The 56,716-nt window shown below is 55.9% G+C and carries 56 protein-coding genes and 1 pseudogene (1 of these 57 cut by a window edge); 35 read left to right on the top strand and 22 right to left on the bottom strand.

The genetic code is table 11. The features are described from left to right. The 4 genes from ACRZ95_RS21740 to ACRZ95_RS21725 form a co-directional block, all read right to left on the bottom strand. Positions 1-649, bottom strand: the 5' portion of a protein-coding gene (locus ACRZ95_RS21740; protein WP_170680860.1) for an AI-2E family transporter. 431 nt of this gene lie to the left of the window's left edge; 649 of the gene's 1,080 nt are visible here — the first part of the coding sequence; it begins with the start codon at positions 647-649; the stop codon falls past the left edge of the window. A 180-nt stretch (positions 650-829) separates the two neighbouring features. Continuing rightward, the gene (locus ACRZ95_RS21735; protein WP_170377193.1) at positions 830-1,156 is read right to left on the bottom strand and encodes a potassium channel family protein; all 327 of its coding nucleotides are present in this window, start codon (positions 1,154-1,156) and stop codon (positions 830-832) included. An 84-nt stretch (positions 1,157-1,240) separates the two neighbouring features. Next, complete coding sequence (locus ACRZ95_RS21730; RefSeq protein WP_170680862.1) at positions 1,241-2,854, bottom strand: mechanosensitive ion channel family protein; 1,614 nt, start codon at positions 2,852-2,854, stop codon at positions 1,241-1,243. Next, entirely contained in the window at positions 2,851-4,176 is a 1,326-nt protein-coding gene (locus ACRZ95_RS21725; protein WP_480555581.1) for a mechanosensitive ion channel family protein, read from the bottom strand. The genes ACRZ95_RS21730 and ACRZ95_RS21725 overlap by 4 nt, the downstream gene beginning before the upstream one ends. A gap of 260 nt (positions 4,177-4,436) precedes the next feature. Here ACRZ95_RS21725 and ACRZ95_RS21720 point away from each other — a divergent pair, with 260 nt between their 5' ends. Continuing rightward, the gene (locus tag ACRZ95_RS21720) at positions 4,437-5,060 is read left to right on the top strand and encodes a DUF1254 domain-containing protein (protein WP_170680864.1); all 624 of its coding nucleotides are present in this window, start codon (positions 4,437-4,439) and stop codon (positions 5,058-5,060) included. A gap of 183 nt (positions 5,061-5,243) precedes the next feature. On the opposite strand, the gene ACRZ95_RS21715 is transcribed toward ACRZ95_RS21720, so the two are convergent. Further along, positions 5,244-6,155, bottom strand: coding sequence for a LysR family transcriptional regulator (locus ACRZ95_RS21715; protein WP_170680866.1), 912 nt, complete (start codon positions 6,153-6,155; stop codon positions 5,244-5,246). Between the two features lie 113 nt (positions 6,156-6,268). On the opposite strand from ACRZ95_RS21715, the gene ACRZ95_RS21710 reads away from it, so the two are divergent. Together ACRZ95_RS21710 and ACRZ95_RS21705 are read left to right on the top strand one after the other, a co-directional pair. Then, complete coding sequence (locus ACRZ95_RS21710) at positions 6,269-7,204, top strand: VOC family protein (RefSeq protein ID WP_170680868.1); 936 nt, start codon at positions 6,269-6,271, stop codon at positions 7,202-7,204. A gap of 14 nt (positions 7,205-7,218) precedes the next feature. After that, positions 7,219-7,839: an alpha/beta hydrolase gene (locus ACRZ95_RS21705; RefSeq protein WP_170680870.1), complete on the top strand. Its 621-nt coding sequence runs from the start codon at positions 7,219-7,221 to the stop codon at positions 7,837-7,839. On the opposite strand, the gene ACRZ95_RS21700 is transcribed toward ACRZ95_RS21705, so the two are convergent. Beyond that, on the bottom strand, positions 7,801-8,775 hold the full coding sequence (locus ACRZ95_RS21700) for a LysR family transcriptional regulator (RefSeq protein WP_170680872.1): 975 nt from the start codon (positions 8,773-8,775) through the stop codon (positions 7,801-7,803). The genes ACRZ95_RS21705 and ACRZ95_RS21700 overlap by 39 nt on opposite strands. 113 nt (positions 8,776-8,888) lie before the next feature. Here ACRZ95_RS21700 and ACRZ95_RS21695 point away from each other — a divergent pair, with 113 nt between their 5' ends. The 9 genes from ACRZ95_RS21695 to ACRZ95_RS21655 all read left to right on the top strand — a co-directional run bounded on the left by ACRZ95_RS21695 (position 8,889) and on the right by ACRZ95_RS21655 (position 18,018). Beyond that, on the top strand, positions 8,889-9,650 hold the full coding sequence (locus tag ACRZ95_RS21695; protein ID WP_170377175.1) for a pirin family protein: 762 nt from the start codon (positions 8,889-8,891) through the stop codon (positions 9,648-9,650). After that, positions 9,647-9,901, top strand: a complete 255-nt coding sequence (locus ACRZ95_RS21690; RefSeq protein ID WP_068333920.1) for a DUF1427 family protein — start codon at positions 9,647-9,649, stop codon at positions 9,899-9,901. Before ACRZ95_RS21695 ends, ACRZ95_RS21690 begins: the two co-directional genes overlap by 4 nt. Positions 9,902-9,931: 30 nt before the next feature. After that, the gene (locus ACRZ95_RS21685) at positions 9,932-10,636 is read left to right on the top strand and encodes a hydrolase (RefSeq protein WP_170680874.1); all 705 of its coding nucleotides are present in this window, start codon (positions 9,932-9,934) and stop codon (positions 10,634-10,636) included. A gap of 132 nt (positions 10,637-10,768) precedes the next feature. Then, positions 10,769-12,502 (top strand): amidohydrolase, encoded by a 1,734-nt coding sequence (locus ACRZ95_RS21680; RefSeq protein ID WP_170680876.1) that lies wholly within the window; start codon positions 10,769-10,771, stop codon positions 12,500-12,502. A 24-nt stretch (positions 12,503-12,526) separates the two neighbouring features. Continuing rightward, on the top strand, positions 12,527-12,835 hold the full coding sequence (locus tag ACRZ95_RS21675) for a GNAT family N-acetyltransferase (RefSeq protein ID WP_170473324.1): 309 nt from the start codon (positions 12,527-12,529) through the stop codon (positions 12,833-12,835). Beyond that, positions 12,819-14,429 (top strand): MFS transporter, encoded by a 1,611-nt coding sequence (locus tag ACRZ95_RS21670; protein ID WP_170680878.1) that lies wholly within the window; start codon positions 12,819-12,821, stop codon positions 14,427-14,429. Before ACRZ95_RS21675 ends, ACRZ95_RS21670 begins: the two co-directional genes overlap by 17 nt. A 14-nt stretch (positions 14,430-14,443) precedes the next feature. Then, on the top strand, positions 14,444-15,328 hold the full coding sequence (locus tag ACRZ95_RS21665; protein ID WP_480555577.1) for an efflux RND transporter periplasmic adaptor subunit: 885 nt from the start codon (positions 14,444-14,446) through the stop codon (positions 15,326-15,328). A 55-nt stretch (positions 15,329-15,383) separates the two neighbouring features. Further along, positions 15,384-15,836 carry a (2Fe-2S)-binding protein gene (locus ACRZ95_RS21660; RefSeq protein WP_170556318.1) on the top strand — a complete coding sequence of 151 codons (453 nt, stop codon included), beginning with the start codon at positions 15,384-15,386 and terminating at the stop codon, positions 15,834-15,836. Position 15,837: 1 nt separating this feature from the next. Then, positions 15,838-18,018, top strand: coding sequence for a molybdopterin cofactor-binding domain-containing protein (locus ACRZ95_RS21655; protein WP_170680882.1), 2,181 nt, complete (start codon positions 15,838-15,840; stop codon positions 18,016-18,018). A gap of 7 nt (positions 18,019-18,025) precedes the next feature. Here ACRZ95_RS21655 and ACRZ95_RS21650 read toward each other — a convergent pair whose 3' ends face one another. The 10 genes from ACRZ95_RS21650 to ACRZ95_RS21605 are packed head-to-tail and all read right to left on the bottom strand — an operon-like array spanning position 18,026 to position 27,911. Beyond that, the gene (locus ACRZ95_RS21650) at positions 18,026-18,847 is read right to left on the bottom strand and encodes a 3-oxoadipate:acetyl-CoA acetyltransferase (RefSeq protein ID WP_170680883.1); all 822 of its coding nucleotides are present in this window, start codon (positions 18,845-18,847) and stop codon (positions 18,026-18,028) included. Between the two features lies 1 nt (position 18,848). After that, positions 18,849-19,733, bottom strand: coding sequence for an intradiol ring-cleavage dioxygenase (locus tag ACRZ95_RS21645; RefSeq protein ID WP_170556315.1), 885 nt, complete (start codon positions 19,731-19,733; stop codon positions 18,849-18,851). Positions 19,734-19,772: 39 nt separating this feature from the next. Beyond that, positions 19,773-21,530, bottom strand: coding sequence for an FAD-dependent oxidoreductase (locus ACRZ95_RS21640; RefSeq protein WP_170680884.1), 1,758 nt, complete (start codon positions 21,528-21,530; stop codon positions 19,773-19,775). Between the two features lie 28 nt (positions 21,531-21,558). Continuing rightward, entirely contained in the window at positions 21,559-22,140 is a 582-nt protein-coding gene (locus tag ACRZ95_RS21635) for a VOC family protein (RefSeq protein WP_170680885.1), read from the bottom strand. A 3-nt stretch (positions 22,141-22,143) separates the two neighbouring features. Further along, positions 22,144-23,211: a branched-chain amino acid ABC transporter permease gene (locus ACRZ95_RS21630; RefSeq protein WP_480555573.1), complete on the bottom strand. Its 1,068-nt coding sequence runs from the start codon at positions 23,209-23,211 to the stop codon at positions 22,144-22,146. After that, positions 23,211-24,074: a branched-chain amino acid ABC transporter permease gene (locus ACRZ95_RS21625; RefSeq protein ID WP_170680886.1), complete on the bottom strand. Its 864-nt coding sequence runs from the start codon at positions 24,072-24,074 to the stop codon at positions 23,211-23,213. The genes ACRZ95_RS21630 and ACRZ95_RS21625 overlap by 1 nt, the downstream gene beginning before the upstream one ends. After that, positions 24,071-24,781: a branched-chain amino acid ABC transporter ATP-binding protein gene (locus tag ACRZ95_RS21620; RefSeq protein ID WP_170680887.1), complete on the bottom strand. Its 711-nt coding sequence runs from the start codon at positions 24,779-24,781 to the stop codon at positions 24,071-24,073. Before ACRZ95_RS21620 ends, ACRZ95_RS21625 begins: the two co-directional genes overlap by 4 nt. After that, complete coding sequence (locus ACRZ95_RS21615) at positions 24,781-25,500, bottom strand: ABC transporter ATP-binding protein (protein ID WP_170680888.1); 720 nt, start codon at positions 25,498-25,500, stop codon at positions 24,781-24,783. The genes ACRZ95_RS21620 and ACRZ95_RS21615 overlap by 1 nt, the downstream gene beginning before the upstream one ends. 49 nt (positions 25,501-25,549) lie before the next feature. Further along, positions 25,550-26,824, bottom strand: coding sequence for an ABC transporter substrate-binding protein (locus tag ACRZ95_RS21610; protein WP_170680889.1), 1,275 nt, complete (start codon positions 26,822-26,824; stop codon positions 25,550-25,552). Positions 26,825-26,849: 25 nt separating this feature from the next. Further along, the gene (locus ACRZ95_RS21605) at positions 26,850-27,911 is read right to left on the bottom strand and encodes a maleylacetate reductase (RefSeq protein ID WP_170680890.1); all 1,062 of its coding nucleotides are present in this window, start codon (positions 27,909-27,911) and stop codon (positions 26,850-26,852) included. Between the two features lie 105 nt (positions 27,912-28,016). Here ACRZ95_RS21605 and ACRZ95_RS21600 point away from each other — a divergent pair, with 105 nt between their 5' ends. Beyond that, positions 28,017-28,946: a LysR family transcriptional regulator gene (locus ACRZ95_RS21600; RefSeq protein ID WP_170680891.1), complete on the top strand. Its 930-nt coding sequence runs from the start codon at positions 28,017-28,019 to the stop codon at positions 28,944-28,946. Between the two features lie 1,498 nt (positions 28,947-30,444). On the opposite strand, the gene ACRZ95_RS21595 is transcribed toward ACRZ95_RS21600, so the two are convergent. Next, positions 30,445-31,296: a helix-turn-helix domain-containing protein gene (locus ACRZ95_RS21595; RefSeq protein ID WP_170680892.1), complete on the bottom strand. Its 852-nt coding sequence runs from the start codon at positions 31,294-31,296 to the stop codon at positions 30,445-30,447. 43 nt (positions 31,297-31,339) lie between these two features. Between ACRZ95_RS21595 and ACRZ95_RS21590 the strand changes: the two are divergent. Together ACRZ95_RS21590 and ACRZ95_RS21585 are read left to right on the top strand one after the other, a co-directional pair. Next, positions 31,340-32,962, top strand: a pseudogene (locus tag ACRZ95_RS21590) (ABC transporter substrate-binding protein). An 83-nt stretch (positions 32,963-33,045) separates the two neighbouring features. After that, the gene (locus ACRZ95_RS21585) at positions 33,046-34,521 is read left to right on the top strand and encodes a M81 family metallopeptidase (RefSeq protein WP_170680894.1); all 1,476 of its coding nucleotides are present in this window, start codon (positions 33,046-33,048) and stop codon (positions 34,519-34,521) included. A gap of 364 nt (positions 34,522-34,885) precedes the next feature. Here ACRZ95_RS21585 and ACRZ95_RS21580 read toward each other — a convergent pair whose 3' ends face one another. Then, the gene (locus ACRZ95_RS21580; protein WP_170680896.1) at positions 34,886-35,560 is read right to left on the bottom strand and encodes a GntR family transcriptional regulator; all 675 of its coding nucleotides are present in this window, start codon (positions 35,558-35,560) and stop codon (positions 34,886-34,888) included. A 124-nt stretch (positions 35,561-35,684) separates the two neighbouring features. Between ACRZ95_RS21580 and ACRZ95_RS21575 the strand changes: the two genes are divergently transcribed. The 11 genes from ACRZ95_RS21575 to ACRZ95_RS21525 all read left to right on the top strand — a co-directional run bounded on the left by ACRZ95_RS21575 (position 35,685) and on the right by ACRZ95_RS21525 (position 44,669). Next, a complete protein-coding gene (locus tag ACRZ95_RS21575; RefSeq protein WP_170680898.1) occupies positions 35,685-36,191 on the top strand; it encodes a TRAP transporter small permease in 507 nt (168 codons plus the stop codon). 3 nt (positions 36,192-36,194) lie between these two features. Beyond that, positions 36,195-37,481, top strand: coding sequence for a TRAP transporter large permease (locus ACRZ95_RS21570; protein WP_170644261.1), 1,287 nt, complete (start codon positions 36,195-36,197; stop codon positions 37,479-37,481). A 19-nt stretch (positions 37,482-37,500) separates the two neighbouring features. Next, positions 37,501-38,511, top strand: a complete 1,011-nt coding sequence (locus tag ACRZ95_RS21565) for a DctP family TRAP transporter solute-binding subunit (RefSeq protein WP_480555568.1) — start codon at positions 37,501-37,503, stop codon at positions 38,509-38,511. A 21-nt stretch (positions 38,512-38,532) separates the two neighbouring features. Beyond that, entirely contained in the window at positions 38,533-39,501 is a 969-nt protein-coding gene (locus ACRZ95_RS21560; RefSeq protein ID WP_170680900.1) for a C-terminal binding protein, read from the top strand. Continuing rightward, a complete protein-coding gene (locus ACRZ95_RS21555) occupies positions 39,495-40,154 on the top strand; it encodes a bifunctional 4-hydroxy-2-oxoglutarate aldolase/2-dehydro-3-deoxy-phosphogluconate aldolase (protein WP_170680902.1) in 660 nt (219 codons plus the stop codon). The genes ACRZ95_RS21560 and ACRZ95_RS21555 overlap by 7 nt, the downstream gene beginning before the upstream one ends. Next, positions 40,151-40,801 (top strand): RraA family protein, encoded by a 651-nt coding sequence (locus ACRZ95_RS21550; RefSeq protein WP_170680904.1) that lies wholly within the window; start codon positions 40,151-40,153, stop codon positions 40,799-40,801. Before ACRZ95_RS21555 ends, ACRZ95_RS21550 begins: the two co-directional genes overlap by 4 nt. 70 nt (positions 40,802-40,871) lie before the next feature. After that, entirely contained in the window at positions 40,872-42,062 is a 1,191-nt protein-coding gene (locus ACRZ95_RS21545) for an L-dopachrome tautomerase-related protein (protein ID WP_170680906.1), read from the top strand. Positions 42,063-42,124: 62 nt separating this feature from the next. Continuing rightward, entirely contained in the window at positions 42,125-43,042 is a 918-nt protein-coding gene (locus ACRZ95_RS21540) for a sugar kinase (protein WP_170680908.1), read from the top strand. Between the two features lie 3 nt (positions 43,043-43,045). After that, the gene (locus ACRZ95_RS21535; protein WP_170680910.1) at positions 43,046-43,750 is read left to right on the top strand and encodes an SDR family oxidoreductase; all 705 of its coding nucleotides are present in this window, start codon (positions 43,046-43,048) and stop codon (positions 43,748-43,750) included. A 12-nt stretch (positions 43,751-43,762) separates the two neighbouring features. After that, on the top strand, positions 43,763-44,290 hold the full coding sequence (locus ACRZ95_RS21530) for a 2,4'-dihydroxyacetophenone dioxygenase family protein (RefSeq protein ID WP_170680912.1): 528 nt from the start codon (positions 43,763-43,765) through the stop codon (positions 44,288-44,290). Next, entirely contained in the window at positions 44,268-44,669 is a 402-nt protein-coding gene (locus ACRZ95_RS21525; RefSeq protein ID WP_170680914.1) for a methylglyoxal synthase, read from the top strand. The genes ACRZ95_RS21530 and ACRZ95_RS21525 overlap by 23 nt, the downstream gene beginning before the upstream one ends. A gap of 191 nt (positions 44,670-44,860) precedes the next feature. Here ACRZ95_RS21525 and ACRZ95_RS21520 read toward each other — a convergent pair whose 3' ends face one another. Next, entirely contained in the window at positions 44,861-45,808 is a 948-nt protein-coding gene (locus ACRZ95_RS21520) for a LysR family transcriptional regulator (RefSeq protein WP_170680916.1), read from the bottom strand. Positions 45,809-46,045: 237 nt separating this feature from the next. On the opposite strand from ACRZ95_RS21520, the gene ACRZ95_RS21515 reads away from it, so the two are divergent. After that, positions 46,046-46,786, top strand: coding sequence for an SDR family oxidoreductase (locus ACRZ95_RS21515; protein ID WP_170680918.1), 741 nt, complete (start codon positions 46,046-46,048; stop codon positions 46,784-46,786). Positions 46,787-47,275: 489 nt separating this feature from the next. Here ACRZ95_RS21515 and ACRZ95_RS21510 read toward each other — a convergent pair whose 3' ends face one another. Further along, positions 47,276-47,494 carry a hypothetical protein gene (locus ACRZ95_RS21510; RefSeq protein ID WP_170474859.1) on the bottom strand — a complete coding sequence of 73 codons (219 nt, stop codon included), beginning with the start codon at positions 47,492-47,494 and terminating at the stop codon, positions 47,276-47,278. 211 nt (positions 47,495-47,705) lie between these two features. Here ACRZ95_RS21510 and ACRZ95_RS21505 point away from each other — a divergent pair, with 211 nt between their 5' ends. The 3 genes from ACRZ95_RS21505 to ACRZ95_RS21495 are packed head-to-tail and all read left to right on the top strand — an operon-like array spanning position 47,706 to position 49,849. Next, positions 47,706-48,206, top strand: coding sequence for a Dps family protein (locus tag ACRZ95_RS21505; protein WP_170680920.1), 501 nt, complete (start codon positions 47,706-47,708; stop codon positions 48,204-48,206). Between the two features lie 50 nt (positions 48,207-48,256). Continuing rightward, positions 48,257-48,541 (top strand): sll1863 family stress response protein, encoded by a 285-nt coding sequence (locus ACRZ95_RS21500; protein WP_480555563.1) that lies wholly within the window; start codon positions 48,257-48,259, stop codon positions 48,539-48,541. 33 nt (positions 48,542-48,574) lie between these two features. Further along, positions 48,575-49,849 carry a DUF2254 domain-containing protein gene (locus tag ACRZ95_RS21495; RefSeq protein ID WP_480555561.1) on the top strand — a complete coding sequence of 425 codons (1,275 nt, stop codon included), beginning with the start codon at positions 48,575-48,577 and terminating at the stop codon, positions 49,847-49,849. 113 nt (positions 49,850-49,962) lie between these two features. Here ACRZ95_RS21495 and ACRZ95_RS21490 read toward each other — a convergent pair whose 3' ends face one another. Next, positions 49,963-50,319: an IS66 family transposase gene (locus ACRZ95_RS21490; protein WP_170680926.1), complete on the bottom strand. Its 357-nt coding sequence runs from the start codon at positions 50,317-50,319 to the stop codon at positions 49,963-49,965. Between the two features lie 27 nt (positions 50,320-50,346). Next, positions 50,347-50,949, bottom strand: a complete 603-nt coding sequence (locus tag ACRZ95_RS21485) for an XRE family transcriptional regulator (RefSeq protein ID WP_170637784.1) — start codon at positions 50,947-50,949, stop codon at positions 50,347-50,349. Between the two features lie 132 nt (positions 50,950-51,081). Between ACRZ95_RS21485 and glyA the strand changes: the two genes are divergently transcribed. The 5 genes from glyA (at position 51,082) to ACRZ95_RS21460 (ending at position 56,602) form a co-directional block, all read left to right on the top strand. Next, positions 51,082-52,350: a serine hydroxymethyltransferase gene (gene glyA, locus ACRZ95_RS21480; protein ID WP_170680928.1), complete on the top strand. Its 1,269-nt coding sequence runs from the start codon at positions 51,082-51,084 to the stop codon at positions 52,348-52,350. Between the two features lie 11 nt (positions 52,351-52,361). Next, a complete protein-coding gene (lpdA, locus tag ACRZ95_RS21475) occupies positions 52,362-53,744 on the top strand; it encodes a dihydrolipoyl dehydrogenase (RefSeq protein WP_170680930.1) in 1,383 nt (460 codons plus the stop codon). 14 nt (positions 53,745-53,758) lie between these two features. After that, positions 53,759-54,703 (top strand): lipoyl synthase, encoded by a 945-nt coding sequence (gene lipA / locus ACRZ95_RS21470; RefSeq protein ID WP_170556289.1) that lies wholly within the window; start codon positions 53,759-53,761, stop codon positions 54,701-54,703. Between the two features lie 24 nt (positions 54,704-54,727). Then, positions 54,728-56,101: an alanine/glycine:cation symporter family protein gene (locus tag ACRZ95_RS21465; protein WP_170680932.1), complete on the top strand. Its 1,374-nt coding sequence runs from the start codon at positions 54,728-54,730 to the stop codon at positions 56,099-56,101. A gap of 78 nt (positions 56,102-56,179) precedes the next feature. Continuing rightward, positions 56,180-56,602, top strand: a complete 423-nt coding sequence (locus ACRZ95_RS21460; protein ID WP_170680934.1) for a universal stress protein — start codon at positions 56,180-56,182, stop codon at positions 56,600-56,602. Positions 56,603-56,716 lie beyond the last annotated feature (114 nt).

Here is a 56,716-nt window from a genome sequence, read left to right as displayed (position 1 = left end):
CACCCTTCGTCACATTTCGGATTGTTGCGCCAGCCAAAGTAACGAATTCACCACCACGCGGTGCAAATACACGGTTGGCAAAGCGCTGAAGGCCTTGAACCATACTTGGCCCGGGACTGAACAGAGCACCCATTATCAATACCGACAGGGCGAGTCCAAGAAGACCAATTCCGATCCCCAACACCTTTCCAAAAAGGGACTTGGTGATCTCAAGAATTTGGGTGCCATACTTTGCAAGCGCACCGTCCAGATTCCGCTCGAACATGCTCCAGACATCAGCAATTTTCCCGCCGACTACCGGAAGTTCCTTGATACCTTCTGGCGCTGGGGGAATTTTTATTTCGCCTTTGTCGGCTTGTTCCGCAAATTCGGACCCTAGTTCTGCAGCACCGGAAACCGCAGTTGCGACTGGCCCGAGGGTCAGAACAAGGCCCAACAAAACCAAGATCGTCGCTGCAAGCTTCTTTCGCCCTCCCAATTTGGATTGCATCCAATCAAACACCGGATAGAGCGCCACGCAAAGGATGGTTGCCCAGATGACCACGCTTGCGAGCGGGGCCACCATGACCAATGCGCTATAGAGAAATAGTCCGAGAAACAGCAGTCGTATCGCTAGATCGACAATCTTCGCGTCCTGAGTTTTTTCCATTCCATCCCCCTGGGTTTGTTTTCTGAGTATTATACTCAAAAAACGTTATATGTATATTTTTTTGAGATTGGGGTGATGACCTATCGATTTGAAGACAAAAGTGAATCCGCAACACGGTTTGAAATGCGCAGACAATCTCATGCCTGCGCACAAACTCGATTGGACGAAACCAGGTGCAGTTTATTCGTCTGTTTTCTTGTCGTCTTGGGATAAGATCGTATCAGCCACGGTGGTCGCAGCAGTCACAAAAACGCCCAGCCCTACAATGATGTAAAACATTGTGAAGATTTTCCCCACTGCGGTTTCAGGTGAAAAATCACCAAACCCTACGGTCGAAATTGTAACGACAGAAAAGTAGATTGAGTCGAGCCAACTCCAACCTTCTACAAAGTGGTAAAAGACCGAGGCCCATAAAATCATTCCGACCGTGAAGGCCAAAAGGCCTTTCACTCTGCCATCCTTAAAGGCGGTTCGTATCCCTCTGGTGATTCTGGTAAGCGCGTTCATTGGACTACCTTAGCAACTAACACATAATTACATAGCAGTTTTAGAATTTATTATGAATCGCGTATCGCCGTTTGGCTAACGACCCTATTCAACTTCATGAGCAAGCCTGCCGTTCCATTCTTCTGTCGAAACTTTGGGTTCAGGCGGATCTGCTATGTAGGACGGTGTCATGATCTGCGTTCCATTTTCATTGAACACTTCGACTATGTTCTCGCGAAGATCGGACAAGATTTTGGGTAAGCTCGATCCACGCGACGTATAAGCATTGATCTCATAATTGATCGCGTAGTCAGCCAGTTGCGTCCAAAGGACAAAGGGCTCCGGCGACTTTTTCAAGCCTTGAGTTCGAAGAGCTGCCTCCACAAGCATAGCTTTGATTTTCTTCGGAGGCTCCTCGTATCCGATCCCGACTGAGGTGTGAACCAGCAGTCCTCGCCCATCCACTTTGCGTGAGTAATTCACAACCTCGGAATTTAACAATTGCGAGTTTGGAATACTAATCATCTCGTTTTTTATCGACTTGATGAGTGTTTCCATCAGCTTAATTTCGGTGACGTCTCCTATCTTGTCGCCAACCTGAATGCGATCGCCAATGTTTGTACTGCGTCTATAGATAACAAACAGGCCCGCCATCATATTTGAAACAACAGTGTTTGACCCGAGCGAAACCATGATACCTGCGAGAATGGTCAGACCCTGAAAAGCTCGTGAATCAGACCCTGGAATGTAAGGGTAAGCGAATACGAGCGCGATCACGATGATCAATGCCCTGACCAGCATTTTCGTAGGTGCAATCCAATGGTCTTCAAAGTCCTTGATCTTGAAAGCACCATTCTCGAGGTTTTCAAAGAATAGATCGATGCCACGAATGGCCATTCTTGTAACAGCGGCAATGATGGCGAGCATGATCAGGTTTGGAATGTAGCTCATGATTGCCAAGACAACGCTGATGAGCGGCTCACTGACGTACTTCAAAAGGATTTGAGCAATACCCTGTGTTTCGGCGAAAGAAAGCAGGACCAGAGAAAGATAGTAGTACAAGAAGAACAGAAAAAGGACCCACATCAAGATGTGAATTGAATAGACGATGATCGACGCGATAGCCCGGCTCCTTAAGATGGACTTGGTGGCTTCCTCGACGCCTTCTGCCCTCTTCTCCAAGATTTTTCTTATGTATTTCAATAATTTTTTACGTTTTGCAAAAAAACCATACGAAGCCAAAGCAAAGATTGCCGTCCAAGCAAACGCCGCCATGGCACTGCCCACTCTGCCCTCATTGGACCGACCTTCTCGGTATTGGAGGATTGCCGCCTCGATCGCTTCGGATTGAAGCCCCGCAAGAACCTCAATGGCCATTTGTTCGTGTTCAGCATCCGCTTGCGTGGTGATCGTAACCATTTGTCCATCCGCGCGGATTAGTCTTCCAAACTCAGCATCCGAAATCTGCATCTGGACCGTGTTGCTTTGAGACGCATCTGCGACCTGAGCAATTCGCTCTTCGATTTTTGCCGCCCTTTCAATGGCGGGCAATGCGCTCGATCCTCGAACCACGAACAACTCCGCGCCGTCGATTACGACAGGAGCAATGAACTCGGGATCGTCTCTTTCTCCGGGTGTAACGAGTGCATCCTCGGACTGGGCAAACGCGACATTGCACAAGAGAAGAAATGATACGAACCAAACTGAAAAAGCTCTCATGAGTTTGCTCCTTCCACAGGTATAAAGTGAACATCCCGTTGTGGGAAAGGGATCGAAATACCTTCTTCGTCAAACCGCTCTTTTGCCTGGCCCGTTAGGTCCCAATAGACTGTCCAATAGTCGTCTGATTTGGACCACGGTCGGCAAAAGATATTGACCGAGTTGTCTCCCAACTCGCCAACAAAGACTTCTGGCTCCGGCGTCTTCAGACACAGCGCATGTTGGGCGACCAAATCTTTCAGAACGTCAATTGCTTGGGCTGCGTTGTCCGAATAGGCAATCCCAAAGACCAGATCGACCCGACGTTCTTCAGATGCGCTCACGTTGGTGATCACATCCCCCCAAATCTTGCTGTTTGGCACCACGATGATCTGGTTATCGAACGTTCTGATCTTGGTCGAAACAACGGACATCTCGTCCACAAAACCTGATGAGCCCCCGACCTGAATATAGTCGCCGGTATCGAACGGCTTGAGAACCATGATCATCAGACCGCTTGCAAGATTGCCCAGAGTTTCCTGCAAAGCGAAACCGAGAATAAAAGACAAACCGCCAAGCACCGCAAACAGCGGCGTGACATTCACTCCGAAGAGAGCCAATACGATGAGTATGCCAAGCACAAAAACAACCCAGTAAACCGTTGTGGCTATGAAGCGCTTCAGCATCCTGGAAATCGTTGGAATTTTGCCCAGACCGCGTTCGGTGATCCGTCGCATCATTCTTGCGACAAACATCATGGCCCAGACAGCGAACAAAACGCCCAGGGCAGCCATCAGTACGCCAACGCCGCCATCCCAAGAAAACAGCCAAGCCCAGGCGTTCTGAAAAAGTGTTTGAAGATCGGTTGTCTTAAGAGCGCCAGCTTTCAAGGCAAGAATATAGTCGGTGTGAGGCTCTAGTTCTTCCGCCTTTGCTCCCTTCAAAGTCCAGGCTTCAAGCACCAGTCGGTAGTTGTTCAGAAAATCTGATCCAGATGCACTTAAGGAAGACAATTGGGACCGTAAGCTGGCCTCTTGCTCTCCGTTTGCTGACCGAAGCTGCAGGTTGATTTGTGCGACGTCTTCGAGTTGCGATCGCACGTAACCCTGCCAACTACCTGCGACGTCAGATAACTCTTCAGCCGTTAACGGGACGAGTAGGATTTCCAAGTCATCTGCAGGGATTGTTTTTTCAACCACCTCTTCCAACAAGTTGTTGTTTTCCAGCACAACAACTTCCTGCTCTGGTTCAGTGACTTGAGCGACAACAGGAAACCCATTCGACGACATCGCAACGCACCAAAACAATAACCAGACCAGTCCAACTCTGCGCAGTCGTTTCATCTTATCGTCCCCTACTCCTATAGCGCTTGAGGAGAGCATAGGAGGACCCATCAAATCTAGACTTATGTTTATTTTTGCATGTTTAAGTGCTGGCAACAGTTATGCTAGGTGCGCCTCGCGGTAGAAAATGGCGATCACTCCAATGATCCGACTATACTGCATTGCGAGTATAGCAAATTAGTTTCTGCAGCCCTTATTCGATAGACCAAAAAAGGGAACGGGCTTCATCAGATTTGGATACTTTTGGAAAGATCTCCTCCATGATGCGCTTGAAGTATATCGCAATTGCAAAGGCACTTGCGCTCGGCCTAGCTGCATCGACAACCGCCCAATCAAGTGAGTTCGATTTAGCAAATGCCACCACTGCCGAGCGGATGACCTATCATCGAGCTGTCGACCCAGCCGTTTGGGCAAGGCCACTGATGAATTTCAAGCTTTATCGTGATGCACTTGCCAATGCAGGGGGCGGTCCCAATGACATTGGGTATAATTCAAAAGTCCAGGATTGGCGTTTCCAGTCGGCAGTACCTAACAACATAACGCCCTACTTCCACAGCTATTGGACCATAAAAGACGGCACGATCGTTATTGAAATGCCTGCGTCCGAAGAGGGTATTGGAATCTTCGGCACAATTTTGGATACATGGCAACGCTCTCTGGACGACGTCGGTTCCAACGGTCGGGACCGCGACGCAGGAGCAAAGAACATGCTGGTGCCGCCGGGATACACCGTTCCACTGCTTCCGAACGCTCTGGTCTATGAACAGGACACAAACTTCAGCTTTGTCGTGCTTCGTCCGATCCTTTCCGGCGGCGCCACCGAAGAAAACCTTGCGAAAGTCTTGGCGCTGACCAAAAAAAATCAAGGTTTACCCTTTGTCTGAAGCAGGCGGTGAGGTGTCGACACAGTATGTCGACGTTTACGCGGTGAACTTGGAAATGACGCCTGTCATGGATGGCGGCATATACGGCCATAAGCACCCCCCCATTTCATGCTCCCGTAAACAGTGTCGTTCAATCTGACTTACCCTACGGAGAACCAGCGCCGATTTGCAGCCCAAATGGCTTTAAACTTGTGTTTCCAGGTTCGGGTGGTCTTGCACAAATTTTTCAAAGTACTCGGCAAATGTTCCGACGATCGGTGGGAGTTGTTCGTATGGGGGGTAGTACAGCGTTAACCATAAAGACGTGATAGACCAGTTTGGCATCACCTGGACGACTTGCCCGCTAGCCAATCCCTTGTCAGTAATGAAATCCGGCAGAACACATATGCCCTCTCCTGCGACCGCAAGAGCGTAGAGAAAGTCTCCATTGTTGGAGATTATATTTCCGCCTGCTTGAACTGAAACGTTGCTACCTGCATGCGAGAAATCCCAAGTTTCCGAGCGGCCTTGCGCGCTGTAAGACATCAGAAAGTCTGGATTCAGATCGCGCGGATGATCAGGCCGGGGTATGTGTTCAAACAGAGATGGCGCAGCAATCATATGCCGCGGAACTTCGCAGAGTTTGCGCCAAATTGTCGATTTGTCGGTCGGCGGACCTGACACACGTACAGCGAGGTCGCAGTTTTCCTCGATCACATCGAGCAGTGTATCGGTGAAGTTGATCTCGACTGAAATATTCGGATAGGCGAGACGAAACCCCGAGATCACTTGCGGCAGCAACGTGACGCCTAGTGATACAGGCGCGGTTAGACGCAGATGGCCCTTGTCAGGTTGATTGGCCCGTTGAAGATTTCGTGTGACCTTTTCAAACCCCTCCAATAGCGGTCTGTACTGCGCAAGGACAGTTGCTCCAACGCTGGTTAGTGAAACTTGCCTAGTCGTGCGCACCAGAAGCTGTGTGCCAAGGTCTCTCTCAAGCTGCGCTATTATGCGTGTGGCCGATGCCGGCGCGATGCCCAGTTCGCGCGCGGCCAAAGAAAAGCTTTTCAGGTCTGATACGGCGCGCAGAACGCGGATGGGCTTAAGCTCAATCATCTCAGTTTAATAATTCCGTTTTCGACAATAATAAAGCCACATAGTTGTCTATTCACTTTAATAATTGATGCGCCATCTTTGATGCAAGTTGAACACTCGCCCAGGAGCGGAACATGATCAAAGATATCAAAGGGCTGCACCACGTCACTTCGATGGCTGCAGATGCCAGCACCAACAACGCTTTCTTCACCAACACCCTTGGCATGCGCCGAGTGAAAAAGACGGTCAATTTCGATGCGCCTGAGGTGTATCACCTCTATTACGGGGACGAGGTTGGAACACCGGGCTCGGTCATGACCTATTTTCCTTTTGGTCAGATGCCAAAGGGACGCAGAGGGGCCGGTGAGGTAGGTGTGACCGAGTTTGCCATCCCTACAGGCGGTGTCGAATTCTGGAAACAACGTCTTGCATCTGAGGGCGTGATTGGGCTGGCCGATGGCACGGTCTTCGGAGAAAAGCGTCTGTCTTTTGACGGCCCCGACGGCGATAGCCTTGCATTGGTCGAGTCTGATGCGCGAGGCCGGACAGCTTGGACTCAGGGCGGTGTTCCTGATGAGGCCGCGATTCTTGGGTTCCGGGGCGCTCGGTTCTCTCTGAAGGATGTTGATGCGACGGGTGAACTGCTGACCTTCATGGGATACCAGAAAGCCGAAACGGAAGGTGACGTCACTCGCTATGTGATCGAAGGGGGCAACGCTGCGGATACGATTGATCTGCAGCAGCTACCGTCAGACACCCCGACCGCTGGTCAGGGCGCTGGGTCCGTTCATCATATCGCTTTTGCCGTCGAGGACCGCGCCGCGCAACTGCGTGTTCGGCAGGCTTTGCTGGATACAGGCTATCAGGTCACGCCGGTTATCGACCGAGACTATTTCTGGGCGATCTATTTCCGCACGCCGGGTGGTGTGCTGTTTGAAATCGCTACGAACGAGCCCGGTTTTGACCGCGATGAAGACACGGCCCATCTGGGTGAGGCGCTTAAGTTGCCTACCCGCTACGAGCCACATCGCAGCAAGATCGAAAGTCTCCTGCCCCCACTTGCATCATGATTTCAGAGGTTGAAATGTCCAAAGATCTCTATCAGGCGCTTGTGCATGCGCCACAACCCGCCCGTCCGCTTGTCTTTGCCTTTCATGGCACCGGAGGGGATGAGCATCAGCTTGTTGAACTGGCCGGCAATCTTGTCGCTGGCGCCGGGATAGTATCACCACGTGGCGATGTCTCTGAGATGGGGGCCGCGCGGTTCTTCCGCCGCACTGCCGAGGGCGTATACGACATGGAAGACCTTGCCCGTGCGACGGACAAGATGATTGCCTTCATCGAAGCCCATCGCGCATCGCATCCCGGTCATCCGGTCTATGGCTTCGGCTATTCGAACGGAGCAAACATCCTGGCGGCGGTCTTTCTCAAACGCCCGGACCTGTTCGAGCGGGTTGGCCTTTTGCATCCGATGGTCACGTGGGAGCCGAACGCGCATCTTCAGCTGGTGGGGCGGAAGGTTCTGGTGACCGCCGGACGACGCGATCCAATCACGCCATGGCCAATGACGGAACGCTTTATCAGTTGGCTCTCTGATCATGGTGCCGAGGTCACTTCGGACGTCCATGAAGGCGGACACGAGCTGCGAAACTCTGAACTGACGGCTTTAGCCTCCCACTTCAACGGGAATGTCGGCCCCGGGTGAAGGTTCACGCATTGCATTCAACGTAGACAACACGGCGGCTTCTTTGCGCGCCCAGGACATGAACTCATGAATATGCTCTTCAAGTTCCCGGCCCGGGTGGCAACATATGAAATAGCTGAACCCGGTTTCCACCACCGGGCCGAACGGGCAAACAAGCCGACCGTCCGAAAGCGCGGAATAGACCAGCAGCGACCCGCAGAGCGCGACACCCGCGCCTGCGATCGCAGCGTCCACAATCTGGCCACCCGGAGGTCTTTCGAACCGCATGGCTTTCGAAGGATCAACCGCATTCGGAAGCCCGGCGTGTTGGCTCCAAAGAACCCAACTGGGAACCGACCCGTCCAGCATCGGCGTTGTATCGTACAGAACATGCGCGGCCTTGATGTCGACAGGGGACTTTATGTCGAACGCGTCGAGCACACCTGGGCTGGCGACCACCAGCATCAACTCCCGGTGAAGCAACTCCGTATAACGGTCCTCTGGCGGTTCGCTGGTGTATCGAATTTCGATATCGGCGGTCGCGTGGGTTTTGTGGTCCGAAGGGTTTTCAGACTCAATGTGGACCTGAACGTCGGGGTGGTCCTTGGTGAACTTGTGCAGCCTTGGCAAAAGCCACTTGCTGATTAACGCATTGCTGGAACTGATGCGCAGTTTGGGCGTCTTCTTGGGTCGGACCTCATCGACGACCTGACGGATCTGCAAGAACGCTTCGCTGATCGTTGGCTGCAAGCGCTGCCCTTCCGGTGTCAGATGAATCGCACGGGTCTTTCGCACGAACAAAGCCACCCCAAGGTCAGCCTCCAGCGCCTTGATCTGCTGGCTAACCGCACCCGGCGTCACCGAGAGCTCATAGGCCGCTTCCTTGATCGAGCCGCGCCGCGCCGCGGCCTCAAAGGCGCGCAAACTTAGCAAGGAAGGCAATCGGGACAGCGGCATGGCAATTCAGAAAAACAGTTTAGCCTAACTAATGCATACCCGCAGAACTTCTGCGTTGTCGAGTTCAAACTACGCCCCACATCGAAGAACAACAGAACTTGGAACTGAGAGAAATGATCAAGATTCACGAAAAAGCATCGCGGGGACGCACGCAAAACGGATGGCTGGATAGCTATCACACGTTTTCGTTCGGCCAGTTCCAAGACCCGACGCGCATGGGGTTCGCCAATCTGCGCGTGATCAACGAAGACGGCCTGATCCCAGGTGGTGGTTTTGCGGCGCATGATCATGCGGATATGGATATCATTACACTGGTTCTGGATGGGCAACTGCGCCACGAGGATGATCAGGGCAATGTCGCCAGTATAAGCGCAGGAGAAGTGCAGGGAATGTCGGCAGGCACTGGCGTGCGTCATTCCGAATACAACGGGTCCACGTCGGAGCCCGCAAAATTCCTGCAAATCTGGCTGATCCCGGATCAGGTAGGTGGTCAACCTGCATACACACAAGCCTCGGTTCCGAACGAAGGGGATGTCCTGCTCGCTGGACCCGCCACATTGCACCCTTTGATCCCGTTGAGATCAAGGGCGCGACTGACGCTTCGTCGGTTCACCGAAGGACAAGAACTTGCGCTTTCTGCAAATGGCGAAAGTGACCGCTTCGTTCATCTGCTGGATGGCCTTGCCTATGCCGAGCACGAACGTCTGAGCGCGGGTGACGGAGTACAAGTTCCGCGATCCGAACAGGTCACTATGCAATTGCACACTGACGGGGCTGCGCTGGTTTTCGATATGCCAAGCCCCGTGGCAAGGAAAGAACCTAAAATCCTCAAAATCAGATCAATCGAACCAGAATTGCAAGGAGACCCGACGTGACTTGGCAACCATATCTCATATCGCTCGCAGCGGGCCTCGGGATTGGGGTCATCTATGGCCTGATCGCAGTCCGCAGTCCCGCCCCGCCAATCATCGCGCTTTTGGGCCTCTTGGGTATGCTCGCCGGAGAAGCTGCAGTGCAATGGATCCGAGGTCATTCCGACGCTGTGTCACAGGCCCTGCATCTGAAATCCTTCGCCGTCACGCAGGCTGAAGAGACGAGCCAACCAACCAAACCCAAAACCCTTTAGCCCCATCTAACCTCAACAAAGGAATGAAAAATGTCCAAACTTGAAGTCCTTACACCTGAGAACAGCCAGATCATCTTCATCGATCATCAGCCGCAGATGGCGTTCGGCGTGCAGTCGATTGATCGTCAGACGCTGAAGAACAACACCGTTGCCTTGGCCAAAGCCGCCAAGATCTTTGACATGCCCACTATCATCACCACGGTCGAAACGGACAGTTTTTCTGGGCACACCTATCCTGAACTTCTGGATGTAAACCCACAGGCGCCTTTGCTGGAACGCACGTCCATGAACTCCTGGGACGATCAGAAAGTCCGGGATGCACTGGCACGAGGAGCTGCGGAAGGTCGCAAGAAAATCGTTGTCTCGGGTCTTTGGACCGAGGTCTGCAATATCACCTTTGCGCTGAGCTGCATGGCCGATACGGACTACGAAATTTACATGGTTGCGGACGCGTCGGGCGGTACGTCGATTGATGCCCACAAATACGCGATGGACCGGATGGTTCAGGCCGGAGTCGTCCCGGTGACCTGGCAGCAGGTTCTGCTGGAATGGCAGCGAGATTGGGCGCGCCGCGATACCTACGATGCTGTCATGGACTTGGTGCGTGAACACTCCGGCGCCTACGGCATGGGCGTCGATTACGCATACACGATGGTCCACAAGGCGCCATCGCGCACCCTCCATACTGGACCAACGCTGGAAGCGGTGCCCGCCGGTAAAGTCGCCGCAGAATAGTCTGTCGCGCAAAGCCCGCTCGGTCCCTTCATCCCTCCCCATGAAACCGAGCGGGAGAATTTCCAAACCTCTCTCAATCTGTGCCCCAGCAGTAGGCACCGACAACTCCCGCTTTGCCAAAGGATGCGCACCATGGCCGCCCCAGACACGATACTCTTCAACGGCAAGATCACGACAATGGATCCCGACAGGCCCGAAGCAGCGGCCGTGGCAATTTCAGGGGATCAGATCACCGCCGTTGGAACGGACAAGGACATGCTTGGGCTTGCGGAACCCGAAACCGAAACCATTGATCTGGGCGGCCAGCGTGTAATTCCCGGCCTGATCGACAGCCATACGCACATCATCCGACAAGGCAACAACTTCGCCATGGAGCTGCGCTGGGACCACGTTCCGTCGCTTGCCGACGGTCTGCGCATGCTGAAGGCTCAGGCAGAGCGTACTCCTGCCGGGCAATGGATCCGCGTGGTTGGTGGTTGGTCTGTTGATCAATTCGCCGAAAAGCGGTTGCCGACGATTGATGAGATCAATGCGGTCGCGCCAGATGTGCCTGTCTACGTGTTGCACCTCTATGATCGGGCGTGGCTGAACAAAGCCGCCCTGCGTGCAATCGGCATCGACAAACACTTTTACGAGCCCTTTGTCTCAGGACGTCTGGAGCGGGACGATCAGGGCAACCCGACTGGTCTCGCGATGGCGCGCCCCAACGCGCAACCGCTTTACGCGTTGTTGGATATGGCCCCCAAGCTGGATTTCGAACAGCAGGTCACCTCGACCAAGCACTATTTCAAGGCGCTGAATGGTCTTGGATTGACCTCGGCTTTGGATTGCGCGGGTGGGTTCCTGAACTATCCAGATGACTACGGCGTCATCACCGAGTTGAACAAACGCGGCGAGCAAACCGTGCGCATCGGCTATCAGCTTTTTGCGCAGCGTCCGATGTTTGAGCTGGACGATTTCAAACGCTGGAATGACATCGTCAAGCCAGACGAAGGAAACGACTACCTGAAATGCGTGGGCGCGGGCGAGATGCTGGTCGCGTCTGCCTATGATTTCGAAGATTTCAGCTACCCACGCCCCGATCTGCCCAAGCGGATGGAGGGGGACCTCAGGCCGGTACTCGAGTTTCTGTTCGAAAACCGCTGGCCGATCCGTTTCCATTGTACTTACGAGGAAAGCGCCCACCGGTTGCTGAGCCTTATTGAGGAGGTCGGTCGTGACAAAGGGTTGGAAGAGCTGAACTGGATTTTCGATCACGGTGAGACGATCTCAGAATCTACAATGGAGTGGGTTGCCCGTCTGGGCGGCGGTATCAGCTATCAAAACCGCATCGCCTTTCAAACCACAGCCTATCGCGACCGTTACGGCGAAGATGCCCTGCGCGAGGTCATGCCGGTCAAGAAGATGATGGCCTCGGGTGTGCCTCTGGCTGCTGGCACGGATGCGACGCGGGTGTCGTCCTATAATCCGTGGTTGGCCATTCACTGGGCCGTTTCTGGCAAAGGTCGTGGCGGAGACGTCATCTGGAGTGCAGCGAACCGCTTGGATCGGCACGACGCGCTGCGTCATTGGACCGCCGCCGGGGCTTGGTTCAGCCGGGAAGCGGGTAAGAAAGGTCAGATCAAAGCGGGGCAATGGGCGGATATCGCCGTGCTCGACCGGGATTATTTCTCGATCGCCGAGGATGAGATCACCGAAATCGAGGCCGACCTGACACTGACGGGCGGCAAGATCGTGCATGCCAAGGCTCGATTTGCGGCGCATGCGCCTGCCCCTCTGCCGGAGCTTCCCGATTGGTCACCCGTTCCAATTTTCGGTGCACCCGGCGCTTCGACGCAAAGCCAAGGCAGCCTTGCCGCTGAATAGAGGCAAGACCTCAGGAGATTTCCCATGTTGGACGATCAAAAGCTAAAAATCACTTACAGCGAAAGCGATACAAAAGCACGATACGGCGCTTCGGTGTCCGGGATCGTGAGCGAGGCGGAACTGACGCTGTCAAAAGTCACGCCCAGCCTCGTTATCGCCGACCACACGTTTGTCCCGGAAGAGTTGCGTGGTCGCGGCTTGGCGCGGACCTTGGCCGCGCAGCTTGTGGCGGACGCGCGCGAAAAAGGTCTTCGCATCGTGCCGCTTTGCCCGTTTGTGCGGTCCTATGCTGAAAGAAACCGCGAGGAGTTGGCTGATGTCATCCAGTGGTAGCATCGCGAAACCTGCACCTGCGGCATCAAACTCGGCTTGGGCCCCGTTCAAACATCGGACGTTCGCGCTTCTTTGGGTTGCGACCCTGATCTCTAACGTCGGCACGTGGATGCATGACGTTGGCGCAGGGTGGCTGATGACGACGCTCAATTCATCTCCAGCAGTTGTCTCGTTGGTGCAGGCGGCAACAACCCTGCCAGTGTTCATCTTCGCTTTATACGCTGGTACGCTGGCGGACCGGTTGGACAAACGTAAGCTGTTGATCACAGTGAACGTGGTGCTTCTGGTACTGGTTTCGGTGCTAACCGTGCTGGTTCAGCTTGAACTGGTAACACCGACGCTCCTGATCCTGTTCACGTTGGCCATCGGAACTGGCACGGCTTTCATGGCTCCGGCCTGGCAAGCGATCGTGCCAACTTTGGTGCCGCGTGACGCGTTGCAGCCAGCCATTGCCTTGAATTCAATGGGCATCAACATCAGCCGCGCGATCGGCCCTGCTTTGGCGGGCGTTTTGATTGCATCGGTCAGTTTGGCAGCCCCCTTTGCAGTCAACGCGGTCAGCTATCTCGTGATCATTGGCGCTCTGTTGTTTTGGAAGCACGACGTCGGCGTTTCGAAGACATCTCAGCCTATGTTCAACGCGATGATGACCGGCATGCGTCACGTCGCACATAACAGCCCGCTCAAGGCCACGTTGATCCGATCCTTTGCCTTCTTCATCTTTGCATCTGCCTATTGGGCTCTGCTGCCGCTGGTCGTCCGGACGATCGAAGGGGGCGGGGCGACGCTGTATGGTTTGTTGCTGACTTTGATCGGTGCCGGGGCTGTCGCGGGTGCTTTGACACTTCCGCAGTTCCGAGCGAAGCTTGATGCAAGCACGACGGCTGCAGGCGGCACCATCGGCACTGCCGTTGCCATGGCAATTCTTGCAACGGCGACAACCCCTCCGTTGGCTTATATCGCCGCATTGTTGGGTGGCTTTAGCTGGATTGCCGTTCTCACCACGTTCAATGTGTCGGCGCAGACCGCGCTGCCCAACTGGGTCAGGGCCCGAGGATTGTCTGTGAATCTGATGGTTTTCTTCGGATCCATGGCGTTTGGATCAGCATTCTGGGGTCAGGTGGCCACGGCAACATCTGTTTCGATCACCTTGCTGATCGCAGCAAGCGGATTGATCGTCGGCTTGCTTCTTACGCGCAAGTTTCAGCTTGGTCAGGGCGAAGATCTGGACCTGACGCCCTCTATGCATTGGCCGGCGCCGCAAGTTGCCCTTGAAGAGCACGGCTTGGCATCCCGCGGTCCTGTCATGGTCGAAGTTGAGTATCGCATCCGACCCGAGGACGAAGCTGCATTCCTGTCCGCGATTCAAGAATGGTCGGGCGAGCGCTGGCGCGACGGAGCCTATGACTGGCGCGTTTTCCAAAGTGCAGAAGAGCCCGAGCTATGGGTCGAAGCCTTCATGGTTTCATCTTGGGAAGAACATCTGGCTCAGCACGAGCGTGTATCACACCAGGATCAGGACCTTCAACGGGCTGTCGCAGCCTTTGATACCCGTGAAAGCGGGCCGGTCGTTCGCCATCTGATCGCACCATGATGAGAGTGTTTGTGATGCTATCGATTTTGGTCACCCAAAGGCCCATTCTTTCGGCCACAGTCTTTGCGGCTCTGTTCTGGGCCCATGCGCCTGAGCAGGCATCTGCGAGTGGAGCGGAGTTTGAAGGCCGTATCGAAGCAGTCGAGCGGTCGGACGTCTATAGCCGGGCGGAGGGCATTGTCGAAGAAGTTCTCGTTGAGCAAGGTGACTATGTAGAAGCGGGGGCGCCATTGCTGCAGCTTCGAAACGATCTGGAGAAACTGGCGGTCGATGCCGCTAGTGCAGAGTTGGCCAAAGCCGAGGCTCTCTTGCTTCAAGCCCGAGATAAGCTGGACCGCGCAGCCCAACTCTCGACGCGCGGCGCGGCAACAGAGGTCGCCTTGTTGGACGCCGAAACAAATCTGGCTTTGGCTGAGGCCGAAAGGGCCTTGGCGGAAACCGAGTTGGAGATCGCGCAAACGAACTACGACGACACGCTCATACGTGCACCGATCTCAGGACATGTTGAAGACCCGCGCGTTGGACCAGGCTCGCTGGTCGAGTTCAATTCCGGCGATCCGCCCCTGTTTCAACTCGTAAATCTGAACCGCTTGCGCGTTGTGTTCGAGCTTCCCTATGCCCAATGGGTTTCGGGGTTGAACACGACCAACACGCGCTCAGAGGAGCTATCAAACTCCGTCCGGTTCCATGTTGAAACGGAGATCGGTCAGGTTCTGTCAGATGCAAATCGGCTCACTGGATCGGCGGTCTGGTTCGATGAAAACAGCGGAAAGATACGTGTCTGGGCAGATCTGGAAAACCCCGACCAAACGTTGCGACCGGGAATGAAAGTTCGTGTCACGCCAATGGTCTACCCAGTCACCGACGCCGACCAAGACCACTCCATGGTCAGGCCGTGAAGAAATCCACCCCACAAGATCCTATCAACATCAGGCATCACAAGGACTGTTCCAAATGATCAAATTCGAATTGAACGGCCGACCCGTAGAGGTTGATAACCCCCCTGACGAAATGTTGCTGCTGGTCCTTCGAGATACGCTCAAACTCAAGGGTACGAAATACGGCTGCGGTGCTGCCATGTGTGGGGCCTGCACGGTGCATGTGGATGGTGTGGCGAGCTTCGCGTGTCAGATGTCAGTTAGCGACGTGGAGGATGCGCAAGTCACGACAATCGAAGGATTGTCCGAAGACGGTTCGCATCCTGTTCAGAGGGCCTGGATCGAAGAGCAGGTCGCACAATGCGGCTATTGCCAGTCGGGTCAGATCATGCGCGCGGCGGCACTTCTGGCGGACAATCCATCCCCGACGCGCGAAGAAATCGTCGATGAGATGAGTTCGAACTTGTGTCGATGCGGAACCTACAACCGCATTTTCAAAGCAATCGAACGCGCAGCCAAGGAGGTTTGAGATGACCATAGACATGAACCGCCGAGGGTTTCTACAAGGCGCTGCTGGACTGACATTTTTCATCGGTGCGGGTGGCATCTCATCCGTCCGGGCTGAGGCAGCAATCGGCACACTGGATGTCAATCACTGGTTGACGATCCGGGCTGATGGAAGCATCCGGATCGTCTTCCCCTCGACCGAAATGGGGCAAAGCAGCTACTCCACGCTACCGCAAATCCTTGCAGAAGAACTTGATGCAGCTTGGGAAGACGTTGAGATCGAACAGCTAAACGCTGATGATCGACGCTTTGGAAATCAGCTGTTTGGCGGTGTTCTATATACGGCTGGCAGCACCGGAACGCAGTTCTATTTTGACCCGATGCGCAAGGCGGGCGCGCAGGCGCGCGACGTTTTGCTGCAAATCGCAGCACGTGAATGGGCTGTGGACAAAGCCAGCCTTAGGACCGAACCCAGTATTGTATTGGGCCCCGATGGCCAACAGGCCGGGTATGGTGAACTGGCGGCGTTCGGTACACGGGATGTGACGGTACCAGACGCTGAGACTGTGCCGCTGAAAGACCCATCCGCGTTTCGGATCATCGGGCAAGATCTGCCGCGTCGCGACGTTCCGGCCAAAAGCACAGGTCAGGCCGAATATGCGATTGATGTGGAAGTTCCCAATATGGCCTATGCGGTTGTCCTACGCGCACCAGTCGAGGACGAGATAGCGCTTTCCATCAACGACGCTGCCGCACGCGAAGTACCGGGTGTCATAGACGTCGTGACCGTACTGGACGGTGTCGCCGTCGTCGCGGAAAGCCTGTGGTCTGCCTTGGGGGCACGGGGTTTGCTTGAGGTCGAATGGTCCACCACCTCACCCTTCCGAACCTCAAACAGCGAAGAGACTCTGGCTGAATACGCCGCCGCTGTCAGCGCTCCTGACGCGTCGGGTGCGACCTGGGCCGAGAAAGGCGACGCCCCTGCAGCCATTGGCAACGCTGACCGTCAGTATTCGCAGCTTTATCTGTCGGACTACGCATACCACGCTCAGATTGAGCCGATGGCGGCTGTCGCCGATGTCGATGCGGACGGGCAAGGTGCCGAGGTTTGGGCAGGCACGCAAACACAGTCATGGACTGCGCGCACCGTGTCCGAGGTGCTAAGTATCCCCGTCGAAAACGTTCGACTGAACATGATGACAATGGGCGGAGGATTTGGTCGACGCACGGCCTTGATGCAGAACTATGTGCGTGATGCGGTTCTGTGCTCTAAGGCCGTTGGACGCCCTGTCAAAGTGATTTGGCCGCGTGAAGACGACGTGAAGCAGGGGACCTTCCGCCCGGCTGCAGCCCAAAAGCTTGAGGCGGGTCTGACGGCGGACGGAAAACTCGACGGGTGGTATCACAAGGTCGCGACACCAACGGTGATCGGGTTTTTCAATCCCATGCGTTGGGACGCGGTAAACCCGAACGATGTGATCTCGATGCGCGGTGCCGAGAGCAAGTTCTATGGGATTGAGGATTTCCGCGCCGATCATCTGATCATGGACCGGCACGCCCGCCTTGCGCCCTATCGCGGTATTGGTGCGTCCTATACGGCCTTTGCGGCGGAGTGTTTCATGGACGAACTCGCAGAACAAGCCGGGCGGGATCCATTGGAGTTCCGGCTAGATCTTGTTTCCGAAAACCCGCGCGGGCGGCACCTGCTTGAGAAGGTGGCCGAGATGTCTGATTGGCACAATCGGGGTAGTCGAAACTTAGGACTCTCTTTTGCAGGCTACAGCTCGTCCATGGCCGCAGGTGTGGCGGAAGTTGAAGTCGACCCCGATAGCGGAGAGATCCAGATCAACAACTTCTGGGCCGCGATAGATGCGGGCCTGATCGTCACGCCGGACAACGCACTCAATCAGATCGAAGGTGGCATCGTGTTCGGCATCTCGATGGCTCTTTCCGAAAAGATCGACATCGAAAACGGCGAAGTGGTGCAGAGCAATTTCTGGGACTATGAGATCACACGCGCGTCGCAGATGCCGGATATCGAGATCTACATCGCAGAGGTCGATGCGCCGCCTGTTGGTGTTGGCGAGGTTGGCACTCCGATGGTGCCCGCGGCCATTGCCAACGCGTTCTATGCCGCTCAAGGCAAGCGCTTGCGCCACATGCCGTTTACTCCGGAACGTGTGGCGACTGCATTGGACAGCTAATTCCGGTTCATAGCCCGAGTATCTCACGCGCCTGGACGGCTGTCGCAACCGGGCGGTTGTATTGGGCACAGATCTCTGCAGTCCGCGTTACAAGCGCTGCGTTTGAGGGTGCCAACGTATTGCGATCCAGGCGTACGTTGTCTTCGAGGCCGGTTCGCGCGTGGCCACCGGAGGAAATGGCCCAGTGGTTCAGAACCTCCTGCTGCGCACCAATGCCTGCAGCGCACCACGGCGCACCAGGAAACAGTCGTTCAACGGTCTTCACGTAGAAATCGAATACGTCCCGATCTGCGGGCATCGCGTTTTTGACACCCATGACAAATTGCACATAAGGCGTGTCTTTGATTTGCCCTTTTTTGTGCATCTCGGCCGCCTTCAGGATGTGGCTCAGATCGAAGGCTTCGATCTCTGGTTTGACGTCATAAGTCGCCATTTCCGCCGCGAGCCAGTCGACAAGATCAGGTGGATTTTCGTAGACGCGCGTGGGGAAATTGTTCGACCCCACGGACAACGACGCCATATCCGGCCGCAACGGCAACATGCCGCCCCGCGTCTTGCCCGCCCCCGATCGCCCTCCAGTCGAAAACTGGATGATCATGCCAGGGCAGTGTTTCTCGAGCCCCTCTTTCAACCTTGCGAACTTTTCCGGGTCGCTCGAAGGCGTCTCGTCATCATTTCGAACATGGGCATGGCAGATGGATGCCCCCACCTCAAAAGCGGCCTGTGTGCTTTCGACTTGTTCCTCGACTGTTATGGGCACAGCCGGGTTGTTGGCCTTGGTTGGTAACGATCCGGTTATTGCAACACAGATGATGCAGGGTTCAGACATTTCACGCCTCTTTCGGTGCGAGGACAAAGTCGAATTCGACATCCCAATAGGGACCTTCAAAGCCAACTTCCGCAGATCGCGCCGGATCATCGACGCGATTGAATTCGGCGATCAGGCTTTCTTTGACGCCAAATACAGCATCCGAGTTGATATATTGGTCATCGGGATCAAAGATATGCGTGGTCAGGTCGTCGTATCCGTCTTTTGAAACGATGTAGTGTAGATGCGCCGGTCGGTACGGGTGTCGACCAAGACGCTTCAACAGATCGCCAACTGGCCCATCATCTGGGATTGGATAGTTCTTTGGCCGCACCGCACGGAACCAATAGGTCCCATCGGCTCCGGTTGTGAAGACGCCACGCAGGTTGAAATCAGGTTGAATACCTTTCTGTTGCACATCGTAAAACCCATCGTCATTGGCTTGCCAGACATCAATCTTGACGCCTTCCAACGGGTTGCCTTCCACATCCGTGACACGACCCCGTACCACCATGTCCTCGCCTTTTTGATCCAGACAGATGTTGTGCCCCATCTCGTATTCCGGGGCACCTCCCACATGGAACGGCCCCAGCACAGTGTTCTCTGAGGCCCCGGTGGGACGACGAGAGTTCACGGCATCCACCAGCATCGACACGCCGAGAACATCGGACAGAAGAATGTACTCCTGCCGCCAATCATCGCACATGTGTCCGACCTTGGTCAGGAACATGATTGCCTCGAACCATTCCTGCTGCGTTGGTTCGATTTCCTTCACGGCTTCGTGGAGTTTTCTGGTGATGACCTCCATCACATGCTTCAGCCGTTCGCTTTCTGCGTTTTTATTGCGTGCCGTGACGACCTCGGCCGAGTTTTCCTCGGTAAAGTATCCCATCTCATGCGAGTCCATTTTGGCCTCCTGACTTGTGTAAGTTTGCTCCAGATTGGCTCATCGCGAAAGGACTGTGGTCAGCGCGCGACGCAGTTCGGCTTCGGCGTCAGCAGCCATATCGGCTGAGCGCCACGCCACGTGTTGATCAGGACGGACCAACAAACAGCCCGTATCCGAAATCTCCGACGCGCGAGCCCAATCCCCGGTGTGGTCAACATAAGTCTGGCGCGGGCCGATGACGTGACAGCGAATGGGCATGCCCAGTTCTTTCGAGATGGTCTCGGCCGCCGTTACCCAAGCCTCTCCACCAATCCCGGTCAGAACGGTGAATTCTCCGCGACCGCATAAATCCAGAGTTGAATGTTTGCTCCCTGTATCATGATCAAACACCCAGACATGTGGAATACGCGCGCCGGGCCAAGTCGTGGGCTGGTAGTGCAGCTCCGCATCCTGATCAAAACCGGGATTGGGTTGACCATCCGTTTCAATCGCACAGGAGTCGTAGCGCTGGTTCATTTCAACGCCATGCGCATCGAACTCATATTTCTTAAAGGCAATCGCCTCGCGAATGGCCTGCCTTTGTGCCGCAGCTTCTGGCGTTGATCCTGTGCGAGCCTCTAGATTGCTTTGCATGACCTCTGGGTCGACGCCTTCGGCCATTCCCAGCGATTCAAAGATGGGACCGAATTCACCGATGGATTGATTGGCCCGTGTGACGATCTGCTTTGCTACTGGCGCGCGTTCTTCGCTGTAGCTGTCCAGCAGGCTCTCTCCGGCATGGCCTTTCAGGACAGCAGCCAGTTTCCAGGCGAGGTTGAAGCTGTCCTGTATCGACGTGTTCGACCCCAGCCCGTTTGACGGTGGGTGTCGGTGTGCCGCGTCACCCATTATGAACACGCGATCCTTTTGCATATGGGTCGCGTACATATTGTTGACGGTCCAGGTGTTGGCGCTGATCAGTTCGATCTCAAGCTCGGGGTCGCCAACCAATTGCCGTGCAACCTGAGTGGCCATGGCCTCGTCCACCTCGGGGGCGGGTTGGTTGATGTCATAGCCCCAAACGATGAGCCATTCGTTCCATGGGCGGACCATGCGGACTAGACCCATGCCAATGCCACCGACATTCGCACCCGGTTGCATCACCCAATAGAGGACCGATGGCCGATGCGCCACGTATCTGCTGAGATCGGCCCGGAACAGGATATTCATCGATCCGCCGACGCCCATCTGACCTTCGAAAGGCAGACCGGCATGTTCGGCAACCAGAGAATTGCCCCCGTCCGCGCCGACCAGGTATTTCGACCGGATCGTGATTTCTTCGCCCGACAAACGATCTAGGCATGTGGTCGTCACTCCGTCAGCGTCTTGCTCATGACGTAAGTATTCAGTGCTCATGCGCGCTTGAGTCCCACGGCGACATGCGGTGCCGAAAAGGATCGGCTCCATGAATGTCTGCGGAAGGTCGTTCATCATGGTCGGGCTGGACAGCAGGTGCTCGGCTTTAGAAAGCGGATGATTGCCCCAGCTTTTCATCCGTCCGATTTCCTCACCGGCGAGGCTTTCGCAGAACACGTTTTCACCCATCAGATCCTGATGCGCGGCGTGCATATAGGCTTCGGCCTCGACCTCATGACCAAGGTCGCGCAGCACCTCCATCGTGCGCTGATTGGTGATATGTGCCCGCGGCGTATTGGCCAGCCAGCGATAGCGGTTGATGACCATGTTCTCGACGCCATAGCTCGACAGCAAAGCCGCCGTTGCGGAACCCGCTGGTCCGGTCCCGATGATCAGGACATCCGTTGTGATGGTGGCCATAAGCTCTCTCCCTTGTTCTTTGAATTTCTCAGGACCGCGGATCCCAGAGGCGGCCGTCATATTCGGCCTCATAGGCTTTGCCGTCCGGGTAGCTGACCAGTTCCAGCTGCATGCCCCAGGGGGCGAGGAAATAGACCCAGGTTTCGCCAGCGCTTGGCCCGTCGGTCATGGTTGTCGGGTTGCCCAGGACCTCAATGCCCTTATCCTGCAAATAGCTGACGGCACCTTCCATATCGGTGGTATAAAACGCGATATGATGCCCGCCGATATCTGAGTTTCGCGGCAGTTTCGTATCCTGATCCGGCGCGGTATATTCGAAGATCTCGAAATTTGCGCCATTGCCGCAGCGTACCAGCCGCATCGTCGGGATCTCGGCCTTGGCGTCCACGTTTAGATGGTCCGCCATCCAAGTGCTGTCACCGCCCGAGAACGGTCCCAACGGGTAGAACACATTGCAACCGATGACGTCCTGAAAGAAGGTGACGGCCTCATCGACACTCGGGACTGTAAATCCCACGTGGTCTGTGCCCGTCATTCCCGGCAGGGAACTGCCAGCAAATGCGCCCGTTCCAAATGCTGTGACTACGACCGTCAATGCGAGAGTTTTCATGGATTAATCCTCCTTGTTCGACTGCGCGCCAATCACCAGACGACGGCGCACGGGGAATATTTGAAGTCCGGTTTTCTCAGAGATCAGCCCCCAGATGCCGCGCGGTGCGAAGAGCATGACGGCGACCCCGATCAGCCCGAGCACCATGAGATACCAGGAACCGTAGTCAGCGAGCAGGCTTTGCAAGATGAAGAAGATCAGCACGCCCAGAATCGGGCCTTCGATGGTGCCGATGCCTCCGATCACGACGATGAAAATCACGTAAGCCGTCCAGTCGGTGACCGAGAACGCCGCATCCGGTGAAATCCGCAGTTTCTGAACGTAAATCAGAGCGCCCGTTAGTCCCGTTCCAGCGGCTGAGACCAGGTAGACCAGCCATTTCATCCGCACTGCATCGACGCCGACGGATTTCGCTGCTTCGACATTGTCTCGTACAGCAGCAAGCGCCAGCCCGCGCTTTGTTCTGAGCAGCCAGTAGATGCCCGCAATCGTTGCGATCACCAGCGCCAAGGCCAGCCAGTAGGTCAGGATATCGCGCGCTGCTGCTCCGCGAACGTCAAAGGTGGTCTGGATCCATTCGGTTGCCCACATCTCACGTGTTGCGGTGCGCGGCAAAGAGGTTCCAGTGCCGCCGCCGAGCACTTTCCATTGGGCCACCAGTAGGCGCATGACCTCGGCGATGACCCATGTTCCGATGGCGAAATAGGCCCCTTGCAGGCGGAAGGCGAAGAAGGCTGTGGGAATGGCGACAATCAGGGCCGCAACGCCGCCCAGCAGGATCGCCGAAACCGGGTCCATACCCCAAAGGATGACACCGCCGAACATGGCGTAGGCGCCCATGCCCACGAAGGCTTGCTGGCCGACGGACACAAGGCCGCCATACCCGGCTAGCAGGTTCCAGAACTGAGCCAGTACAAGCATGGTGAAGATGAAGAACAGGTCTTGAATCAACCCTCTGCTGGCAAATGTCGGCAGAAGGATGAACAGGATGATTAGAGCGATACAGACGGCTCCGGCACTGTAAGACGCGCGGGTCTGCGTTTGGACGCGGTACATCGAAGTATCAGTCATCAGTCCACCGCCCTTGGAAACAGGCCTCTGGGTTTGATCAGAAGCACGATGAGAAACGCCAGGTGGCCAGCCAGGATTTGCCATTCGGGGTTGATTGCTGCGCCGACAGTCTGAGCGACGCCGATGATGATGCCCCCGATCAGCGTGCCCCACAGGCTGCCGAGGCCACCAATGATCACGGCCTCAAAAGCGTAGATCAGGCGCGCTGGGCCGATATTCGGGTCAAAGTTCGCCCGCATTCCGAGATAGAGCGCTGCCAAGGTCACCACGAGCATTGCGATGGCTGTCGCAGTGGCGAAGATACGTTCTGGCCGGATACCCATCAGACCCGCTGTCACTGCATCATCCGAGGTCGCGCGGAACGCCCGGCCCAGCTCCGTGCGGTAGAAAAGCTGGTTCAGCCCAACGATGACAAGGATTGCCGAGGCAAAGGTCAGCAGCGGCAGAACGCCGAGGTTCAGCCCGCCCATTTGAACGGAAGCCGTAGCAATCTCACCCGCAGGCAAACGTTGGCTATCGGCTGAGAACCCTTCGAGCAGAGCATTCTGCAAGACGACCGACAGACCGAATGTCACAAGCAAGGGCGGCAGGATATCAGGCCCCAGCACGCGATTCAGCACATGTCTCTGCAAAGCCCAACCCACGCCGAACATGATCGGTGCGGCAATGATTGCCGCCAAAAACGGAGAGAGACCAAGCAGCGAGACCAGCAGCAGGATCAGATAGGCGGCAAAGACGATGAGATCGCCATGGGCCAGATTGACCAAACGCATGATCCCGAACACAAGGCTAAGTCCTGCAGCGAACAGCGCATAGAGACCGCCTAAAAGAACGCCCTGAATGATGGTGTCGATCCAGATCATGCGGCGGCTCCTCCGAAATAGGCGTCGTGAATGGCTTCACGGCTGAGCGTCTCGGCGGTGCCTTCCAGCGTGACGCGGCCCTCCATCATGCAATAGACGCGGTCTGCGACTTTCATCGCTTGACCAATGTCCTGCTCCACCACGATCAGGCTGGCGCCAGCCTTCTGAATGCGGGGGACGGCATCGTAGATGTCCTTGATGACCACGGGTGCCAGCCCGAGGCTGATCTCGTCACAAAGCAGAACGCGCGGGTTGCTCATGAGGGCGCGGCCAATAGCGACCATCTGCTGTTGTCCACCGGACAGGGCGGTGCCGGGATGGTTCCGGCGCTCTTTCAGGATCGGGAACAGGTCGTAGATCGTTTGCAACGACCAATGGCCTGAAACCTTGCGGCCATAGGTGCCGATCAGCAAGTTTTCCTCGACGCTTAGGGAAGGAAACAGCCGGCGCCCCTCGGGCACCATGGCCACGCCGCGCGCCATGATCTCATCTGCAGCCAAGCCCCCAATGGGTTGGCCGTCAAAGCGCACTTGATCCGACCCGTTGGTCAGAACGCCCGAGATCGAGCGCATGAGGGTCGATTTCCCGGCCCCGTTTGCCCCGATGATGGCGACGGTTTCACCTTCGTCCAGATGGATATCCACGCCAAACAGGGCTTGGAAATCTCCGTAGTGAGCGGTCAGCGCGTGGGTCTCTAACAGGCTCATCAGACTTCGATCCCCAGATAGATTTCTTTGACTTCTCTGCTGTTCATGATCTCGTCCGGATCACCGAGGCCGATGACCTTGCCGAAATCCAGAACCAGCAGCCGTTCGACGACCGATGTGAGAGCATGCAGGACATGTTCGATCCAGATGATCGTCACGCCGCTGCTGTGCAGTCCCTTAATCGTGTTGATCAGCGCTGTGCATTCTGCGTCGGTCAGCCCTCCGGCGATTTCGTCCAGCAGCAACAGCTTTGGATTGGTTGCCATCGCGCGGGCCAACTCCAACCGCTTGCGTTGCAACAGCCGCAATCCACCGGCCGTGTCATTGGCCACATCCAACAACTCCGTTTGCTCTAGAATGCGGGCGCAGTCCTGTTCGACCTCATGTTCGGATTTGCTCTGCCCATGCGTCGCGGCCACAAGCAGGTTTTCGAACACCGTCAGATGATCAAACGGCTGAGGGATCTGGAACGAGCGCCCAATACCCGACAAGCAGCGCTGCATCGGCGGCACGCGCGTCACGTCAGCCCCGTCGAAATGGATAGATCCCGCGTCAGAGGTCAGATTGCCCGTTATCAGATTGAACAGCGTCGACTTTCCGGCACCATTCGGACCAATGATCCCAAGGGCCTGCCCCTGCGCGACATCAAAACTGACATCGTCAGTGACGGTGAGCGCGCCGAAGCTTTTTGAGACGTTTTTGAGCGAAAGAATGGTCATACCGGAGTTCCTGCCCCGGACAGGGTCCGAGGCGCTGGTTTCATTGCGATCAGGAGATTTCTTCCATCACACCCGCAGTCGGAATTTCGGGTGCTGAAGAGTTGTCGACGATCACGAGGTCGTAGCTGCCATTGTCGAGCAGCCTCCACTGCCCTCCGACCAAGGGCGTTTTCGCAACGTTCTGCGCAGCGAAGGGTGGCAAGCCCGCACCATCAAAGGCGATCCGGCCAACAATGGAATCCAACTGCGTGGCAGCGATGGCCTCAGCCACTGCATCCCCGTCACCTGCGTCATCAACACGTCCCATGACGTTAGCGGCCATTTCAAACAGTGCGTGCACAAAGCCGATGGGCTGGGTCCATTGGCGGCTGGTGGCGGCCATGTAACCCTGAGCCAATTCAGCCGAGCTTGCGCCGGTCAACGACGATGAGAACGGATGCGTCGGTGACCACCACACCTCGGAACTCAGGTTGTTGCCTGCGTTGCCCAAGGCTTCGACGGCTTGCGGGAACAAGATGGCCTTGCCGATGCTCGCCGCCTTAGGGGTGAAACCTTGCTGCTTTGCCTGACTCCAGAAGGTAGTGAAGTCAGGCGGGATCGGTACGCCGGTTACAATTTCAACATTCGCCTGACGAAACGCATTGATCTGCGCCGAGAAATCGTCGGTCAGGTTCTGGTACCGTCCGGGATCTGTCAGGCTATATCCCAACTCGGATAGAACCGGCGGGAAGCCCACATTCGGGTCGCCCCAAGCATTGCCATCACCGTCATTCGGGAACAATGCACCGACCTGCTTGTTGGTCTCCAATTGGCCCCACATCGCCGTAAAGACTGAGATAACGTCCTCAAGGCCCCAGAAGAAGTGATAGGCGTAGTAGAACGGCTCCCAGCTGGCTGGATCGCCGGGATTGCCCTGTTGGCCGATGAACCACGGCTGCCATGGCGCAACAGTGGAAATACACGGCACTTCCTCAGCCTCACAGGTCGAGGCAACCGGGTTGGTCGTTTCGGGTGTTGAAGCGACCAGCATGAGGTCGATCTCATCATCCACGATCAACTCGCCCGCCACGTCTGCTGCCCGGTTCGGGTTCGACTGGCTGTCCTTGACGATGACTTCGAAATTCGCACCGGCCTCAGATGCGGCGAAATTGTCGAGAATAAACTTGTCGGCCTCAGAAAAGGCGGCCAGAGGACCTGATTGCGGGCTGACATAGCCCAGCTTGATCTTGGCGCCCTGAGCGATAGCGGGCGCAGCGAGCGTGCCGGCGGCTAGGCCGAGGCCGGTTGCAGCGCTGGATTGCAGCAATTTGCGTCGTGTGATCATGTGTCCCTCCCTTGACACGGTGAAGTCAAACGCTGGGGGCATTACCCGCCCACGCGTTTTGAAGAAGCGCCCGCAGCCCATCAGCAGTGACCGGCCGCGGGTTCCAATACGGGTTCTTGAGTGCGATTCCGGTGGCACGATCCAGATCGGCCTCAGACAGGCCAAAGTCTCTAAGAGCCATTGGTGCGCCCATGGATTTGGAAAAATCCCAAAGCGCCTGGCCGGGCTCAGAACCGCCGAGAATTTCTGACACGGGTGCCAGCAGCTCCGGCACACCCGCCGTGTTGTAGGCTATGGCATGGGGCAGAACGATCGCGTGGGTTTCCGCGTGCGGCAGATTGAAGGACCCGCCCAGCGTATGGCAAAGCTTGTGATGCAACGCCATTCCGACCAGACCAAGAACTGTGCCGCAGGCCCATGCACCACGCTGCGTTTCTTCTCTGGCTTTCAGGTCGTCGGGGCTTACGACAACGGTCGGCAGACCTTCCGCAAACGCCCTAAGGCCGTCGATCGCCAATTCCGTGGTCTGATCCGTGCGATCCTTGGCATAAAGCGCCTCGGCAGCATGAGCCATTGCGTTCAAGGCGCTGGTCACGGTCATTGCGGACGGCAATGACGCCACAAGTTCGGGATCGTACAGGATGACGCGGGGCAGAACCTTTGGGTCTGTAAGGGTGGTTTTGATGCCATCCTCAGTCTGACCCAAGATCGGGGTGGCCTCGCTGCCGGCATATGTGGTCGGGATGGCGATTTGTGGCAAAGAGGTCCGAAGGGCAATCGCCTTGCCTAAGCCAATCGTCGAACCTCCACCGATAGAGACAATGCTATCGGCCTTGACTGACAAAGCGTGTTCAACCGCTTCTTCGGTCACGCCGACAGGAGTGTGCATTGTTGCCCGAGTGAACACGCCTGCAGCACGATCCCCAACGGTTGTCGCAAGCTCCATTGCCATATCAACTTGCTGAGGCGTCGACAGGATCAGCGCTTTGTTCGATCCCAGCTCCGCCAACTCCGCGCAGATGTTGTTGCGCAAACCTGTGCCGAATCGGACTTTCTGGCCATTGATGCTGGTGGTGCTGAGAGCCATTGGGCGCGTTCCTGACGAGCGATAGATTGCGGGTCTGAGGGGAACGCTAGCAGGCAAAGACAGCCCTCTTGATCGAATTACCGACCATCAATATAACTTTGGGTTATGAAGCTTGATCCCAGACATCTCGAGATTCTCGCGGCTATTGTCGAGGCCGGAGGGTTGACCGAAGGCGCTGCTTTACTTGGGAAATCTCAACCCAGTGTCTCCAGAAGCGTCTCTCTCTTGGAGGACAGGGTGGGAGAGCCCCTATTCCTGCCGACCCGAAGACCTTTGCAACCCACTGAGCTTGGTCTTGCGCTTGCTCAGGAAGGTCAAAGAATCCTAAGCGCGGGTCGCCATGCAAGCCGCGTTGTGGACGAACACCGTCAGGGCATTGCCGGTGCAGTGCGGGTTGCGGGCACGCCGATCTTCATGGACGGTGTCATCTCGAACGTGATTGCAGAGTTTCAGGCCGATTACCCCAATATTCGGATCGACCAATCCTATGGATACCCCACTGAACTTTTGTCGCAGTTGTCCGCGGAAACTCTGGACTTGGCCATTCTTCCTATGCGCCCGGCAGACGTGTCGGATGAGTACGAGTTTCGTCAAATCCTGCCTGGTCGAAACGTCATTGCGTGCCGTGTTGGGCACCCATTGGCGCGCAAAAAAGAGGTGAAGCTGGAAGATATCACCGAGTTTTCCTGGATCGCGCCACCTGCAAACAGCCCGCTGTTTCGTGACTTGAGAAACACGCTGGACGGTATCGGTATGCGAGACCTCAAAATCAGTTTCACAGGCGGGTCCTTGAGTGCGGTTGTGAACGTTCTGACGGGTTCAGACTCCCTAACCGTTTTGCCTTTTTCGGTGGTCTTCATGATGCAAAGACAAAAAACTTTGGCAGCACTTCCGATAAAAATCGGTGATCCCGACCGGCACTTGGGATGCGTTACGCTCAGCGCTAGAAGCATGCCGGCTTCGTCGGAGCGCGTTCTTGAGTTCATAAAGCAGAAGTTCGAAATGCTTGATCGCTTGATTTGTAGCGCGGGATGATCTCTCTGACCGGTCTAGCCTGAAACAAACCGAGAGCTCTCGTGGGTTTATGAAACCCGCACGAAGTTTTAGACGCTTGTTGTTCAGTGCTTGCTGTCTCAGGGATCCTATTGTGTTTAGTCGACCTCTGTATGTTTTTAGGTCAGAGTTGTTTGACGTTTGGCTCAGAGTGATTGACGAGAATTACCAATTTGGTGAGGTTTTGGAGTTCTATTGAGGCAGTAGTCGGTAACGCTCTACAGTTCTTGTTGAACGTCGGAAGAATTTGACCTTTGCTTCATAGACTAACCCAACACCACCTGGTCATACTCCCGTAGACAGTTTCGTTTGATCTGACTGACCTTCCTGAAAACGAGAGCTGATTTGCGGCCCAAATGGTTTCAAACTTGTGTTTCCAGGTTCGGGAAGTCCTGCACAACTTTTTCAAAGTACTCGACAGACGTCCCGGTGATCGGTGGGACTTGTTCGAATGGAGGTAGTAAAGCGTCAGCCAAAACAACTTGATAGACCAGCTTGACATCACCTGCTCGACTTACCCGCTAGCCAATCCATTTTCAGCAATGAAATCCGGTAGAACACTTATGCTGTCTCCCGCAACGTCAAGAGCGGAGAGGAAGTCTCCATTGTTGGAGATTATCTTTTGGCTAGCTTGAACTGAAACGTTGCGACCTGCATGAGAGAAATCGCAAGTTTTTGAGTGGCCTTGAGCACTTTATGACATCAGCAAGTCTGGGTTCAGATCGCGCGGATGATCAGACCTGGAAATGGGATGTGTCGCAAAATTTTGGGACAGCTGGAATTAGCGGTTTACTGGGCAAACCTATCTTGTGATCTCGGCAAATAGCCGAAAGCCAGCCGCTGTGGAGCTAGAGAATTGCAGCTTCCGGATCGAGTTGGATATCTTAATACCGTCCAGAGTACGCGAGGCGGATCAGAACGTGCACATGTGCCGTGCGCGTCGCTTGACTAAGCGATGATCCTGCTCGATCAGGATGTTCAAGTAATTGGACTTAACTGTTTGGATTTTGGCTGAGCAACCAAACCGACTAAGGATTTTTTCACTTCTCTAATGCCTGCCGCAGAGGCTCCACTCTTGTCGATCACGGTCGTGTCTGGAATTCCATTTTAAGACTGCGCTTTGGCAAAGAACCTTGCTTTCGCTGGACGGTTCTTCTGCTTAGACAGCATGAAATCAAGGGTATTTCCCGCTTCACCGGCGGTCCTATGGATGTAGATCGATTCGCCGCGAACACTGCGATCATCGGCGAATACTTAGCAACTCACCTGTTGAAAGTGCCGTTATCCATCCGCACGCCGCGTTCAGCCACGTTCTCTTCGAGGTCACGATAGGACACCGTATACCGCAGATAGCATTACACGGCGTGCAAAAAAGGTAAGATCAGACATGTTTCCCGATCTCGCTATTGAGACGTGATCCACCCCCACCAGCAGAAACAAATGGGCACTGACCCTAATACGCAGGTACCCTGCGGTTCTTCTACTTAGTAATAGTCTTCGCACCAGAGTCTGTGGGTGCACCGAGAAGGTGTTGCCGAATCCTCATATCCAGTTTGGTGCTTTTTAAATCGACGATACCGCTTTTCGAAAACAGCTCTCGAACAGAGCGATAGTTTTCAGCTCTTTTCCAGACAACAGGCGAAGAGGTCGGCGTCCGACCGGACAACGAAGCGAGATAAGACATCGTGCCGAACAATAGCTTTGACTTGTCGCGATGGGGTTTGTTCAGAATGTACAGGCTGAGAGGCGCGTCTGGACCGCGTTCTGAATCGACAACAAAAACCTGCCCCGCGCGGAAGGCGGCTTTGCCATCACATCTTGTCCAGCGGCGCGTCGATGACTTTCCTTCGCTTAAGGCTTCGATGACACGGCTGTAAACCGTCCCGTTCCGCTCATCCAAAAAGGCAACGTTGACAATGGCTTTGGTTGGATCGTTCGGTGCGCGAAAGAACACTTGATAAGATCCGAGAAATGGCCGCAGCCGTTGAAGATCACCTGGGAACACATCGATCAGGGGGTCTCGTCGCCGATCCGCCTCGGTTTTGGCGAGTTGGGTGGTGTGGCGCCGCAGTTCTGCATGATCTCCCAGCAAGATATGCTCGCCCACATCGAAGAACCGGCTAATGCGGCGCAAGTTATTTGGCGAGGGCATGCTGCGGCCATTGAGGTACTTCGCGAATTGCTGATGGTTGATGCCAATCTCTCTGCAAACAGCCGCCACTGACGGGTAATCCGCACAAAGGTGACGGAGGTTTACAGCTAAATTCTGGTGCATCGGTGGTTCGGCATTTGGTCGCATAAACTCGCTAAAGAAAGCATAATGTGGCGTCATTGTTAAGCTCAAATTGGTGCGTGATCTTGCGGGCAACAGAAGAATGCTCAGGGAAGGTCAAGCAATGGATAAATTTCAATACGTGCGGCAGATGGAACAGCGTCTGCAATTGCGTCAGGTGGATCGTCGTCAGTTCATGCGCGGTGTTTTGGCAACCGGCATGACCGTCGGTGCCGCAACGCTTTTGGCGGATCGCGCTATTGCGGCCACGCCCAAAAAGGGCGGCAGCATGATTGCCGGGATTGGTCATGGCGGGACGACCGAGCAACTCAATCCGGGGCAGATATCAGCGGGTTTCCTGATTCCGTTGAGCCTGGGCATGAACGGTTTCCTGACTGCGATCGACGCGGACAGCAACGTGCAGCCGTCACTTGCAAAATCATGGGAGGCCTCGCCGGACGCGTCGGTTTGGACCTTCGAGATGCGCGACGGGGTCGAGTTCCACAATGGTCGTACAGTGACAGTTGAGGACTTGATTGCCTCGATCAATTTTCACCGCGGATAAGGGTCAACCTCGACTGGGGCGCCGCTGTTGGCCGGTGTGAAGGAACTGCGTGCGGACGGGCCAAACAACATCGTTTTCGAGCTTGAGGGCGGTAACGCAGATTTCCCGGCTATCCTCAGCGACTACCGCTTTGCCATTCTGCCGGCAGAGGGTGACAGCATTGACTGGCAATCCGGTATCGGTTGCGGAGCCTATCAGTTGAAGGATTTCCAGCCAGGGATTTCGGCGGATTTGGCCCGTCACGGGAACCACTGGAACCCTGATGTCGCGCATGTGGACGAATGGAAACTTTTGGTGCTGCTGGATACGACCGCACGGATGGCGGCGCTGTCTGCGGGGTCGGTCGACATTGCCGATAAGGTTGATCCCAAGACGGCTAAATTTGTCTCACGTGATCCAAATGTAACGCTGCATTCGGTAGCCGGTACGCAGCACTACTCCTTCCCGATGCTGACCAACGCCGCGCCGTTTGGCGACAACAATGTGCGTCAGGCGATCAAATGGGGCATCGACCGGCAAGAGCTGGTCGACAAGATTCTGCTGGGTTACGGCGAGGTCGGCAATGATCATCCAATCGGGTCCGGTCAGAAGTATTTCAATGCTGAGCTTGAACAAAAGACATTCGATCCGGACAAGGCAAAATACTATTTGAAACAGGCTGGTCTGGAGTCGCTGGATGTCGAACTCTCGTCTTCTGACGCTGCATTTCCCGGCGCGGTGGACGCAGCGACGCTGATTTCTAACTCGGCCGCGAAATGCGGGATCAACGTTTCTGTCAAACGAGAGCCCAATGATGGCTATTGGTCCGAGGTCTGGACGAAGAAACCTTGGTGCGCCAGCTATTGGGCCGGACGACCGGTCGAGGATCTTATGTTCTCATTGGCGTTCCAATCCGGTGTCGCTTGGAACGAATCTCTCTGGTCGCATGAGAAATTCGACAAGATTCTGGTTGAGGCTCGGGCTGAACTGGACACTGAAAAACGTCGCCAGATGTATGGCGAGATGCAGGATATTGTCGCCAATCAGGGCGGTGTCGCGATCCCGATGTTTGCTTCATATGTCTTTGCCACGCGCCCAAGCGTCGGCACGCCCGAAAAATTCGGCTCGAACCTGGATTTGGACGGAAGCAGCTTTATGGAGCGTTGGTGGAAAGCCGAATAACTCTGGTGAAATGTGATCGCATCGCCAAAGATCAGAGGATGGCTCACGCAGCCGTCCTTTGACGTGTTGGGAACAGGGAATTTATGAAGCTTTTCATTGCGACACTGTCGACAGAAACGAACACGTTTTGCACGATGCCGACTGCGATGTCGGGTTTTGAGGACTACTTCCTGCGGCATGGTACGGCGACACAAGAGCCTCCAAACCTTATGACGGAGGCGCTTCATCTGTGGCGCGATAGGGCCGAAACTCTGGGCTGGCAGGTTGTCGAAAGCCTGACCGCCATAGCCGAACCCGCCGGTCTGACCACGCGCAGCTGTTATGACGAACTGAGCGGCGAGATTTTGTCTGATCTGGCGGAGTGTGGCGGTGCAGATGTCATCCTGCTGCAACTGCACGGCGCGATGGTGGCCGAGCATATAGAGGATTGCGAGGGCGATATTCTGACCCGCGTTCGCAAACTGTGCCCAAACGCAACGATCGGCGTTTCGCTGGACCTGCATTCTCATCTGACAAAGAAGATGCTGAACGCCAGCGATCTGATCGTGCATTTCAGAGAATACCCGCATGACGATGCAACAGCATGCGCGGCCGAACTGTTTGATCTGGCAAAGCGGGCACATGCGGGTGAGATCGCGCCCAAGATGGCGTTTTTTGATACCCGTATGATGAACCTTTATCTGACCAAGGCTGGGGCGATGAAGGATTTTGTGGCCGAGATGGCCGCAGCTCAAGCCAGACCCGGCCTGTTGTCGGTTTCATTGAGTCACGGTTTTCCTTGGGCAGATGTCGAAGATGTCGGCGCGCGGATGCTGGTTATAGCAGATGGCCAAGCACAACTAGCCGCGCAACTGGCCGAGGAGTTGGGGCGGCGCTTCTTTGAGTTGCGAAACGAAGTAACCACGCGGTATCTACCGATCTCCGAGGCGCTGGATCACATTGGTACACGGTTCGGTCTATACGTTCTGGCGGACATGGGTGACAATTCAGGCGGAGGAGCGCCGGGCGACGCCACCCATTTGCTGAAAGGCATGCTGGCGCGTGGAATGACGCATTTTGCCAGTGGTCTGTTCTGGGATCCCGGAGTAGTGCGTATTTGTCAGGATGCGGGCATTGGAAGCAGATTGAAGCTTCGGCTTGGCGGAAAAACCGGTGTGGTTTCAGGGGATCCGATCGACCTGATTGCAAGAGTTATGAATATCGAGACGGGCCTGGGTCAGCATCTCGGCACTGGTCTTGAACCAATGGGCACCGTGGTCTGGCTCCGCCTGGATGGAGAAATCGACCTGCTGGTCAACGATCTGCGTGTTCAGGTTTACCATCCTGAAGCCTTCGAGCAGATCGGCATCCGGCTGGCCGAGAAATCGGTGGTGGCGGTGAAATCGCTGTTCCATTTCTACGGCCCGTTCAGCCAAATTTCGGACCACATCCTGCAGGTTGCCAGCCCCGGCGGAACACAGCCTGCGTTCCACGACCTCGCGCTTACCAAACGAAAACTGCCGTTCTGGCCCTCGGTTGCGCAGCCATTCTTAGATGAAAACCTTGTGGACGCCGGATAGCGATTTCAACCAATAGGTCTAGCGGTCCGAACCCAATCGCAAACATACACAGCATCCGGTGCTATGGCGTGGGATTGGAGCCACGCCGGATAAAACCCGTTTCGAACTATTCATGTCCTTTCCCCTCGCACCGCCTGTTCGGCTTGCTGAATCAAGCTTTGGCCGATTAGGTGTCAACCTCTGCGGGGCGTGATCTCCGTGATGCCAACACGCGAGGTCGAGCTTAAGGTTAGAGGATATCTGACGCTATTCATCCGGCCAGAATGCTCCGTGCTTTAGAACGAGAACCAACTGGCCAAATGGACCCGGCATCGCCTAGGTTCTCGCGTGGTTGGGCACCCAAGGTTAGACGTTTCATCGCACGCTATCCTGAACCTGTTCCGTCGGGCTGCGTTGCATCGCTCCAATAAGATCCTTCTTTCCTGTCTATATGGAGTTTCAGCACATCCAAGGCTTGTGGAACGTCACCATCCCGGACGCACTGAAGCAACTCAATGTGCTCCCGATAGGATTTAGCCATGTGATCAGGGTGATGACCCAACCGGCTGCGCAACGCCGCCATTTTCAATGCAATCGTTTGATAGGCGTCATTCAGAAACCGATTGTCTGCGCAGTCGAAGAGGCATTGGTGAAATAGAGTATCCAGGTAAAGGTATTCTGCATCATCCGCGGCCTCACGGGCCGCTGTCATCCGATCAACGCATTTTTCAAGCGCGGCATGAAGCGCCTGTGGGTTCGCCTGCATGGCCAAGGTCAAAGCGGTTGTTTCAAGGCACACACGTGCATCGCAAAGTTTTGCGAGTTCCTCGGGCTCCAGATTGAACACGAATGAGCCTCTTTGAGGTTCAACGACCAACAGACCTTCCATCTCAAGCCGGTTGATTGCCTCGCGCACAGGGGTGCGGCTGACCTCAAGATTCTTGGCGATTCGAGCCTCAGACAGTTGCTCACCCAGTTCGAACTCGCCTTTGATAATCCGCTCGCGCAGGTTTTCGGTCACCAATTCCGTCAATGATTTCGGTCTGTTGAATGGGCTCATGTCGCTCTCCTCAGTGCGACAGTAGCAGGCCTGTGTCTGGCATACAATGTGTTAGTGTTGACATATTAGCATACTGTATGCCAGTTTTGATTCTCACGAGGAGACGGCATTGGGAGGGGCGTCTTTGCAAACTCTGGAAACATGGATTGTTGCGTTGAACCGGGCGCTGGTGGCTTTGGCGCTGGCTACGGTTTTTGCAATCGTCTTCGCCAATGTGGTGGGGCGGTACGGTTTTGGTACCTCCCTTGCCTGGGTTGAAGAGGTCGCCAGACACCTGATGATCCTCGGCGCGTTTTGCGGTGCCGGTCTTGCCTTGCGCGAAGGTCGCTTGGTCGCGATTACGACAATTCCGGATTTGCTGCCCGACGCTCTGGCCCGCCTGCTGCGCTGGGGCATCGTCTTCGTCATGTTTGCCTTTATGGCGACGATGCTGTGGTTGGGCGTTAAATTCGTTGAATTCGGCTGGAACAAGGAAACCATGTCCACCGGGATTTCGCGCGGCATTCCCTATCTCGCTATCCCGATCGGGTGCGCATTGTTCCTGATCCAGTTGGCCTTTTTCGCAAAACGTTTCGTAAGCCAAGAGTTTGAACACGGTCCCAACGCCAAGGGCGATGAGGCAGAGGTCTGAGCCGTGGCAAAAACCCTGATCATCCTGTTCTTCGCGACGCTGTTTCTGGGTGTTCCCGTAGCCTTCACGATGGGGATCGCCGGCCTGTCGGCGATCTTTATCGACGGTTCGTTGAACCCACTGGTCGCAACCCAACGCATGTTCGCCGGGATCGACAGTTTCCCGCTGATGGCGGTGCCTTTCTTTATTCTCGCGTCCGAGCTGATGACGGCCTGCGGGCTAACAAATGCATTGCTGCGCTTTGCCAACGCTCTGGTTGGACATGTGCGAGGCGGGCTGGGGCATGTGAACATCCTTGTGTCGATGCTGTTCGCGGGGATCAGCGGCTCTGCCCTGGCGGATGCTGCAGGGCCTTCTGCCATCGTCATGCGGATGATGCGTGAGGCCGGGTATGAGAAGAATTACGCCGGTGCCCTGTCCGCTGCCACGGCCACCATCGGCCCGATCATCCCGCCGTCCATTCTGGCTGTAATTTTTGCGATTTCGACCAATGGAGTTACAGTCGCCGGACTGTTTTTGGCTGGAATTGTGCCTGGGGTTATGCTGGGCGTTGCGCTGGCCATCGCGAACCATATCGTGTCCACTCGTAACGGCTACCGCGGGCGTGAACATCGCGCCACCATGGTTGAGTTGCGCAGTGCAACCCTGGCGGCCATTCCGGCCCTGATCATGCCAGCAATCATTCTGGGCGGTATCCTTTTCGGTGTGTTCACACCCACCGAGGCGGGCGCGGTGGCCTCAGCCTACGCTCTGTTCCTTGGTTTCATCCTGCGCGCCTTCACGGTCCGCGCTCTGTACGCCGCTTTTGTGCGGGCTGCGGTGGTGACGTCCTCGGTCTTCCTGATCGTGGCGATGGCGTCGATCTTTGCCTGGCTACTGACTTACCTGCAAATTCCACAGGAATTGGCCAAGCTGATCACCCAGATCACCGACAACCGTCTGGGCATTCTGTTCATTCTGGCGGCTTTTGCCCTGATCTGCGGCTTCTTTATCGACACGCTGCCCGCGCTGATCATCCTGACTCCGATCCTAGGTCCCATTGCCTATTCCGCGGGGATCGACCCGCTGCAATTCGGGATGATGTTGGTGCTGAACCTGACTATCGGGATGATCACCCCTCCGGTTGGTCCGGTGCTGTTCGTGATCGCCACGGTCGGACAATTGAAGATCGAACGCCTGTCAAAAGCGGTTCTGCCGCTGCTGCTGGCTGAACTCGTAGTGCTTCTTCTGGTCATTCTTGTGCCAGGCGTCAGCACCTTCATCCCCAACTTCTTTGGATTTGCGAACTGACATGAAAGGGAGGAACCTCATGAAAACCATGTCGAAACTGATGACGGCAACAGCTGTTGTTGCAATGACCGCCGCCAGTGCGGCCTCGGCTAAAGAGCTGAAATACGCACATTTTCAAGCCGCTGACCTGAGCTCGCCCAAACACGCTGCCGCGCTGGCGTTTGAGGCCTGCGTCGAGGGCAAAACCTCGGGTTCGATTGATGTTCAGATCTTCCCTGCATCTCAGCTGGGAGGCGGGTCCGAGATCATGGAAGGGCTGCAGCTGGGCACCGTTCAGATGGCGGCGATCCATGACGGCCCGATCTCGGCTGTCTATAAACCCTTCTCGGTTTTGGCGATGCCCTATCTGTTCGACGATCAGGCGATGGCCTGGGCGGTGATGGACGGTGAATTCGGTGACGCGCTGGCTGAAGACATGCGGGCGAAAACCGGCATCCGCAGCTTTGGCGTGGCCGACAACGGGGTGCGCAATTTTACCAACAACGTGAAGCCCGTGGCCGAACCTGCCGATATGGAAGGCCTGAAAATGCGCGTAATGACCGCGCCGGTCTGGGTGACTCTGGTCGAAAGCCTCGGCGCATCGGCGACTCCCGTTCCGTGGCCGGAACTTCCCGGTGCACTGCAGCAGGGCGTTGTGGACGGTCAGGAAAACGGCGTGACGAATATCGTCAACGCGTCGCTCTACCAGCACCAGAAATACGTCTCGCTGGATGGCCATGTGTTCAGCTGGCACGCCTATCTGATGTCGGACATGTTCTTCGAAAGCCTGACGGATGACGAGAAGAAAGCCGTCGAACAATGCGTCGAGATCTCGAAAACGATCCACCGTGGCATGACCGCCGCGCAGGACGCGAATGCGACCGCGATCCTGTCGGAAAAAGGCATGGAAGTGGTCCCTGTCAGCCCCGTGCAGAAGGCTCTGTTCCGCGAAGCCGCGCAGCCTGCGGTGCGTGAATACATCGTGGGTGAGATCGGCGAGGAGTGGCCCGACCGCCTCGACGCCGCCGTCGAAGCCTATAAGGCCCAATAACCCATGCCGAGAGACCGCCACATGACCCGCCAAACCATCGCTATTCTTGAACCCGGCTATGCCGCCTATGACGCCGAGGCTTCGGTGTTGGCTGAGCAGGATGTTCAGATCGCGCCGGTTGCGCCGGAAACCGAGGCGGTCCCGGCCCTGCAGGCGTTGGATCCGGTCGCCATCCTTGTGCGGGAACGCATTGTGGATGCGGCCGTGATCGATGCCTGCCCGAACCTGAAAGTCGTCGTCCGCTATGGGGTGGGCGTCGATAATATCGACCTGAACTACGCGCAATCGCGCGGCATCTATGTTGCGAATGTGCCAGACTATGGTGCGGAAACCGAAGTCAGCGAACATGCGCTGGCGTTGTATTTGGCCGTGCAGCGGCGCATTCCGTCCCGAGATGCCGAAGTGCGGCAGGGTCAATGGGGAGTAGGGCAGGCGGCGTTGATCCCCAGCCGCGAAAACGCCACCCTTGGCCTGATTGGCTGCGGAAAGATCGGCCTGCAAGCTGCACGGAAGTTCCGGGCCCTGGGGTTCGCTTCGGTTCTAGTTTTTGACCCCTACCTTAGCGACGACGCAGCCCAAGCGGCGGATGTGCAAAAGGTGGATTTGATCGACCTCTGCAAGGCGTCCGACGTCATCAGTCTGCATGCTCCTCTCACCCCCGAAACACGGCATATTCTGAACGCCGAGCGTATCGCGCAGATGAAGCCAACCTCAATCGTGATCAACGTGTCGCGCGGCGGTTTGGTGGACGAAGTCGCATTGGCTCAGGCCCTGCATCAAGGTCGCATTTTCGGGGCTGGTATTGACGTGTTCGAACAGGAACCCGTCGACCCGACCAACCCCCTTTTACATAGCCCCAACACGATCGTGTCGGATCATGCTGCCTGGTACTCTGAACGATCGGTTGCGGTGCTGCAGCGATGTGCTGCGCGTGAAGTCGCGAGAGTTCTTGGGGACGAGCAACCCGATCACTGGGTGAACAAATGGTAGATTTCGTTAGCACTTTGCGATCGGCGCAAATTGTCCCGGTGATCCGCCATAGCGACCCCGAGATCGCTTTGACGGCCTGTGACCTGCTGGCCGAGGCCGGAAACCGCGCATTGGAGATTGCCACTACGGTTCCGGATGCCGCAGCTCTGATCGCTGAGCTGCGTCAACGCTATCCTGCAATTTACACCGGTGCCGGAACGGTTCTTGACGCTGATCAGGCTGACGCAGTGTTGGCCGCTGGTGCCGAATTTGTTGTTTCTCCGTGCTGGAGCGATGCTGCTGCGCGCGAAGCCGGTGCCGCGAAAGTGCCCTATCTGCCCGGAGCAATGACACCGGGCGAGGTTCACCATCATGCGGAAAACGGTGCTGCGGTGATCAAGATTTTTCCGGCCGATGCTGCCGGAGGGCCCGGCTTCCTGAAGGCCGTCAAATCCGTGTTTCCCAATCTCGCCCTGATGCCGACTGGCGGCGTGTCTCCTGACACTGCGCAAACCTATCTGAACGCCGGTGCGCTTTGCGTCGGCATGGGTGGAAATCTGCTGCCCGCCCAGGCGCTCGAGGCCGGTCACATCGACTTGGCTCGCGCACAAATCAACGCGTCTCTCACAGCCGCATCTTTTCAATCTTCCCAACGTAAGAGGATACTCTCATGAACACCCAAGAACTCGTTGCCGGGTTTCGCGACGTGGCCACCGCATCAGTCGCGGATGCCGTGGACAAGGTGTCCGGCAAGACCGGATTTCTGCCCGCCTCGATCAAACCGCGCATCAATGAAAGGAAGATCGTCGGTCCAGCCGTAACAATTCTGGAAGGACCAACTGACGAATTCCTGCCGCCGCAACACGCGCTGGACGCCATCGACGAATCCGAGGCCGGTTCGGTCATCGTGATCTCGACCAATGGCACTACCGATGTGGCGCTGTGGGGTGGTCTGATGACCGCCGGAGCCGTTGCCAACAAACACGAAGGTGCCGTTCTGGACGGTGGTGTGCGTGATCTGGTCGAGATCAAGCGCGACTATGACTTCCCGGTCTATTCCCGCTGCGTTAACCCGGGCACCACTCTGGGCCGCGTTCGTACGCTGGCTTCCAATGTAGAAGTCGACATGGGCGGTGTGATTGTACACCCCGGCGACATCATCGTTGCAGATATCGACGGTGCGGTTGTGGTCCCTCGTGAACACGCCGAAGCGATCTTGGACATGGCACGCGAGATTGATGAGCGCGAAGCCGAACAGGCGCGTCTGATCATTGAAAGCGGCTCGCTGCGCGAAGGTCTGGCGAAATACGGCCGTATCTAAAACAACAATCCGTCCCGCAGGTTGCTCGCAACAACCTGCGGGACACCAGATCTCAGCAAGGGAGGAATACATGCTGAAACGAATGCTCAACACGGTGGCCCTTACCGCCGTTCTGGCTACCCCGGCGCTCGCGAACGGGCTCGAGGTGGTCGCGGAATGGAACACTCTGCCCTATGCCGTCAAGGATGAGGCGACAAAATCCGCTTGGGAAGGGAGCGAGATCTACGGCAAAGCACTGGTTCAGGGCGCCAAAGTCGACAGCCAAGGCAACATCTATGTGTCCACCGCACGCTGGGGCGGGGCCGAGGTCCCCTCAACCGTTTCCAAGCTGGTCAAAAACGGAGACATTTGGGAGCTCGAGGCGTTTCCGTCTGAAGAAATGAACAGCATGTCGAACCCCGATGGCCTGAAAGCCGTTCTGGGTTTTGAGATCGACCGCAATGACGTGATGTGGATCCTGGATCAGGGCCACGTGGCAGGCCCTCCGTTCGAGGAGGGCGACGCGAAGCTCGTGCTGTGGGATCTGAAAGAGAACAAGGAAATTCAGCGCTATGTCTTCACGGCAGAAGAAGCGGACCGTCAGTGTTCTTTCCTGAACGATCTGGCCGTCGATAACGACACCGGCTTTGCCTATATCGCGGACAGTGGCATCTTCTGTGACCCGCTGCATGGCGGCCTGATCGTATATGACAGCAACACCAACTCAGTGCGTCGTATTCTGGACCAGCATCGGTTTACCAATGATGAGCAGAATTTCTTCTTCAACATTGACGACCGTCCGGTGCTGAAGAATGGCGGCATGCGCACCGGTGCCGACGGTATCGCGTTGTCTGGCGACAAGGAAACGCTCTACTGGACCAACCTGACTGGCAATCATCTCTATAGCCTTCCGACCGAAGTCCTGCGGGACTTCGAGGCCAATGAAACAGTCATCGAAAACGCCGTTGAGGTTGCCGCAGTGCTGCCTTCGAACACCGATGGGATGACAGCGGACAATGCAGGCAACATCTATATGACCGCCCTGTCACTGGACGGCATCATGAAATTCGATGAATCCACGCGCGAGGTCAGCCGTTTCGTCCACCACCCGGAAATGAACTGGCCCGACACGCTGGCTTGGGGTCCGGATGGTGAGATGTATGTGGTCTCGAACCACCTGCATCTCTGGGTCGATGGTGACATGAACTTTGAAGACCCTGAAATCCCAAACTTCCGCATCTGGAAGATTCCGGGTGTCGGCCAAAGCTATACGACCGAATAACCCTCCCAAACTCCTTGGTCAGCCCACCGGGGCTGGCCCTTTTTTGCAAAGATGAGATGATCATGACCCCCGATATTCTGTGCCTTGGCGAACCGATGCTGGAGTTCAACCAACAGCCTGACGGGAACTATCTGCCCGGACATGGCGGTGACACCTCGAACTGCGCAATCGCCGCCGCGCGACAGGGTGCGTCCGTCGGCTATGTGACGCATATCGGCGCCGATACGTTCGGCAATTCCTTCATTGATCTGTGGAAGGTCGAGGGGATCGACACCTCGACCGTGCGTCAGGTCGCGGATGCTCATACCGGGGTCTATTTTGTGACGCATGGCGCGAACGGGCATGAGTTTAGCTATTTCCGCGCAGGCTCGGCCAGTAGCCGGATGGAGCCAGATGATCTGCCAGTGGCGGCGTTGCAATCGGTGAAGATACTGCACGTATCGGGAATCAGTCAGGCGATTTCGGATGTTGCCGCCGATACCGTGTTTCGGGCCATTCAGATTGTAAAGGACGGTGGAGGCCTCGTGTCCTACGACACCAATCTGCGTCTGAAGCTCTGGCCGATCGAACGCGCCCGCGCTGTGACGCACGCGGCCATGTCAAAATGCGATATTGCCCTTCCTGGTCTGGATGATGCCGAGCAACTGACAGGCTTGTCCGATCCCGATGACATCGCAGATTCTTACCTGAACCTCGGTGCAAAAATTGTCGCCCTGACGCTGGGGGCCGAAGGGACCCTGGTTGCAACACCAGACAAGCGCGAACGTGTCAAAGGCCGCCGGGTCGAAGCGGTGGATGCCACGGCCGCAGGCGACACATTTGACGGTGCTTTCCTGTCTCGTATTGTTGCGGGCGACGACCCATTTCAGGCCGCACGCTATGCCAACGCCGCTGCTGCGCTTTCGACCCAAGGGTACGGTGCGGTTGCCCCGATGCCTCGTAGAGATGCGGTCGAGGCGTTTCTTGCGGAAGGAGACTGATCCATGAAACACGCCGTTGTCATTGGCGGCACCCGCGGCATAGGCGCCGGTATCGCAGGGGAACTTCGCCGTAAGGGATGGCGCATCACCGCGACCGGTGTTGGAGCTGAAGAGGTTTCGGAATATGCTGCGCAGCACCCTGACGACGTCTGTGCGCAGTTGGATGTGCGGGATACTCAGGCCGTAACCGCGTTCTTCGGTGGGATCGAGAAACTCGACGGGCTGGTCAATTGCGCGGGTATTCTGGCACGTGGCGCGGAGTATGAGATCGACGTTTTTGAGACAGTGATCGATATCAACCTGACCGGTACCATGCGCTGCTGTCTGGCCGCGCAACCCGTGTTGGTCGCATCGGGCGGGGCGATCGTGAACACCGCGTCGATGCTCAGTTACTTTGGTGGGCCACTTGTTCCTGCTTATTCTGCCAGCAAAGGCGGCGTGGCGCAGTTGACTAAGGCTTTGGCCGGGAAATGGGCTGAAGATGGCGTGCGCGTCAATGCAGTTGCACCCGGATGGATCGAAACCGAAATGACCGAGGCCCTGCGCGCCGATCCGGCCCGCAACCAGCCTATTCTGGGTCGGACACCGCTGGACCGTTGGGGCAAACCATCCGAGGTTGGCGCACTGGCTGCTTGGCTACTGTCGGATGAGGCTGCTTTTGTGACCGGCGCTGTCTATCCTGTGGACGGCGGCTATTCTGCAATGTGAGGAGGGCAACTGATGCCAGTACAAGGAAACGACGACGATCCCAGGATGCCTTATCAACTGCCCTTCCCCAAGGATGCGCAGGAGGAGATCGTCATCCCTGAAGCCGTCGCCAAAGACGAGAGGGTCTGGGTGCCGCAAACCGAAAACGTCTCGTTCCGACCGCTCTGCTTGAACCGGTCTCAGGGGTACTGGATGAACCTGTTGCGCGTGCGGAAATCCGGGGTTCTGTCCAGGCATCGGCATCCGCAGCCCGTTCATGGTTTTGTTCTGAAAGGCCGCTGGCATTACCTGGAACATGACTGGGTCGCGGAGGAAGGCGGTTATGTATTTGAACCGCCGGGCGAAACCCACACTCTGATTGTACCCGATGATGTCGACGAAATGATCACCTATTTCCAGGTCAACGGCGTGATGCTTTATGTTGACCCATGGGGCAAAACCATGGGGTATGAGGACGTCTTCACTAAAATCGAGATGTGCCGTAAGCACTATGAGGAAGTCGGATTAGGGGCGGACTATGTCGAGCAATTCATCAGGTAGACCGCTGAAACTGGCCCTGGTTGCCCATGACGCCAAGAAAGATCTGATGGTCGAATGGGCCCAGTCCCATGCTGACATCCTAAGTCAGGCGGAATTGTTCGCCACCGGAACCACCGGTGGCCGCCTCAGGGCCGCGTTGCCTGAGCTTAATGTCACCGCGTTGCATAGTGGACCACTAGGCGGCGACCAGCAACTTGGGGCAATGATCTGCGAAGGCCGGCTGGACGGTTTGTTCTTTTTTATCGACCCAATGTCGCCGATGCCGCACGACGTGGATGTCAAAGCCCTGAGCCGTCTAGCGATTGTTTATGATCTACCCTTCGCAAGCAGCCCAAGCACAGCGGATTTCGTTCTGAAAGGGCTGACCGGACCAAAGTAGCTTTAAGGCTTTGGATGATGCTACGTTCAGTCCGACCCGTAAGGTCAGGATGTATTGATTTTCGTTGCGCTGCAGGATTCACGGCTTGGAATTCCAAGCGGTGGCACTAGCGGTTTTTTCTGACTGAGCGTCGAGCAGATGGCGTAGCGTCCCCCTTTTTCTCTAGCGTTAGCGCGGCAGGCCACAGTCATCTATTGGTTATGAATACTGACCCCAGGAAGCTCTTTTCCCAGATCGAGCTCCGTCGAACGGCTCATTTCAGTGAATGAGTCTACAACGAAGCGCCCCAAGGGTTCATGTGCAGTTTTCTGGGTCCAAACCATTTCGCTTTCCCATTTCGGCAAATCCAATGGCGTGGGAAAGACGTCACACCCAGCGCGCCGCGCAACCGGAGTCAACGACGTTGGCACAGTTGCAATCAAGTCGGATTGAGCGACGATATCGGGTAGCAGAGCAAATTGAGCGCAGGTCAAAACCACTTGCCGAGCTTTTCCAAGCTTCTTTAGTGCCTTATCTACAAAGCCGATTTTGTCATTGTTCAGTGTCATCAATGCATGACGAGCCTCTAGGAACGACTCAAGTGTCAAACCATCTCGGGTCAAAGGGTGATCGCGGCGGGCGATACATACAAAACTATCCGGCATAATCGTCCGTCGATGAAACCGCGCAGGAAGATGTCCAAATGTACCAATGGCCAACGTCACTGTTTCGGCATCCAATTGATCAATCAGAGTCATCTTGTTCATCGGTACGAAGATCAGGCTAAGATTTGGTGCGTGTTTTGAAAAGTAAGTGACCATCGCGGGAGCCAAACGCAGAATTGCCAAGTCCGAAGCCGCAACGGTGATTTGGCCTTGGGCATGTTTGGGATCAAACTCGGTTTGCTCCAGCATTTCTGAAACGATCGTCAGCGCGCCTTGCACTTTTGGCGCCAATTCTTCCGCGCGGCTGGTTGGTACCATTCCGCCCGGCCCCCTTTGAAAGAGTGGATCTTCAAACCTGGCGCGAAGCCGGTTCAGCGCGTTACTCATGGAGGGTTGGGCAAGGCCTATAGACGCCCCAGCGCGGCCGACATGTCGTTCTCGGTACATCGCGTCGAAGGCTTTGAGGAGGTTGAGGTCGAGAGATTTAATATTCATTTTGTGAATTTATCGCATTCTATTTATCTATTTCAACAACTTCGTTCTGCGCACTAGATATCCGACCAGAAACAACAAACGCTCAGATTGCGGCGGGTTGAAAGCTCCAAGGGGCACGATGGTTGCCTGGAGCACCTAACACCGGAGTTGGGCCTGGAAGAGTGTTCCTCAACCAGCGGAACCAACCCACAGCTGCGATCCGGTGCAAATGCAACTGAAGGGAAAAGGAGTGGAACTGTGACAAACGTTTTTGAAGCCGCGCTTAAAGGCAAACATGTCGTCATCGTTGGCGGCGGTAGCGGTATGGGCAAGGCAACAGCTGAACTTGCAGCCAGTTTGGGCGCCAAGGTTACAATCTCAAGCCGCAACAAAGAGAAACTGACGGCCGTTGCGTCTGAAATTGAAGGCGACATTTCGGTCGCTTCCGTTGACACCACTGACGAAGCAGCTGTCAAAGCATGGGCTGCCAGCCTCGGCGAGGTCGATCATCTCGTCATCTCGGCATCCAGCGCTGCGCACGGCGCGTTTGCTGAACTGCCGACTGACGACCTGCGCGGCATGATTGAGGCCAAATTCATTGGCCCCTACGTGACCGCTCGCGAGGTTCTGCCGTATCTGGCCGACGGCGCATCAATCACGCTGTTTTCCGGCGTGCTGAGCCGCCGCCCATCGGCCGGCGCGACCGGTCTAGGTGCGGTGAACGCGGCTGTTGAGGCTTTGACCATGGGGCTCGCGCAAGAACTGGCGGGTAAGTCCCGCGTCAACTGCATCAGCCCCGGGATGGTTGCGACCGAAGCCTATGCAGGCATGCCAGAAGAGGCACGTGAAGGCATGTACGCACAGGTTGGTGGATCGCTCCCTGTTGGCCGCGTCGGCAGGGCCAGCGAAATCGCTCAAGCTGTCATCATGGCAATGACCAACGGTTTCCTGACAGGTTCTGTGCTGGATATCGATGGCGGGCATCTGATCAAAGCCTGACAGTCTTTGCGGGGGTGCTGGCTGCCCCCCTCTTCCTGTTCGGCTCTTGCGGAGCTTCACATGTCAAGTTCCCCGTGTTTCGATTCAATTGATTTGCGCGAGCCGGTCATCTCTACCAGAAAGCCCGCCACTATGGACGATCTTGCCGATCAGCTTGGGGCTGTTGACAATTCGTCCGGCGCACCCGGTGAACGCGGCACTTTTTGATACCTCCGAGGCTTGGATTGGATCTGCAGCAGCCCCCCATGTTCAGTTGGCCGATCTACCCGAGCCGGGCTTTGACAAAACTGGTCGTACGCGCCTTTCGGTATGGCGAGGCGTCATCACCATCTGAAAAAAGATGCGGTTGATAACGCGGCCAACTCTCAGATGTTGGGGCGCCTCATACCCTTTCACCGATGAATAGATGCTGACGTAGAGGATCGTTTGATCGCTCATGCCATGTTGGTCCACCACTGGCGTCACTGGATTGCTCTGTGGGTTTTCCTGTCACTCGTCCACAACACGAAACTCGCCGGAAGGCGCGTCAGTAGGTGGCTCTGCGAACTCGTTGGAAATCAGACCGCGACGGATGAGTTCTCGAATGGCGGCCGCTCTGGAAGGCAATCTGTTCTCGAACCGCCAATCATCGATGGCTTTAAGCTCTTCGAGGTCGAGCATCAGTTGCAGTTTTTCCGTGCGCTTTGGTGGTCGATTTTGATCAGACACTGGCATGACCTCAGTAGCTTACGTCAGTTACTCCAAGCATGTATGGCATTGGGCCTGCGTGTCTACAGCAATGTTGGCAAGTTGGGCTGGATACCCAGGATCATGAAACGCCGCATGATGCGTTGGATACATATAATAAGTATTTGATTTTGTTTGAAAAATATCTTTTTGTTATTAGGTTCTACTCCACAAGTAACGAAACGGAGTGAAAATGATACAGCAAGTTTTGAAGTCTGAAGTTCAGGCAGAAACCAACGACACAGGTATCGACAAAAACGCCTGGATCGCCAACGCGGTGACAGAAGTGCTGGCCGATACCATGGTTCTGATGGTGAAAACGCAAGGCACACATTGGAACGTCGTAGGCCCACTCTTCGTGCCGATCCATGAACTGACAGAGCGTCAGTATCGCGACCTGTTTGAAGCTGCGGATGATTTGGCCGAGCGTGTGCGCGCTCTGGGTCAGGTGGCCCCGATCTCGTTCACGGACATGGTTAGCCAAGCCAAGTTGACCGAAGAAGAAACAGTCAAAAACGCAGAGGGTATGATCAACCAGTTGGTTGCGGACCACGAAGCGATTGCCCGGAACCTGCGTGAGACTGCCGCGACCGCTGCCCGTTATGGCGATGGGGCTACAGAGGATTTGATGAACGCCAGGATGGCGAAGCATGAGGAAGCGGTCTGGATGCTCAAGGCAATTGTTGCGGCCTGATTGTCGGCTCTCATTGATATGAACCAAAGTTTGAGAAGAAAGGAAAAATGATGACACGTGTTGGGTACGAGAAAAAGGCGCAGCTGCAACTGGATAGCTGGAATGCTCAAATTGATGTTCTCGAAGCCAAGCTGAAACTGGCCGAAGCGGACGCCAAACTCGAGCTCGAGGAGCAGCTCAGTAAGCTCTACAAGGCAAGGTCTGACGCAGAGGCTCAACTGAATGACTTGAAGTCGACCAGCGACGAGGCCTGGGAAGACGTCAAAGAGGGCTACGAGGCTGCATGGGGCGATATGCAGAGTGCTTTGAAAGAAGCGGCAGTCCGGTTCGCGTAAAGCTGGGTTCGTTGAAAAAAGCTCGTGTCGTGAATGGGGACCGGAATGCAAACACCTAGAGAATTAGTGAGATACTTTCGCGGGTTCCTAACCATCCCTGCCGCCATTAGTCTTTCAGGGCTTTTGGTGGCTGGGATTGTCTTCAAAACGGAGCAAGCGCTCGTGAGTTGGGGTTGGTCCGCTTCCGATTGGCTGAGCGTTTCTAATCGTACTGCGAGCGATGTACTAAGCGCAATCTCAGCAGCATCCATGTCCGCGTTGGTCATGGTCTATTCCATTGTTTTGCTGGTCTACACCTTGGCAGCTGGATCTATTGGGCCCAGGCTCTTGCAGCGCTTTGGCGAAGACAGGGTAAATCAGGTTGCAGTGGGCTCACTTGGAGCGACGTTTTTGTACAGCTTGATGATCTTGTGGCTGATACGCGATGACACATCCGTCAATTCGGCCGTTGCGATTGGAATAGTCTATTCAATCATTTCAGTTCTTTTGCTGCTGCTCTTCGTTCATACAGTATCGACGCGCGTAACCATTGATCAGGAGGCGGCGCGGATTTCTGAAGCCTTGGATCGCCAAGTGAGCACCGCAATCGAAAACCGTGCAGATATTCCATCTTCAGAGGCAGTCCCTGAGGAGGGAGACAAGCGCCAAGTCTCGGCTTCGGGCACTGGATATGTGAACTCGATCAATACCGAAGGTCTGGTGGGTGCCGCCAAGGAAGCAGGAGCCGTCGTCGTTTTTGATGTGCAGCCAGGTGACTTCATGGTTCCAACGGACACTCTGGCCAATGTTTATGGTGACAGTGACGAGAGCCTCGATGATCTTGTGCAAGCGGCAGCTCCGTTGATCCCCGCGCGAGATCCTACCGGAGATATCCGCTTTTCTGTCCATCTCCTAGTGGAAATTGCACTTCGGGCGTTGTCGCCGGGTGTCAACGACACGTTTACCGCAATAGTCTGCATCGACCGTCTATCGGCATCTCTGGCCCGTGCGTGGTCGTCCAAGCTCTGTACGGGTGTGTATCGGGATGACGACGGAAACGTAAGGGTGATTTATCCGTCCATCACAGCAGAGTCACTGTTCCACGACTCGATGCCAGCCCTAAGACGCGCTGCCCGGGGTAATGGCCTCGTAACGGCCGCCCTTATTCGAGCTTTGGGGCGCATCGCGGAGGCAGCTCCAGAAGAAGATTTGCGAGCTGTTGTAGATGAGCTATCTGCGGTCAGAGATGAGACCCGAGAAAGCGATATGCTAAAGCGCGATATTGATAAGTTTTGCGGCCAAGTGGAAACCGCACTTGAACGAATCTAGCTAGCTGTCCTGAACTCAAGTCAAAGTATCTCAGCCCTACGAAGACAGGTCACTGAGGTGCCAGTTATCCGTCCGAACAAAGCTTGGACTATAAAATGTGAACTTGTCACACGTCAGCGGGATAGTTCCAGGGCATCAGGCTGGCGATGTTTGCCTGTTTGTGACCGCTTGCAATAGCGATCAGCATTCGGGCGAGCTAGGCGGTCCAAGCCATTGAGTTTGTAGGTTTCGTTCATTGAGGCGAGGAATGCACAATTTTGAACCCCGGTCTCGTGTCTTGCGAACAACGCGTTTGTCCTGATCAGGGCTCTTAAACGGATTGTCCATTTGACGCTGTTGAAATCCAGTTTCAATAAATCATCGTGGAGGAAGACGATCAGTCCGTCCAAGTGTTTGGGAGTTTGGCTCAGAGCCCCACCGACGGGAAACTTGGCGGAGGCGCGGGCGCGTTGTTTGTGCGGCCGCGACATACGCGTCCAACCGACTGTGCGCTCAGATCACTCTAGCGAAACCCACAAGACTTTTGCGTCTTCTTTGCTGGTTGAAATGCAGCCGTGACCCATGCCGCTGTCGTAGTACAGGGAATCCCCAGCCTTCATGGTCAACGGGCGGTAGTGTTCTGAAATAAAGGTTAGCTCACCGCTGATCACATACATAAATTCTTCACCCGAATGTCTGATCCAGTTCTCGAACTCGGACACATCACGGGCTTTGATCGTCGCGATGTAAGGCAGCATTCGCTTGCTGGTCAGTTCAGGGCAGAGCAACTCGTGCAGATATGTCGGGGTGTCCTTCATCTCGCCCTGGCCTTTTGGAGTGTAGTCGCGGCGGCCCGAAATGCCACTTTGGCCCGATTGCAGAAACAGCTGCGGGGTGCTCATTTCCAGCGCTTGAGTCAGCCTGCGAACAATATCGAAGCTGGGTCGCGTCTGGTTGTTTTCGATCTTGGAAAGTGTCGAGCGACCGATTCCCGCCGCCCGTCCGGCTTCCTCCAACGTCCACCCTTTTGCACGGCGCGCATCCCGGATTGAGCGCCCCAAAGCAGCGCCTTCGTCCTGTTCTTCCGGCCCGACGGCGTCGTTCAGGCTGTCATCGACCATAGAAATCTCCCTGATTTTCCGCAGGTTACCGATTTCCCCATCCTTACACAACTTCACAAGTACGAGATATATGTTGCCTAGAGTATCCTATTTCCACTATAGGAAAAAAAATTTCGTACTTGGGATTCGAGTATGATGGAGGGAACCTTGTTTACAAAATCGCTCAAAGATGCAGATCCGGTTATTGCTGCTTCGATTGCACGTGAAGGCAAGCGCCAAGCAGAACAGATCGAGCTTATCGCGTCCGAGAATATCGTCTCGCAGGCTGTGATCAACGCGCAGGGTTCTGTGCTCACGAACAAGTACGCTGAGGGCTATCCCGGTCGCCGCTACTACGGCGGTTGCGAATATGTGGATGAGGTTGAGGTTGAAGCGATCGAACGATTGAAGAGGTTGTTCGGCTGCGAGTTCGCCAACGTTCAGCCACACTCTGGCGCGCAGGCAAACGGAGCGGTGAAGCTTGCGCTGCTCAGCCCCGGTGACACGATCCTTGGCATGTCGCTTGATGCCGGTGGTCACCTGACGCACGGTGCCAAGCCTGCTCAGTCGGGCAAGTGGTTTCACCCGGTTCAATATGGCCTGACGGACGAGGGGCTGATCGACTATGATCAAGTCGAAGCGCTGGCCAAGGCTGAAAAGCCAAAGCTGATTATCGCTGGCGCTTCGGCCTATTCGCAAAAGATCGATTTCGCTCGGTTCCGTGCGATCGCGGATGAGGTCGGTGCATGGCTGCTGGCCGATATGGCGCATATCGCGGGTCTGGTTGCGACCGGGCTGCACCCCTCGCCAATTGGTCATGCGCATGTGGTCACCTCGACGACCCACAAGACCCTGCGCGGTCCGCGCGGCGGGATCATTCTGACGAATGACGAGGCGTTGGCGAAAAAGATCAATTCTGCTGTGTTCCCCGGACTTCAGGGCGGCCCCTTGATGCACGTGATCGCAGGTAAGGCCGTCGCCTTTGGCGAAGCGTTGAAGCCAGAGTTCAAGGGGTACATGCAGCGTGTCGTCGACAGCGCCAATGCTTTGGCAAACGTCATGATGGCGCGTGGTTGTGACATCGTTTCGGGCGGCACAGAAAACCACCTTATGCTGGTCGACCTGCGGCCGCTTGGCGTTACCGGCAAAGATGCAGAAGCCGCGCTGGAACGCGCCGGGTTTACTTGCAACAAGAACAGCGTCCCTGGTGATCCAGAAAAGCCGACGATCACGAGCGGTATCCGGCTAGGAACGGCCGCTGGATGTAGCCGTGGTTTTGGGCCTGATGAGTTCACTCAGATCGGCCATTTGATTGGCGACGTTCTCGATGCGCTGCGTGAGTCTCCTGAAGGCGATGCAACCGTCGAAGCCGAGACCCGCGCAAAAGTCCGCGCTCTCTGCGCCAACTATCCAATCTACTGAAAGAACACCCAATGAGCATTTACGATCTCATCGTCATCGGGGGCGGCCCCGGCGGTTATGTTGCTGCGATCCGCGCGGCTCAACTGGGTATGAAAGTGGCTTGCGTGGAAGGGCGTGGGGCGCTGGGCGGAACCTGTTTGAATGTGGGGTGCATCCCCTCCAAAGCGTTGCTGACCTCCTCGGCCAAATATGCCGAGCTTGCACATCTCTCCTCCCATGGCATTGCGGTTGAGGGGGCCAGCATCGACGTGCCGTCAATGATGGGGCGCAAGGACAAGATTGTTGGCGATCTTACCAAGGGCATCGGTTTTCTATTCAAGAAGAACGGCGTTGAGCTGATCGAAGGCTGGGCCCGTATCCCGGCGGACGGGCAGGTGGAGGTTGGCGACGATATCTATGAGGCCAAGAATATCCTGATCGCCACGGGGTCTGAGCCGACGCCGCTGAACGGTATCGAGATCGATGAGCAGGATGTTCTCAGCTCAACCGGTGCCTTGGCGCTGGACACGGTGCCTGATCATCTGGTTGTCGTCGGGGCAGGGGTGATCGGGCTAGAGCTGGGTCAGGTTTGGGCACGTCTTGGGGCCAATGTCACAGTGGTTGAGTATCTGGACCGCGTTCTGCCCGGTATTGACGGTGAGATTGCGAAACTGGCGCAGCGCGCACTCAGCAAACGCGGCCTGAAGTTCCAGTTGGGACGCGCGCTGAAGGCCATTGAAAAGTCCGAAACCGGATTGACGCTTACTCTGGACCGGGTCGGCAAAGACAAGGAAGAGGTGATCGAAGCCGACAAGGTTCTGATCGCCGTCGGACGCCGGCCCGTCACGCGCGGGTTGGGGCTGGAAGAATTGGGGATAGCTCTTGACCCGCGCGGCTTTGTTCAAGTTGACAACAGCTTCCGCACATCGGTTCCCGGCATCTATGCGATCGGGGACTGCGTCCCCGGACCGATGCTGGCCCATAAGGCCGAGGAAGATGGCATTGCCTGCGTTGAGATGTTGGCGGGGCAGGGCGGCCATGTCGATTACAACACCGTGCCGGGTGTCGTTTACACGGACCCTGAGGTTGCCTCGGTCGGTATGACTGAAGAGGCACTGAAAGAAGCCAGTAAAGAATACCTGGTCGGCAAATTCGCTTTCATGGCCAACTCGCGCGCGCGATCGACCGGAGAAACCGACGGCGCGGTCAAGGTTTTGGCTGACCCGAACGGCAAAATTTTGGGCGCGCATATTTGCGGTGCGCATGGCGGTGATCTGATCGCGGAACTCGTTCTGGCGATGACCAAAGGTGCTACCGTCGCCGAGGTCGCCTCCACCTGTCATGCACATCCAGCTATGGGCGAGGCGGTCAAAGAAGCCTGCCTCGACGCTCTGGGCCGCGCGATCCACGCGTAAGAAGGAGCCGCCAGATGACCATCCAGCTTCGCCCCCGCCACCCCGAAAAAGCCAAGAAGGCAGATAGTGTCATTCCCCGCAAGCCCAAGTGGATTCGCAAGAAAAAGGGCGACAGCACCGAGTATTATGAAACCCGCCGCTTGATGCGCGAGCATAACCTGGCGACGGTTTGCGAAGAGGCCGCCTGTCCCAATATCGGCGAGTGCTGGTCCAAGCGCCACGCCACCATGATGATCATGGGCGAGGTTTGCACGCGTGGCTGTTCCTTCTGCAACGTGGCCACCGGTCGACCGGATGCATTGGATGTGTTCGAACCGGGCCGTGTCGCGGCGGCCGTCAAAAAGCTGGGGCTTCGTCATGTGGTTATCACATCGGTTGACCGCGACGATTTGGAAGACGGTGGCGCCGAACATATCGCGCAGACCATCCGAGCGGTGCGGCACCAAAACCCTGAAACTACCGTCGAAGTTCTAACTCCGGACTTCTTGGGAAAAGGGACTTCTGCAGATCTGGTATTTGAAGCAGCGCCGGACGTTTTCAACCACAATCTGGAAACTGTGCCGCATCTTTATCCAACGGTTCGTCCCGGCGCGCGATATTATACGTCTTTGCGCCTGTTGGATGATGCCAAGCGCGCAAACCCTGAGATCTTCACCAAATCCGGCCTGATGGTCGGCCTTGGCGAAAGCCTCAGTGACGTCCGCCAAGTGATGGATGATCTGCGCGCCGCAAATGTCGATTTCCTGACAGTCGGGCAATACCTGCAACCGACCCCGAAACATCACCCGATCGACCGGTTCTGGTCACCGGAAGAGTTCGCCCAGCTGGAGCAGATCGCGCGCTCCAAGGGCTTTCTACACGTGTCGGCCACTCCGCTGACCCGTTCGTCGTTCCACGCGGACGAAGACTTTGCCGCCCTCAAGCAAGCTCGCCAACGAGCGATTGCTGCCGGGGCATAACCAGACGCACTAGGGAGGAATACCATGGAAGCGTTAAATTCAATCGTAGGAGCCATCAATGGCGTCGTGTGGGGGCCGCTGATGCTGGTCCTCATCCTTGGCGTTGGCTTCTTCCTGCAGGTCGGGCTGAAATTCATGCCGATCCTGCGCATTGGCACGGGCTTCAGCCTGTTGTTCAAAGGCCGGGAAGGTCAGGGCGAAGGGCAGATCAGCCCATTCAACGCGCTGATGACCTCGCTGTCGGCGACCATCGGTACAGGTAACATCGCTGGTGTGGCCACTGCTGTCTTCTTGGGCGGTCCAGGCGCCTTGTTCTGGATGTGGATGACCGCCCTGGTGGGCATGGCCACCAAATATGCCGAAGCTGTCTGCGCGGTGAAATATCGCGAAAAAGACGAGCTGGGGAACTATGTTGGCGGCCCGATGTACTACATCAAGAACGGTCTCGGCGCAAAATGGGCGTGGCTGGGTGTAGCATTCGCCCTGTTCGGCGCGGTTGCCGCCTTCGGCATCGGCAACGGCGTACAGGCAAACGGTGTGGCACAGGTTCTTGAAGCGAACTTTGGTCTGAACACCTCGGTCACTGGCGTTGTTCTGATGGTTCTGACTGCAGCTGTCATCCTGGGCGGTATCACTCGCATTGGTGCGGTTGCCGGTAAGCTGGTTCCGTTTATGGCCGTTGCTTATATCATCGCGGGCCTGCTGGTTCTGCTGATCAACATCGGCAACATTGGACATGCGCTGTCGCTCGTCTTCACCTACGCGTTCACTCCGTCCGCCGCAGAAGGTGGTTTCGCGGGTGCAGCCGTTTGGGCCGCCATCCGCTTTGGTGTGGCGCGTGGTGTGTTCTCGAACGAAGCCGGGCTGGGTTCCGCCCCGATTGCGCACGCTGCTGCCGAGACCAAAGGTCCGGTAAACCAGGGCCTGATCGCGATGCTGGGTACGTTCATCGACACCATCATCGTCTGCTCGATCACCGGTCTGGCGATCATCGCGTCGGGTGCTTGGACATCGGGTGAATCCGGTGCGGCGCTGACCAGCCACGCGTTCGAACTGTCGCTGCCGGGTATCGGTGGGTATCTGATCGCCATCGCTCTGTCGATCTTCGCCTTCACCACTATCCTTGGCTGGTCCTTCTATGGTGAGAAATGCGTTGAGTTCCTGCTGGGTGTGAAATCCCTGATGCCCTACCGCGTCCTGTGGATCGTCATGATCTACTTCGGCGCAACTGCAGATCTGGGCTTTATCTGGCTGCTGGCAGACACGTTGAACGCCATGATGGCTATCCCGAACCTGATTGCCCTGGCCCTGTTGAGTCCGATCGTCTTCAAACTGACGAAAGAGTTCTTTGCCTCGGGCGGCCAGTCCGAAGAGCCGGAGGCAAAACCTGCCGAATAAGTTCGGCCCGACCAAAACGGGGGGCCAATCTGGCCCCCCGCCTTTGAAACAGAATTCCATATCTCGAGGAGAGACGTGATGGCCACGAAAATCCTGCTGCCCATTGATCATACCGACGACCGTTCCTGGAAACTGGCTCTGCCGATCGCTTTGGAACAGGCGAAATTCTACGGTGCCGAACTGCATGCAGTTGCCGTCATCCCCGAGATTATCCAACTTCCGAACCTGCCCGCGAACTATGGCGCCGGAGCAAAGGATCACGTCCGCAACGCCGTTCAGGCCATTCTGGACCACGGCGATGCCTCCGATGTGGCGATCCATATCGAAGAAGGCAGCGTTTACCGTGAAATCCTGAAACTCGCCTACAAAGAGGGCTTTGATCTGATTGTCATGGCCTCCACCAAGGGCGATTTCCCGAACTATGAGATTGGCCCGAACCTCGCCCGGGTGGTGCGGAATGCGCACTGCACAGTGACGGTCGTTCGCGACCAATCCCGCTGATTGAAAGGTTAGAAAAATGACTTCACCGAAGCGCACTCCTCTTTACGATTTGCACGTCGAGCTTGGCGGCAAGATGGTTGATTTTGCGGGCTGGGAGATGCCTGTTCAGTATCC

The sequence above is a fragment of the Ruegeria sp. AI3 genome, assembly GCF_056541245.1.
This window is presented reverse-complemented; position numbering and strand designations above follow the sequence as displayed.

Bases quoted from the DNA above. Each gene is read 5' to 3' on its own strand.
- ACRZ95_RS21535 (WP_170680910.1), top strand. From the start codon at position 43,046: ATGAAACACGCCGTTGTCATTGGCGGCACCCGCGGCATAGGCGCCGGT.
- ACRZ95_RS21500 (WP_480555563.1), top strand. From the start codon at position 48,257: ATGACACGTGTTGGGTACGAGAAAAAGGCGCAGCTGCAACTGGATAGC.
- ACRZ95_RS21730 (WP_170680862.1), bottom strand. From the start codon at position 2,854: ATGAGAGCTTTTTCAGTTTGGTTCGTATCATTTCTTCTCTTGTGCAAT.
- ACRZ95_RS21530 (WP_170680912.1), top strand. From the start codon at position 43,763: ATGCCAGTACAAGGAAACGACGACGATCCCAGGATGCCTTATCAACTG.
- ACRZ95_RS21465 (WP_170680932.1), top strand. From the start codon at position 54,728: ATGGAAGCGTTAAATTCAATCGTAGGAGCCATCAATGGCGTCGTGTGG.
- lipA (WP_170556289.1), top strand. From the start codon at position 53,759: ATGACCATCCAGCTTCGCCCCCGCCACCCCGAAAAAGCCAAGAAGGCA.
- ACRZ95_RS21655 (WP_170680882.1), top strand. From the start codon at position 15,838: ATGACCATAGACATGAACCGCCGAGGGTTTCTACAAGGCGCTGCTGGA.
- ACRZ95_RS21675 (WP_170473324.1), top strand. From the start codon at position 12,527: ATGTTGGACGATCAAAAGCTAAAAATCACTTACAGCGAAAGCGATACA.
- ACRZ95_RS21540 (WP_170680908.1), top strand. From the start codon at position 42,125: ATGACCCCCGATATTCTGTGCCTTGGCGAACCGATGCTGGAGTTCAAC.
- lpdA (WP_170680930.1), top strand. From the start codon at position 52,362: ATGAGCATTTACGATCTCATCGTCATCGGGGGCGGCCCCGGCGGTTAT.
- ACRZ95_RS21735 (WP_170377193.1), bottom strand. From the start codon at position 1,156: ATGAACGCGCTTACCAGAATCACCAGAGGGATACGAACCGCCTTTAAG.
- ACRZ95_RS21685 (WP_170680874.1), top strand. From the start codon at position 9,932: ATGTCCAAACTTGAAGTCCTTACACCTGAGAACAGCCAGATCATCTTC.
- ACRZ95_RS21550 (WP_170680904.1), top strand. From the start codon at position 40,151: ATGAACACCCAAGAACTCGTTGCCGGGTTTCGCGACGTGGCCACCGCA.
- ACRZ95_RS21725 (WP_480555581.1), bottom strand. From the start codon at position 4,176: ATGAAACGACTGCGCAGAGTTGGACTGGTCTGGTTATTGTTTTGGTGC.
- ACRZ95_RS21665 (WP_480555577.1), top strand. From the start codon at position 14,444: ATGCTATCGATTTTGGTCACCCAAAGGCCCATTCTTTCGGCCACAGTC.
- ACRZ95_RS21485 (WP_170637784.1), bottom strand. From the start codon at position 50,949: ATGGTCGATGACAGCCTGAACGACGCCGTCGGGCCGGAAGAACAGGAC.
- ACRZ95_RS21545 (WP_170680906.1), top strand. From the start codon at position 40,872: ATGCTGAAACGAATGCTCAACACGGTGGCCCTTACCGCCGTTCTGGCT.
- ACRZ95_RS21715 (WP_170680866.1), bottom strand. From the start codon at position 6,155: ATGATTGAGCTTAAGCCCATCCGCGTTCTGCGCGCCGTATCAGACCTG.
- ACRZ95_RS21605 (WP_170680890.1), bottom strand. From the start codon at position 27,911: ATGGCTCTCAGCACCACCAGCATCAATGGCCAGAAAGTCCGATTCGGC.
- ACRZ95_RS21635 (WP_170680885.1), bottom strand. From the start codon at position 22,140: ATGAAAACTCTCGCATTGACGGTCGTAGTCACAGCATTTGGAACGGGC.
- ACRZ95_RS21695 (WP_170377175.1), top strand. From the start codon at position 8,889: ATGATCAAGATTCACGAAAAAGCATCGCGGGGACGCACGCAAAACGGA.
- ACRZ95_RS21580 (WP_170680896.1), bottom strand. From the start codon at position 35,560: ATGAGCCCATTCAACAGACCGAAATCATTGACGGAATTGGTGACCGAA.
- ACRZ95_RS21620 (WP_170680887.1), bottom strand. From the start codon at position 24,781: ATGAGCCTGTTAGAGACCCACGCGCTGACCGCTCACTACGGAGATTTC.
- ACRZ95_RS21565 (WP_480555568.1), top strand. From the start codon at position 37,501: ATGAAAACCATGTCGAAACTGATGACGGCAACAGCTGTTGTTGCAATG.
- ACRZ95_RS21490 (WP_170680926.1), bottom strand. From the start codon at position 50,319: ATGTCGCGGCCGCACAAACAACGCGCCCGCGCCTCCGCCAAGTTTCCC.
- ACRZ95_RS21680 (WP_170680876.1), top strand. From the start codon at position 10,769: ATGGCCGCCCCAGACACGATACTCTTCAACGGCAAGATCACGACAATG.
- ACRZ95_RS21495 (WP_480555561.1), top strand. From the start codon at position 48,575: ATGGGGACCGGAATGCAAACACCTAGAGAATTAGTGAGATACTTTCGC.
- ACRZ95_RS21700 (WP_170680872.1), bottom strand. From the start codon at position 8,775: ATGCCGCTGTCCCGATTGCCTTCCTTGCTAAGTTTGCGCGCCTTTGAG.
- ACRZ95_RS21720 (WP_170680864.1), top strand. From the start codon at position 4,437: ATGATGCGCTTGAAGTATATCGCAATTGCAAAGGCACTTGCGCTCGGC.
- ACRZ95_RS21520 (WP_170680916.1), bottom strand. From the start codon at position 45,808: ATGAATATTAAATCTCTCGACCTCAACCTCCTCAAAGCCTTCGACGCG.
- ACRZ95_RS21625 (WP_170680886.1), bottom strand. From the start codon at position 24,074: ATGATCTGGATCGACACCATCATTCAGGGCGTTCTTTTAGGCGGTCTC.
- glyA (WP_170680928.1), top strand. From the start codon at position 51,082: ATGATGGAGGGAACCTTGTTTACAAAATCGCTCAAAGATGCAGATCCG.
- ACRZ95_RS21645 (WP_170556315.1), bottom strand. From the start codon at position 19,733: ATGGACTCGCATGAGATGGGATACTTTACCGAGGAAAACTCGGCCGAG.
- ACRZ95_RS21560 (WP_170680900.1), top strand. From the start codon at position 38,533: ATGACCCGCCAAACCATCGCTATTCTTGAACCCGGCTATGCCGCCTAT.
- ACRZ95_RS21585 (WP_170680894.1), top strand. From the start codon at position 33,046: ATGAAGCTTTTCATTGCGACACTGTCGACAGAAACGAACACGTTTTGC.
- ACRZ95_RS21600 (WP_170680891.1), top strand. From the start codon at position 28,017: ATGAAGCTTGATCCCAGACATCTCGAGATTCTCGCGGCTATTGTCGAG.
- ACRZ95_RS21460 (WP_170680934.1), top strand. From the start codon at position 56,180: ATGGCCACGAAAATCCTGCTGCCCATTGATCATACCGACGACCGTTCC.
- ACRZ95_RS21650 (WP_170680883.1), bottom strand. From the start codon at position 18,847: ATGTCTGAACCCTGCATCATCTGTGTTGCAATAACCGGATCGTTACCA.
- ACRZ95_RS21710 (WP_170680868.1), top strand. From the start codon at position 6,269: ATGATCAAAGATATCAAAGGGCTGCACCACGTCACTTCGATGGCTGCA.
- ACRZ95_RS21505 (WP_170680920.1), top strand. From the start codon at position 47,706: ATGATACAGCAAGTTTTGAAGTCTGAAGTTCAGGCAGAAACCAACGAC.
- ACRZ95_RS21670 (WP_170680878.1), top strand. From the start codon at position 12,819: ATGTCATCCAGTGGTAGCATCGCGAAACCTGCACCTGCGGCATCAAAC.
- ACRZ95_RS21555 (WP_170680902.1), top strand. From the start codon at position 39,495: ATGGTAGATTTCGTTAGCACTTTGCGATCGGCGCAAATTGTCCCGGTG.
- ACRZ95_RS21595 (WP_170680892.1), bottom strand. From the start codon at position 31,296: ATGACGCCACATTATGCTTTCTTTAGCGAGTTTATGCGACCAAATGCC.
- ACRZ95_RS21525 (WP_170680914.1), top strand. From the start codon at position 44,268: ATGTCGAGCAATTCATCAGGTAGACCGCTGAAACTGGCCCTGGTTGCC.
- ACRZ95_RS21705 (WP_170680870.1), top strand. From the start codon at position 7,219: ATGTCCAAAGATCTCTATCAGGCGCTTGTGCATGCGCCACAACCCGCC.
- ACRZ95_RS21640 (WP_170680884.1), bottom strand. From the start codon at position 21,530: ATGGCCACCATCACAACGGATGTCCTGATCATCGGGACCGGACCAGCG.
- ACRZ95_RS21630 (WP_480555573.1), bottom strand. From the start codon at position 23,211: ATGACTGATACTTCGATGTACCGCGTCCAAACGCAGACCCGCGCGTCT.
- ACRZ95_RS21615 (WP_170680888.1), bottom strand. From the start codon at position 25,500: ATGACCATTCTTTCGCTCAAAAACGTCTCAAAAAGCTTCGGCGCGCTC.
- ACRZ95_RS21660 (WP_170556318.1), top strand. From the start codon at position 15,384: ATGATCAAATTCGAATTGAACGGCCGACCCGTAGAGGTTGATAACCCC.
- ACRZ95_RS21610 (WP_170680889.1), bottom strand. From the start codon at position 26,824: ATGATCACACGACGCAAATTGCTGCAATCCAGCGCTGCAACCGGCCTC.